This is a genomic window from Coxiella endosymbiont of Ornithodoros maritimus (assembly GCF_907164965.1).
Taxonomy (GTDB): Bacteria; Pseudomonadota; Gammaproteobacteria; order Coxiellales; family Coxiellaceae; genus Coxiella.
Genome location: NZ_CAJRAM010000036.1, coordinates 1 through 42,527, shown reverse-complemented (window position 1 = coordinate 42,527; position 42,527 = coordinate 1). Strand labels below are relative to the sequence as shown.

The window sequence follows — 42,527 nt, the reverse complement described above, 5'->3', positions numbered from 1 at the left end:
CTGAACGCTATTTATATCATGATGGAAACTCACAATCCCCGTGGCTTCGGCCGTCTCAAAGCCTTCGATTCTTTGTCTGTCGGTAGGCAGCCTACGCACGAAGATGACGGGCTTTTTTTAACTACTTGACAAGTCGCAGCTGCTTATTCGTTGTTGACTGTTAGGTCTAATAAAATGAAATTTGTTACAGCCAATTGGAAGCACCTGCGCGGGGACGACGAGAGTTTGTCGTTCACACACAACTCATCCACCTAAATAACGGCCTTTACAATAGACCTCCTCGAAGGTCAGCAACGCCCCCGCCTGCATCACTTCTTTTTCTGCCCGATAGGGACATTTTCCCGCTATAAAACGTTGCAAATTAATTAACAGCCAGCTAAGCCACGTGCCCATTAAAACAGCAAAGGTAAGTGGTATCTGAGAGATTGATCCGCCGGCTTGCTGGTAGCCTTAGAGTAAGGCGTTATATCTTGTCATCGATTTTATCGTAGTGAACCACACTCCAATCGAACGCGCTTCCAAACATCTCCACCATGGGGGATAAGTCCCGCTGATTCCCCAATCAATAATGACAGGGTCGTCATCAGAGTTCCAAATAATATTCTGAGAGCTGATATCGCGATGACTGATCAGGCGAAATGGTTTTAGTCTGGCTGTTGCTTCCCGGCTTGCTTCGCTGACGGCGATTAATTCCGCTAATAATGATTGAAGTTTATCGCCGCTATTTATTTTTAAGGTACACTCCATATTAACCGCACACACCCACTCTGCCTTATTGAAGGGATAATCATAAAATAAATCGTTTAAAACGGTTAGATCAAATTGGCTAGGCGTGAGATTCATCTGGTGAAATTAAATAACAACCTCCCTATTTTCTCTGCTTGTTGTGGTAATATTTCATCGATGGACATTATACCTTTCCTTCTACCCACTCAAACAGTTAAAAATAATACGGACCCCTTTTAAGGCCGTAACAACAGGCAATTTTGCTTGCTGCAAATAGCGAGCGATTTTTTCAGTTTCTTCACAAGGGCGCTTGGTTGATGCTCGCTTTAAAGCGAAATGTCCTTTTTTCATTTCTATTTTCCAAACTTGGTTAATTTTACCAATTGATACCGCTCTAGGTTCATGAATCAACGGTCCGATAGAAAAATAAGAACTAATAGCATCCGTGATTGATAGGGTAAAAAGGAATTTTTTGTTACTCATTCTAATCTTATCTCAAAAACTAGCAATAAAATGGAAAAATAGATAGTTAAAAAATAACACACTTCAATAAAAGGGGGCATCTAAATAATGGAAGAAAGCTCAGATGTCGCTGATATCGCCTTTTCCTTCACGGAGAATAGTTGGTTCGCCGTCAACGAGATCAATCACAGTAGTCGGCTCCACCCCACAAACACCGCTGTTCACAATTAAATCAACTTGAGCGGTTAACTCCTGTTCTCTTTCACTGATCTCAGAAGGCGCCCACTGTTCTCCTGGAAAAATCAAAGTGACATTCATTAATGGTTCCTGCAGTTGTTCCAATATGGCCTGAATGACTCGATGATCGGGCACTCGGATACCGATCGTTTTCCGTTTAGGGTGTTGTAATTGCCGGGGGACTGCCCGCGTCGCCGATAAGATGAAAGTATAAGGGCCTGGCGTATGCGCTTTTAAAAATCGAAAAACGGGGTTAGTAATTCGTGCATACACAGCAATTTCGGATAAATCACGGCACAACAGCGTAAACGGATGAACTTTATTTAATTGGCGTAGCCGACGAATGCGCTCGGTCCCTGACTTGTTTCCTAAACCACATCCCAAGGCATACCCCGAATCGGTAGGATACACGAGGACGCCCCCAGCCCTAAAGGTTTCTACCACCTGCTTAACCAGCCGCGCCTGGGGATCGTCAGGATGAATATGAATTGTCGCCATAGCTTAATGATAGTATATTACGTAGGGCAAAAGCAGAGAGGCTCTTTTACCCTATGAAATTTTTATTTGATTACTTTCCCATCATTTGTTTTTTTATTGCTTATAAATTCTGGGGTATCTATATTGCCACGGCAGCAGCAATGGTGGCTTCTGCTTTACAAGTCGGCACTTATTGGATTCATTTCCGTCGCTTCGAAAAATTTCATGTGATTGCGTTAATCTTTATCCTATTTCTTGGCAGCTTCACGCTGGTTTTTCACAACGCCATTTTTATTAAATGGAAACCCACAATCGTTTATTGGATATTTGCCATTGTGTTGTTCGCTAGCCATTTTTTTGGAAAACACACCCTCGTGCATCGAATACTAAAAGAAAAAATCGAGTTACCTGCGAAAACGTGGTCGCGTTTAAATTTAAGCTGGGCTTTATTTTTTTTAGTTCTCGGCGTTTTAAATCTATTTGTCGTTTATAATTTTGATACTAATACGTGGGTCAATTTTAAATTGTTCGCCACTTTAGCGCTGATATTAATTTTCATCCTCGGGCAAGCTTTTTATATTACCCGACATACCCAAAACTTAAAAACGAATAACAAATGATGATGTACTACGGCATTTATTGTGAAGATTGTGACGATAGCTTTGAACGCCGCCGAAGCGTTCGAGAGGCCTATTTACTACGATTAAAAAAATTACACGAAAAAAATCGCTTTCTACTCGCTGACCCGCTATTAAATGAAGATAATGAAAATCCTATCGTCAGCGGTGTCAAAGGCTCACTCATCGTAGCAGAATTCGAAAATATTGATGTTGCTAGGGAATGGGCAGCAGCCGACCCTTATGTTACAGGCAATATCTATTCTCGCGTTACCATTTGTCCCTTTAAAAAAGTTTTCCTTGACGCCCATGAACCACCAACAACAAGCCAACCGGATTCAAAAACGACTCACAGAAGTTTTTAATCCTGAAAAATTAATCGTAACCGATGAAAGCCGTTATCACATCGGCCACCCCTTCGCCAAAGAAGGGAAAGGCCATTTTAAAGTAGAAATCACGGCAAAGGCGTTTAAAAATAAAAATCTTATCGAATGCCATCGATTAGTTTACGAAGCTTTGGCCGATTTAATGAAAACAGATATTCACGCTTTACAAATACTCGCAAGGGCAGCCAAAAGTTAAATTTCTTGTTTTTACCTTAACTACAAATACCCGAAATTTCTTTTCCTTTTTGAGTAGTCATTTCAGTCAGGCGCTTACAATTAGTCTCCTCTAGATAAAAAGTTAAAAAAACAGCGACAATTAAACTCAGCGGTAATATGCCTAAAGCTAATTGATAATTCTAAGCGTAAAATGAAATTCGATTAATGGCGTAATCCGACCAAGATAAATTCAATAAAACACTTATAAACGAAAGAGAAACCCCAGAAAATGTTACAACGGTATTGGTTAAAGCAATGCCTGTTGCGGTTAATGGATGAGGGCTTAATTCTCGACTGATAGAAAAGACAATCACTTGCGCTCTGCCAAATAAGCCTATAAAAAATAACGATAAAAATAATAATTCATGAGTTAAATTGGGCACATAGAGAATCACAGATAACAAGATGGCGGAAAAAGTGGCTCCCACCGTTAGAGGCACTCGTCGAGATTTGAGACTGTCTGAAATCCATCCTACAAACGGCGCTCCGCAAAACCAACCTAAATAGATTAAGCAAATACCTTCGGCTGCAATCGGCGGCGACAAATGATAAACACCTACTAAATAAGAGACGCCCCAAAAGTCTGCAAATCCAACCAAAGGAATAAATAATAGGCAACCTACCGCATGAGGTAATTGTTCCCGTGATAAAAACGAATCGATAAGTAGGGAGGTAAATACAAGCCATCTTTAACACCCCAATAAACGCAAAGGCTGAGCTCAACCCGACGAAAAATCGCCCGATATAAGTAAGCAGCAGACTTTCAGAGTTTGAAAATAAAAAATTGCCGAAACCACAGGCAACCAGGGCGCTTGCCAATAGAATTCGGGGATTAAAACGCTCCAACAAAATCCCTACGATAATTTGCATCGGCATATAGACGTAATAGTAAATACCCGCCAAATTACTGAGGGAAATGGCATCGAGCCGGTAGGTAATCAGCAAGTACGGAGCAATCACGCTGGGGAGAACGCGAAGCAGATAAGCATAAAAATAGAAAAGAGCCCTTAATCCGCAAATAACCCACGGGCCAGTATGGGGGGGGGAACGGCCCTTATTTAGTTAGATCGTCCATAGCCGCCCCAGATTACCATTTTTAACCATCAGTGAAAAGCCGCTTGTCACGGAGAGAAAATTAGACTATAGTTCAGCGATTCCGATGCCTGAAACATCAGTTAATTTTGAGAAAGTGCCATGAAGGAAAACATACATCCTCCTTATAAACAAATTAAAGTAACTTGCAGTTGCGGCAACACCTTTATGACCGGGTCTACTTTGGACCGTGAGCTTCACCTTGAAATCTGCTCAGCCTGCCATCCCTTCTACACTGGTCAACAAAAAATGGTGGATACTGCCGGGCGCGTCGAACGTTTCCGCAAGAAATATGCGAAACGCTAAGCCGCTAACGCTTAGCCTGAAAATAAAAAATAATCATTTCATTTCTAAGGGCTCATCAGCGACCTATCGATAATTGTCACGATGGATTGGTCCTCTTGTCGGGTATTTTCATGAAAAAACCGACGCCATTTTTTCGCGCAGGGCTGTCCTTGAAACAAACCATTCAAGTGACGAAGCATGATACAGGGGAACACCGTTCGCCAATTGTTTTGTCACATAAGACAGATGCCGCAATAAAACCCTTTTCGGGGTCAATGGCGTGTTTTTTTTCAAGCACTCCTTAGCGAAAGGTTGGCTTAGGCAAATCATCATCAAAGGAGGCGCAGAATAGCGGATTAGCATAGGCCTCTCGTCCGATCATTACCCCGTCTACTTCCTGCAAATGACTGTTAATTTGCTTCAATCGTTTTAATTCCTCCATTAATGATAATTTCTAACCACGAAAAATCCCGTTTAAGCTGATACACCATCAGGCACGCGAGCGGGGGAACGGTACGATTTTCCGCAGGACTTAAACCGTTTGGCCACGGTTTGCGCGCATAAATAATAAAAATCCGACAGCCTGCCTCAGCAACGGTTTTTACAAAATGGTATAAATGCTCATAGCTCTCTTGATCGTCCACCCCTGTCCGGGTCTTAACTGAAACTGGAATATTTGCCTCCGCACTCATGGCAACCACACAATCAGCCACTAATTCTGCTTTTTTTAACAGAGAAGCACCAAATCGGCCAGCTGTCACTCTTCCGCTCGGGCACCCTACATTTAAATTAATTTCCTCAAAACCCTTTTCTTCTGCCAGACGGGGCGCAAAGCGCTAATGATTGAGGGTCTGAAGCGCCCACTTGCAGTAGCAAGAGATGCTCTTCGGGTGAATAGTCCAAACAGCGCTGCCGCTTCCTCTTGAGCAAAGCGCCGGTTGTGACCATTTCCGTATAAAACAGCACGTGCCGAGAGATCTGGCGCATGAACATGCGGAAATGGCGATTATTGGTACATCCCATCATCGGGGCAATTGAGACACGGCGGTTTAGCATCGATCTATTGTATATTATTGACTGAATTTTAAGTAATAATAAGGACCGCCTATCTCTCTTGAAACAGGAAAGGGGAAAACAGCCGTTCTCTAGAATTTTAGAATACGCTGTTTCTGCCAGTAACCGATCTTAAAAAGTAGCCGTACGGCTCGATGTAGCCCAAGAACTGAGTAATTGTTTTTCCCCTTCCATATTCCCAGGAAAAATGAAGGCCTCTGCTAACTGTCTGGAATACTGACTCATTCCCGCTTCTTGAAGAATCTGATCGGTTAGCTGTGGTATAAAACCACGATTACTAAATTGAAGCTCCAAGAAGGGTATTTCTCCCAACTTTTTATTAGCCAATAATGAGGGCATTTTCATTAAGGAACGTCGCTTTTTTCAACAGGAATAATACCTTTATCTGACAAATAAGAGGCGCTATCTTCTATTAAGATAAATAGCTTTATTTTTTCTGAAGCAACGGTTTATCCTAATTTCAAACTAATAAATTCGAACCGTTCCGTTTCACCCACTATCGTCGCCGAATATTGGATATCAAAAAGATCTCTAAAAGTAGGACTCTCATTTTAAAGTACGAAAAAGAAGCCTTTTAACTCTTCTAACAGTTCCACCTCCTCACTCTTAAAGAAGATGGAAAAAAGCGGGTTAAGAAAGAACGTTCTGGTATGGGAGGCGTAGTAGTCGATCGAAAAATCTTGCACTATCCGAACAGCATAGCGTTTATCGAGTTCCTCGCCGCCAACATATTTAAATTCCTCGATGGGTATGGCTGTGTCAAGTTTTTTGTCCAAATAACTATTTTCTTCCACCATCCGAGACCTTATATGTTTCTATACTTATATCCCGATCGGGCTCATAAAATCGATGGGAGATGCGTTGTGCTACCGGTGAATCCATCGATATCCGTGGACCAAACTACCCCTCCCGATGCGCAGCACTATCAAGAGCAGGATTTCGTCGAACTAAGGCAGTTAACTCATTTTGAATATGGAGCGAAGCTAAGTCGTCTTTTCCCATTAATGGATGCACTATTTCATGAATAAGGTTTCGGAATCGTTGGAACGGCTGCCCTTCATAAGACAGATTTCCAAAGTGGTCATCACCCAAATAGCGTACTCCTCACTCTTCGATTCGGCGATTTAAATAAACGGTTTTCATCCTAAAATCAGCACAGCTACAACGTTTTGATGTAACCACGATACACCAGACGTTCTCTTCGGGAGTCTTGGCCGTAATTTATTAAACATTCTTCTTAGAGTAGGGCTCTTTTGGTACTAAGTGTGATAAAAATGCAGCAACTCAACTCCAATGCTTTCAGAACTTTCATCCAACTTGAAACACTTATCAAAATCTTCAAGGAAATTAAAATGAATTGAAAAATTATCAGGATCCTTAAAAAATTCCAGCGTTTCTATAACCATACATCGCTGTTTTAACTCTGCTTCGGATCAAGGTTCAATAAGAGAATATCGTTCTCGGCTTCTCAATCAAGTCACGGTAAACTTAGCCAGCTCATCAGAACTTTTAAAAATCCAAGGTTTTCTATAATCCACCCCCCATCTAAGAATCAATTTCATGATAAAACTTTCACTCCAGCTCCACAGCCGCCAATCGTTTCTCATCAGAGAGATAGACTAGTTGAGAGGCTCAACAACGGGGACCTCGGAAGGAGAGTTCACAACGACTTTCGGCATAGTTATAAAGGAATTTTGATTTAAATTGATAACCCCTTCTTTTGGCACATCGGCGAGAAAAAGACCTAATTTTTCTAGTGGTATTCTAACTGAAAAGGCTGCCATCTTTTCCCGTGCTGATAAGCGAGAAGCAGTAAATCCTTCCCGTGCTAAAGCTTCCTTCCCCTACCTCCTCTTCATCCCTTACGACGCTAGCGAGGCTATCCCGGTCTCCCACAACTATCATCCGTCAATTGAAAAATGGAGACCACCTAACAAAACTTTCTACCATTTTCTTTCTTGAACTCCCTTGACAATCAGTTCACCAAAGCCTATGATGGAAATCAAATAAATACAGTTTTTAACTTTATCTAGCCACATCTCGTGCTCCATAATCTCATTTTTATCTTTTGTAACAATTTGATTTACTTCTTCCTCAAAATCCTGAAAGGTTATTTTAACACCCCGATATTTTAACGACAGTTGAGCTCTTTCTCGAACCCAGGGGGCGTGAGCTAAGCGTCTCGTCAAATTTTTTCAAAAGCTTCTTTTTTTTCTGCAACTCTGCTTTTGGATTTATGAACCGAGCATTGCAATAAATCCAATTTTTTGGGGTCTGATCATTCGCCCCTACTTCCATTAAAAATTCATCGAGTCCACTTCCTTCGTGCTTATTAGTGGGACTGGGAACTTACCTCCCTACCAGGGGGCATACTTAAGTCTTGTGGATCCAGACTGAACAATAAAATAATGTCGTTTCTTTACAAAAATTTCATCTTCCAGCATACCGCGGTCTTTTAAAATTTCCACCTCTGCCTTTCGAGGGGTGAAGCCTAAATTTAATACTTTGGATTCCCGAGCTCCTAAAATTCTTTCAAATTCTCTAATCCCTCGAGCGAATAAAAATTGAAGCCTCCCTTTCCAATCATTTCCTTCGACAGGGATATTATTAGAATGAAAAAATGGATGAATGCGAATACTCGAGGCCAAATGGGAAACCGACTCTTGTTTTTTTCCACTCCCCTTGTTGCTCAATAAAAAGATGAATTAATTTCCACTTATCCTTAAATGTAGGAGGCGTTCAATGATATCGATTTTGGTAAATCCGTATCATAGCAGCGGCTAACGAATCCCAGAAAGACCCTTTTTCAAATTGGCTGCTTCCCCCCCTTCCCGCTGCTTAAAAAATTCTATAAGAAAATCCCGATGTTGGATTTAAGTTTCTCACTTTTCACCACGGGTGGATAATGATAGGGGCCCGTTGTATCAGGGAACTTTGAAAGGAACAAGGCGAAAGAGAGCATCAATTTTACAGTCATTTCGGAAGTAGCGTTTTATTTATCCGATCTGTTGTTTTAAATGCTTTTCTAATTCTTTATCGTTACCTTTAGTGTAATCTTTTTCGATAAGCAACGCAATTTTATTGTCGAGCTGAGGTTTAAACATTTATTAAGAAGACCATGAAACGGCGGTGTCACGACTAAAATAATATCTTGAAATAAATCAGACATTTGGCCGGATTCTAAATCGTTCACCATTTCACGAGCAAAACTTTCAGCTTCATATTTTTTAGGATTTGTCTGCTCCACAAAACTCCCGCTGCCTCGGCTTTCAGCGTGAAAATATCCCAGCCTGTCAGAAGCTATTTCTACATCACGAATCCGGCTTTCCGGATGCGTATATTCTTCAATTAATTCGAGGTTATCTTTCCCAGTAAGGAATTTTATTAACGGCAAATATTTTATAACTTTGCTTGCGTTAGCTACAACGATCCATGATTTCATAATGCCTATCCTTTTGAATTGCATTCGTCGATACAATTCATAAAACCAATTCAGTTTGCACAGCTTCGGCATCTTTCCTGGCGAAGTCCGCGTACCCAGAATTTCTTTTCCTTCTATTGTCACGCACCAACACTCTCCCGTGCTTTCATTACATTGCTTAAGAATATAATGACTGTAAAGGGTGTGCTTGGGAACATAAGTGTTTTCGGTTTTAACGTTTTCGCCAGTAAGGTTTTACGGATCTAAACACGAATTTTCTTGCCGAAGGTGATCGTGACGTTTAATCAAGGTGCTAAACGCAAAGATCAGAATTAGTAAAATTAAAATATAAAAAAGCTTCTCATAACAATCCGTTCACCTCTTCCTGCTCGTTTAATGCTCGTTTTTTCATTTTGACAGCATCGTTACGGGATTCGGCCAACTCGACCAAATATTCTTTTGTAATATTACCAGCAATATAATCTCCGGTAAAAACAGAATCTTCAAATCGTTCAATTTTTGGCTTATGTGGGTCCATAGCGTCGTTTATCGCTTGGTAAACATCTTCCAAATTTTGGTAGATTAACCAATCAGCGCCAATTGAACGCATCACTTCTTCACTCGATTTATTGTGAGCAATTAATTCATCGGCAGTAGGCATATCAATTCCATAGACATTGGGGTAGCGCACTTCAGGGGCCGCGGAAGCGAAATACACCTTTTTAGCACCCACGTCGCGCGCCATTTGGATAATTTCTTTAGAAGTAGTACCTCGCACAATCGAATCATCAACTAATAAAGCAATCTTATTGGCAAATTCGGCTTTAATGGCATTTAATTTTAATCGAACAGAGCTTCGCCGCATCGCTTGTCCCGGCATGATAAATGTCCGTCCGATGTAACGGTTTTTTACAAAACCTTCTGAATAAGGAACATCTAAGGCGCACGCTAATGCCTGCGCCGCATTCCGACTCGTGTCGGGGATAGGAATCACGACATCAATACCGTGGTCGGGACGCTCCCGTAGTATTTTTTGCGCTAGACTTTCACCCATACCAGAACGTGCTTGGTAAACCGGGATACCATCAATAATAGAATCCGGGCGCGCCAAATAAATGTATTCAAAAATGCAGGGAGAATGACTTACGAGTTTGGCACACTGTTCTCGATGAACGTTCCCCTCACGATCGAAATAAATAACTTCTCCGGGACCCACATCGTCAATGAGTTCAAAACCCAGTGCATCTAAAGCAATGCTTTCAGAAGCCAATATATATTCTGGCCCATTACCATTGTCACGCCGTCCGTAAACTAAAGGACGAACAGCATGGGGGTCCCTAAATCCGACAACACCGTAACCCGTAATAATCATTGCAGCCGCAAACGCGCCTTCCACCCTTTCATACACTTTCGTCATGGCTTTAAACAATTGTTTAGGTGAAAACTGAACACCTGCATAATGTTGTAATTCATGTGCAACAACATTTAATAAAATTTCCGAATCAGAAGTGGTATTTAAATGGCGCAGATCCGTACAGATTAAGTCGTTGGCTAATTCTTTCACATTAACCAAATTACCATTGTGCACGAGACTTAAGCCGTAAGGTGAATTGACATAAAACGGTTGCGATTCTGAAGGGCTTTCTGACCCCGTCGTGGGATAACGAACATGGCCAATACCCATATTACCCACTAAATGCAGCATGTGTGGCTCGCGAATCGCGTCGCGAACCAACCCATTCGATTTCCGTAAGAAAACGCGTTCACCATCGCTTGTCATAATCCCAGCCGCGTCTTGTCCGCGATGTTGTAAAATGGTTAAGGCGTCATAAAGGGCCTGATTAACGATACCATTGGCAATGATACCCACGATTCCGCACATGTTAAAAATTACCCACCCTCATTATTGACCTTCGAAATAGGCTGATCTGCCAACCAATGCGAAAATTGTTTAAATTGCAAAGGCAAGAATTGGTTCAACCAACTTACGATAGGTTGAAATTTAGGGGCTAATTGCGATTGCGCAATCGAACTCCCATCGTTGACGCTCCCAACACTAACGAACAACAATAAAACAGCAACAATTAAAAACCCTCGCCCAGCACCGAAGAAAATTCCCAACAATCGATCGCTTATGCTAAGACCCGTTTTCTTTAATAAAAGGTGAATAAGCATATTTAAAATAATACCGATAATGAAAATGGATAAAAATAAACTGATAAAGGCGACCGCGTATCGTATAGAAGAAGAGAAAATCCAGGTCTGCAAATATATTTGCATAGGTTCGACAAACTTAATGGCAACGATAATGGCAGTCACCCACACCACCAATGAAACAGCCTCTCGCACGAATCCACGAAAAAAACTGATAATAATCGAAAAAAGAACAATGCCGATGATCCCAAAATCAACCCAATTTAAATGAGAAAGGAGATGAGAGTTCATTTCACAAACTGCCTATCATCTTTCGTCATCCCAAAGGCGAAGAGTAACTCATATGAAGCCAATATGGGGCTACTCCCTGAATCTCTCCGCTTTCGCGGGGGGTGACGAAGTAATATTTTTTAATGACGCCATTTAATCGCATTTGTCGCTTCAATTTTTTCTGAATTTTATTAATTTTATCACGACTGATCTCAGGACCGATAAAAACGCGGGTAATGACTTTCCCTTCACGGCTCTTTTGGAGATAAGCATCGAACCCTTTGGCACGGAGCTGTTGCAGCAAATGCTTTGCATAGTCATGGTGTACAAAACTTGCTACCTGTATGATCCAAGCCGTTGGTGTTTTCGATAATAATGACTCCAAAGAATGAGTTTTTTTTGCTTTCACCACTTTTTTAGGCTTGGAAACGGGCACGGCGGGCGATGGCGAAGGCTTTACTATCGGTTTAGGAGTCGAATTTAGAGCATTTGTTGGTGACAGCGGCGTTTCCACCGGCGGCGGCGCAGAGGGCGGTAGCTGCAATTGAACTATCGGCTTGTCCGGAGCAGGCGGGATAATTGTTGTCATCGTTAAACCAGTCGAGGGACGGGGATTACGGAATAATAAAGGCAAAAATATCGCTACAATAGCCAGGAACACCAACGTGCCGATCAGCCGCTGCTTCGCTTTAACTTCCATTTTCAGCTCCCGAAAGGAAGTGTTTCGCCATTGCTACCGTATAAAAAGAACCAAACACCACCATTCGATCTCGTGGGCGGCAATCTCCAACTGCTTTCTTAAATGCATCTGCTACAGAATCGAAATTATAGCAACTTTCCACCTGAAGTTCAGATAATACATTTTGCAAATTCGCACTCGTCGCCCCCCGCGATTCTGACAAACTAGCAGCGTACCATTGATCGATGCAGGGCAGCATCGGCTTTAATGCACCAGGGATATCTTTATCCCTTAACATCCCTACCACCCCTAAAGTTCGGCCAGCGTGATCAGTTTTACGGAGCTGTTCCGATAGATAAGCTGTCGCTTGTGGATTGTGGGCCACATCAAAAACGATTGGTGCGGGAGTTTGAATCCATTCAAAGCGACCCGGCAGTACCGCGTTTTTGATACCGGCAATGAGGGAATGTTGCCTCACTGGCAATTGTGCTTGTAAACAATGAATCACCATCAAACTGGTCGCTACATTTTCGATTTTAAGTGACGGCAACGGTAATCCCTGATAACCCTGGGTAGGCCCTTGCCATTGCCAATTTTCTTTCGTGCTGACGGCAACAAAATCTTTGCCAAACTGGTAAAAAGGGGCATCCAACGATTCCACTTGATCATAAACGCTATTCGGAAGATTTGGATCGCCGCCTATCACGGGTTTATGACGCCGAATAATACCTGCTTTTTCCCGACCGATCGATTCACGATCTTCACCTAACCAATCGGTGTGATCGATGTCGATGGTAGTAATAACAGCCACGTCCGACTCAACGATATTCACCGCATCGAGACGGCCTCCTAATCCTACTTCCAACAATAAGATATCTAAATTTTGTTTTTTACAAATATAAAAAATCGCTAAAGTGGTAAATTCAAAAAAACTCAGCGGCTGATGGTTCCGGTTATCTTCAATAAATTTAAATGCTTCGATGAATAATTCGTCTGTTACGGGTTTACCATCGAGCCGCAATCGCTCATTAAATTGCAATAAATGAGGCGAGGTATAAGCAGCTACTTTATAACCTGCTGCTAAATAGATGCTTTCCAACGATTTAACTACCGAACCTTTTCCGTTAGTTCCCGCCAGAGTCACAACGGGACAAGCGAAATTATTCAACGATAATTTTTCAGCCAGAGAGGTGATCCGCGATAATCCCAAATCAATTTCACGCAAGTGAAGGGAATTGATGTAAGCTAACCAATTTTTCATGATTGGAGAATCTAACTTTTTTAATAAAGAAACTCAATAGATCTTATTAGGCAGCATAGCTTTTTAAGCTATTCAATTTGGATGCTTGCATTTTTAAGACCCTAAAATTAAATATTGTTAAAGCACTAGCCCTTTTAAACAGATTCTTCTGGCGGCAAATCCAGTGGGGGTTGGTGGGTTAATTTGGTAATGAGCGAGGTGATTGTGGATTTCAATTCACGACGGTCCACAACCATATCAATAGCCCCGTGCTCTAATAAAAATTCACTTCGTTGAAAACCTTCGGGCAAGGTTTGACGGATCGTTTGCTCAATAACCCGGGGGCCTGAAAATCCAATTAATGCGTTTGGCTCAGCAATAATGACGTCCCCCAGCATAGCCAAACTGGCAGAAACGCCACCCATTGTCGGGTCGGTTAGCACTGAAATATAGGGAAGCTTATATTCTGCCAAACGCGCAAGTACCGCACTTGTTTTCGCCATTTGAAATAAAGAAAATAAACCTTCTTGCATCCGCGCACCGCCACTCGTTGAAAAACAAACAAAAGGAAGCCTTTCGCTGATTGCTACCTCTACCCCAGCCGCAAATCGCTCTCCCACGGCCGCGCCCATCGAGCCGCCAACAAAAAAGAAATTGAACGCTGCAGCCACGATCGGGTTTCCATAAACATTACCCCTGTACACCACCAAGGCTTCTTTTTCTCCAGTAGCTTTCTGGGCAGCGCTAAGGCGGTCCTTGTATTTTTTGGAATCGCGGAATTTCAAACGGTCGACTGCCAAAATGTCTGCTGCTAATTCCTCCTGCTCGCCCTCATCCAAAAATTGCGCCAATCGTTTACGGGGGTCAATACGAATATGATAATAGCATTTCGGGCACACGTCTAAATTGCGCTCTAACTCAACTCGATAAAGCACCGCCGTACAAGAGGGACATTTATGCCAAACCCCTTCAGGCACACCTTTCTTCTTCGCTGTCGAAATTTTTGGTAACAATTTTGTAAACCAGTTCATCGCTGACCCTTCTAAAAGATAGCAAATTAGGGTAAAAAAAACGGTCCTAAGGGCGTGCGGGGCAGTTTGAAATGAGAAGGGTAATCGACCTCCACCAAATAAAGTCCATTCGGAGGAACCGTAACGCCTCCTAGCCGACGGTCTTTCGCTCTCAAAACCGTTCGCACCCAGTCAGGGTGCTTTTCACCGCTTCCAATCGCTATTAATACACCGGCAATATTACGCACCATGTGCAATAAAAATGCATTGGCTTGTACTTCAATGACTACCATACGCCGAATTCGATAAATTTCAATCTGAAGAATCTTCCGCACTGGTGTCCGCGATTGGCACCCTGCCCCCTGAAAAGAACTAAAATCGTGCTCCCCTATTAAATACTGCGCCCCCGCTTGCATTCGTTTTTCATCTAAAGAGCGATAATACCACCCAATCGCTTCTCGCAAAATAGCGGGGCGAATTTCATGATTATAAATGATATAGCGATAACGCCGCGCTATAGCGGAATAACGCGCATAAAAATCTTCATCCACCTCTTTCGCCCACAAGACACTGATATCGTGAGGCAAATTGCTATTAGCCCCAAAAACCCAGGCGTAATCGCTGCGATAGGCGGTCGTATCAAAATGCACCACCTGAGCGCTTGCGTGCACGCCAGCATCGGTACGCCCCGCGCAAGTGACAAAAACAGGATGGTTAGCAACAGCCGATAAAGCTTTTTCAACTTCCCCTTGGACTGTTTTTAACGCTTCCTGAACTTGCCACCCGTGATAGGCTGAGCCGTCGTATCGTATACCTAACGCGATTCGAGCCATTGTGCTCAAGGCAGGCTCTTTAAAAGCTCATCGGCCTCCTGGCGCTGTTCTTCATTCCCCTGTTTACTTACTTGCTTGAGCACTTTACGCGCTGATACCGGGTCTTCCATCGCAATATAAGTCCGAGCCAGATTGATTTTCGCGGGAATACTTTCAGCACTTCCCATGTAATCATATTCCGCCCCGTCAGCGCCGCCAATTGCTGGTTGATCATCCAAAACTCTTCGGTTTTTTTGATTTTTTCTTTTCCGCGGCCAAAGTGCCCACAGTATCAGAAGTAGAGCAAGGAGCATCCCGGTTATAGCTACCCTATAGCCATTTTCTCCTAAAATTTGCCTTAAATACAGAATCCATCCGTTAAAAGAGCTTTGAGATGGAGGATTTCGGGGTAGTTGAGAGACGGGGTGGCTGCCTTGTTTGAGCTGAATTAACTCTTGATTAAGCAACGTCACTACTTTTTCCAAGCTTTGTAATCGCTGCTGTAATTGTTGGTTTTGACTATTCAGTTGCTCCAAGAGACCGTCTGTTTGCTGCTGAAATTGCAAACTATTTTGGTTCAATTGAGTAAGTTCTGCCTGAACTATAGCCGAAGAGTCATGGCTCACAACCGCATTAGCGGATGCAGAGACGTCATCCGTACTTGGTCCTATTTCAGTTTCAAACGCTGACTTTTTAGAAGCAGGGCGGAGAGCCGTAAAGGCGGGATTTTTAGGTGTCTGATTTTGAGATGTATTATCGGGACTTTTATTTTCGTTCAATTCTGGAACTACCTTAGCTGCTGATCCCTCAGCTTGAGAGGCTGCAGGTAAAGTCACCGACAGGGGGGAAGTTTGGTTATCGGCTTTTTGAAAGGATTGTACTGGTATGCTTCCATTCATTTCGGACACCGCAGCCAGACTAAGCATAGGAATGAAAAAGATAATAGCAAAAAAAAGATACCGTTTCACCGATAATCTCCTGCAATTTCAACAAGCTTAAACTATATCAAATTTGTATCTGCCCAGGTAGTTTCAATTTAAAAAAGTAAAGTGTACTCTTTTTTTCACGCTATTTAATCAGCTCTTTGATGCAATCTCTTGCATCTACACCTACCTCATCACCAGCGGTTACGAGCGAGAGGCTTTATTGATCGATCCTGTCCTGGAACAGATGCCATTGTATATTAGGCCTTGATGAATTGAAATTAGAGGTGGTCTTGAGCATTGGAACGCACATCCACGCAGATCACATCACCGCCACTACCTCGCTTCAAGAAAAATTTCAGAGTCAAATTGGCATGGGTAAAATAAGTTGCGCCGAACACGTTAATTTAAAAACTAAAGATAACGAAAAAATCACGATTGATGGCATTCAATTAAGAGCCTTACACACTCCCGGGCACACTCAGGATTCCTATAGTTACTTGATGGATAACCGAGTATTTACAGGAGATACCTTACTAATTCGCGGTACCGGACGTACGGATTTTTAAAGTGGTGACCCTTATCAACAGTATGACAGTTTATTTCACAAATTATTAAAATTGCCCGATGCCCTTCAAGTTTATCCCACTCACGATTACAAAGGCATGGCAGTGAGCACCATTGGGGAAGAAAAACACTATAATCCCCGCTTGCAGGTGAGCGGACAGAAGAATATGCTACCCTTGTGAACCATTTGGATTTACCCAAACCGGGGTTAATGGGGGTGGCTTTGCGAGCAAATTTGCAATGCGGGAGACAATTATTCAAAAAACTTTTGTAAAACCTTTAGTTCTTATCACAGTCGCTATCGCTCTTATCATTTCAGCGATAGCGCTTGCTCTTTCCAAACCCGCTGTACCCAAAGCGATAACCATTAATACCAAAGGCCAACCCACCTTGGGAAACCCTGCTGCGCCTGTGCATATCGTGACTTTTGAAGATTTAAAGTATCCGAATTGCGCCAGATTCAACGTAGAGGTTCTTCATGCCATTAAGAAAAAATATATTAACACTGGTGTCGCTAAATATACCCTAATAACGCTAGCTTTTTTGCCGGGTTCTCCCCCCCGCTGGCAACGCTGCTTTGTGCCTTTATTAAGCAAAGTAAAAATTATTTCTTCCCTTTTGTGAGTTACCTTTGTCAACGTCAACCCAACGAGACTCAAAATTGGGCAACCACCCACAGGCTATTACAATTTGCGCGTAATTCAGTGCGTCAAGTGAATATGAAACAACTCAGTAAGTGTATTTTCAGCAGCCACTATTCTGATGCTTTACAAAAAAATTTAAAAATTGCGAAAAAAACAATGAATCCGGTAGCAACGCCGGCTGTCTACGTATAGAAGCTTTAATCAAAGAGGCGCAATCTCGAGCCTAAAATTGATGCTTTCCCGTTTATTAAAAAATTACAGCCTTTATTTTGCATGGCTAACCGCGCTAATCACAACATTAGGCTCGCTTTATCTTAGCCTCCTCCGCCATATCCCGGTGTGTGATTTATGCTGGTATCAACGGGTATGTATTTACCCATTAACCATCCTATGTAGGAATTGCAGCTTATCGGACGGATCGAGTGGTGGTGAAATATGCTCTACCACTAGTGGTCCTGAGTTTTTTTATTTTCGGTTTATCAATATTTACAACAAATGATCTCTGGATTTGCCCCTATCGACTTATGTACTTCAACAAGCTCTCATTGCAATGAAATTCATTGGGAAATTTTTGGATTTATCACACTCCCCTTTCTCGGAATGCTGGCGACCTTAATAATGAGCTTTTTTTAATTATGGCCCTTTATTCATTAGACAAAGGCTTAGCCAATTAATCAAGTTCGAAACGATTTTCTTCTGCCAATTTCTCCCCGTAAGCATTTAAGCGTTTTATGTTCTCTGAAGAGATATTATCAATAAACTCGCTATCGCTAGCCATCGCAACACTAAAATAATAATAATCCAAACGTTAACCCAGGACGTCACTTTCATCAATATTTGAGAGAACTCGATTTGCGTCGATGGACTGTGCGTTGAAAAACATCAGTAACAAACTGCACCACCAACCTAATATTTCCCGATCCGTAGCTTGCTTGCTACTAACAGAAGGAATCTGGTGCCCCGTTCCAATCGGGGCTAGAAGATAATTTGACTTTGGATAACAAGCAAAAGCTCGAGCCAGCCCGGTTAACGATGAATTAGGCGTATAAATACCCCAATCGATTGTGATATCTTCGGGATATTTATCACGAATAGATCGTACGCCCATAGCCGGAAAAAATAAGAACACTTGTCGCCGCATTTAACACGGCCCACAAATAATAATGCCGCACTTCTTCGCTGTAGCCCTTAAAAAGCCGGGGCGCTCTCTCTTTTAGGGAATAAGCAGTAATAACTGTCGGTAGTAATAATTGAGCGAACAAGGTGAAGCCAAAGTGACGCTTTAATATTTGTTCCTTTCTATCATAATTTTTTAGTACTTCGGCTACGGTAAATCGAGGATTAGCGTGGGCATCTGGCGTTAATAATTGAGCCGCAATCAGACAACCCGTCGAGGTAGACGTTACAAAATCAAATAATTTCGAGATGGGTTTGCCGATAACCTTCTCTAAATATTGTAATACGTGAGCCGTAAGAATGCCCCGAATTCCGCCGCCATTGAACGAGAGAATCTGAATAATTTTGACACCTTTGGGAATAGGACGATGGGCCACGTGAACGTCATCACTTAATGGTAAATGACTGTCTTGCAACACGGTAGGTTGATATAGACGATAATTTCTGTAAATAAATACGGCGAAGACAAGCAAAACAATAAAAATTATCCAAAAGGTTATTTTTGTCTTTCTTAAGATTTCTCGGTTTTCCTTACCCTTAGTCTCAGAAAAGACGATCCTCACATTTCTTTGCTAACAAACTCCATTAATTGTAGGGCTAAAGTTTTTTTTGTCGTCACCGGCAATTTTTTGGTTTTACCTGAGCGCATTATAAGGGTGACTGCATTTTCATCGCTGCAAAGCGCTGACACCTCGTTGACCACAATTACATCCATGCTCTTTTTCTGCAATTTTAATTTCGCATTCTCAATGGGATTATCGGTTTCTAATGCAAATCCTAGCACGAAAGGTTTATTCGATAATCTCCCTATTTCTGAAATGATATCAGGATTTCGCACTAAATTAAGCGCCCAATTTGCATCGGATTTTTTAAATTTTTGAGGAGAGAAATTTTTTGGTCGATAATCGCTCACCGCCGCAGCACCAATAAACAAGTCGCATTCTGCCGCATGTTTTATAACGGCTTCAAACATCTGGATAGCGGTAGTAACATCAATTCGATTGATTTTTTGAGACACTTTCAAAGGAGTCGGGCCACTCACTAAAGTGACATTAGCACCCATGGCTAATGCAGCTTCCGCCAAAGCGAACCCCATTTTCCCCGAACTGCCATTGGTTAAATAGCGCACAGGATCGATGGCTTCTTGCGTTGGCCCTGCGGTTATTAATACCTGTTTCCCCGATAACACCTTTTCCATGCTATGAATTGCCAATTGATTAATTAATTCCTCGGGCTCCAGCAATCGACCCGGTCCATAATCACCACACGCTTGCTCGCCCGTTGCAGGACCAAAAATGTGAATTCCATAATCGCGTAAGCGATCCACATTTGTTTGGGTAATTTTATTGCGCCACATTTGTTGGTTCATCGACGGCGTTACAGCGATTGGTGCTTGCGTGGCTAAGCAAATGGTTGTGAGCAAATCATCCGCCCGTCCATGAGCCAGCCGCGCAATGAAATCAGCACTCGCCGGAGCAATCAACACGAAATCAGCCCACCGCGCCAAATCAATATGCTCCATTCCCATCGGACTATCCGAAGAAAATAAATCAACTGCAACTGGATGTCCGGATACGGCTTGAAAAATTAAGGGCGTCATAAATACCTGCGCTGCCGACGTCATCACCACCCGAACCAAAGCGCCTTTTTCTCGCAAACGTCGCACTAACTCTACGCTTTTATAAACGGCAACAGCGCCGGTAACGCCGATTAGTAATTTTTGATTAGAAAACATATCAAAAAGAATACCTTTTTTAAAGAATCTACTTAATGACCCATCGAGCGCACTCGCGGCTTCTCTTCCTTTTCATCTTCAAAATGCACTCCGGGCTGAAATAAAGAAGGTTTTTTCATAGGTAAAGCGAGACTCTCTAAAAGATAGATAGTTTCTGGCATTGGGTTGACCTTACTCAAAACTGAAAAAATAGCGCACTCCACATCCGCCACCTGACCCCATGTCCCCAGCTTTTGAAATGGTGAATTCAATTCTTTGTAAGAGCCTTCAAAAAAGTAATGAAATCTGGACGCACTGATAATTCTTTTTCTTTGAGTTTCTTTTCAATAATATTAATTTTGCCACCCTTTGAAATCACTTCTCCTCCACCGTTATCTAGGCCCTCACCCCAATAACTTGTAAAAATAACTTTATACCTTTTGATCGCTATCCCTTCTTCTCGCAATTTCTTTAAAACGGAAAAAGTCGAAAACTCATCTCCTCGTTTCCATTCTTCAGGGGTGGACGGCTCAGATCGGGCAGTAATAATGAAAAATTCCGTCTGCGGGTAACGCTGCTTTATGCCTTTCAATTTATTTATAACGTTAGCAAATAAAGTCGTTTTTCTCTTATTATACGTTTTATACGTTGCTAATCGATCCAACAAGGTATTATCAATATCAACAAAAACATTCACTCGTTTGTCTTGTTCCGGCCCAGTAAAATCCTCTGTTCTCCAGCGATCCTGTTTTTGTGAAAAACCATAAAGCCCGAGATCAGCCTGCTTGTAACAAGGCACCGGCTTCCAACGGAACACCCTTTTAAGTTTTTCACGAAAACAATAATTACTGGATAAAGCAATAATTTGACCATAACATGGGTTAGAAACTTCATCCCATCCGAGGTTAATTTTCTTATTGTCTATGTTATAGATAATAAATCCATGAAACATTGAGATACCTAAACCCCACTCCAAACTCTCCAAAGTTAAACCATTTATTTCTTTTTCTCTTCGGAGATAAAAATAGTCGTCCTTTTCTTCCAGGATCAAGAATAATTGAGCTTTATCTATTATTTTTTCTAAGTGGGGATACAGATAGCGGCTAATCTCTAAAATCAATTTTCTTTTGTCGTGAATTTGAATTCTGAGAAGGTCATTTATATCAAGCATCACTAAACGCGGTTTCTCTGATCCCAAGTCTGGCCTGATCATAATCTCTCACTCTACCTTTCCGCTCGGCGGCGTTCATGTTCTTTTAATAATTTTTTACGTAAACGAATAGCCACTGGGGTGATTTCGACTAGCTCGTCATCGGCAATAAATTGCAAGGCTTGCTCTAAGCTAAACTTAATCGCTGGCGTTAAAATAATATTTTCGTCGCTACCGGCAGCGCGAATGTTGGTAAGCTGCTTTTCACGGCAAACGTTAACGACTAAATCATTATCCCGGGAATGTTGGCCCACAATCATGCCTTCGTAAACCGCCTGCTGGGGAGCAATAAATAAATTACCCCGCGATTGTAAATTCCATAATGCGTAAGCAGTTGCCACACCCTGACTATTCGATATTAGCACGCCACGGTGACGAGTTTGTAAAGACTCCTCAATTAACGGCGCATAATGATCAAATACGTGATACATGACGCCCAACCCCGATGTCAGTGTCAAAAAGTGAGAATGAAAACCAATCAATCCGCGCGTGGGAATGAGATAATCCAATCGCACTCGCCCTTTTCCGTCAGATATCATATTTTTTAAATCGCCTTTGCGCTTTGCTAAATTTTGGATAATATCGCCTTGATGTTCTTCATCAATATCCAAGACTAAATTTTCAAACGGTTCACATTCAATGTCATCGACCATTTTCTTAATCACTTCGGGACGCGACACTGCAAATTCATAACCTTCGCGACGCATATTTTCAATTAATACCGATAGATGAAGTTCACCTCGACCTGACACAACAAATTTATCGGCATCAGCCCCAGAGGCAATGCGCAACGCGACATTTGCAATTAATTCTTTTTCTAGTCGTTCTTTAATTTGTCGGCTCGTGAGAAATTTACCTTCACGCCCTGCAAAGAACGAATTATTCACTTGGAAAGTCATACTAACAGTCGGCTCATCCACCGTTAGCGGAGGGAGTGCTTCTACCTGCTGTGAATCGCAGAGGGTATCCGAAATTCGAAGATTTTCGATACCCACCACTGCGACGATATCACCCGCTTCTGCTGTTTCGATCTCAACTCGCTGCAACCCTAAAAATCCCAATAATTGTAATACACGCCCCGAACGCCTTTTCCCTTCGCGGTCAATAATAGTAACAGGTGTATTCCATTGAATCGTGCCACGCTGAATACGCCCGATTCCAATAGCCCCCACATAACTCGAATAATCCAGTGACGAGATTTGCATTTGAAAAGGGCCGTTTAAATCGACCTGAGGCGGGGTCACTTTTGAGAGAATAGTCTCAAACAACGGCGTCATATCCGTCGATGGATAAGAGAGATCCAACGTCGCATACCCCTTCAAAGCAGACGCATAAATAACAGGAAAATCCAACTGGGCATCGGTGGCATCTAGACTGAGAAATAAATCAAACATCTGTTCCACTGCCCAGTCGGGACGCGCGCCCGGACGGTCAATTTTATTCACCACTACAATGGGCTTCAAACCCCATGAAAATGCCTTACGCGTTACAAACCGTGTTTGCGGCATAGGGCCTTCTACCGCATCCACCAATAAAAAAACCGAATCGACCATCGATAAAATACGCTCAACCTCACCCCCAAAATCCGCGTGGCCAGGCGTATCTACTATGTTGATCCGGTAATCCCGCCAGCGGATCGCCGTGTTCTTCGCTAAGATTGTAATCCCCCGCTCCCGTTCCAATATATTAGAATCCATCATCCGCTCCACCGGCGCGGCCCGCTCATTCAATGTCCCTGACTGCTGAAGCAACTGGTCAACGAGCGTTGTTTTCCCATGGTCCACGTGGGCAATAATGGCAATATTACGGATATTTTCGATCATGCTTTACCTCTTCCTTCCTCTTCATAGAAAGGAGGAGTCTTTTTAGCATAAAGTGGGGTTTACTGCTAATGAATTATATCGAATTGACGCTCAAACAAATTATATTAAAATTAAACAATTCTAATTGAACGAGGCCCCTGCTATGCAAAAATCACTCCAACAAAAACCTTTCATGGCTAGCTTTGATAGTCTGTATTCCCTTAACCCGCTATGCTACACCCTAGCTCTCCTAGCCCCTCCAAAATAACACCAACGCAACTTTCACTATCCAAAAAGCCCCAGGCACGGCCGGCCAATTCTGCGCCCACATCGGGCAATCTACCCTCCCTAAGAAAATTGAGCCCATTGGTACAATTAATAATTAATATTAAATATGATCGAGACAAAAATGGCAGGCACTACGGAGGAGATCCTTATTTAAGATTTTATATCCGATTGCCAGATGGCTCTCTTCCCTCCTAACTATCTTGTTTATATTAGGTTGAACGCAGGCCAAACAAGACACCCCGGTTTAAATTACCAATACATTATTAAATCCAATGGCTATTTTTTAGTGAAAACCGGAGGCGACTCTACCGGCTATAGCAACGTTACCCAAGCCGTTATCCAAAAAACCTCTTAAAAAAGCCCGTAGGTTGGGTTGAGCTTGCGAAGCCCAACAAAATAGGGAAACAATACAATATCCCAGAGTCCTACTCAAGTGTTCATTGTTCGGCCGAAAAAGATATTTTCCTACCAACTGCTCTGCTAAACTTGATAAGGATAATGATTGCTCTGGAGAATAAAATTTTATACTGTTGGGCTTCGCAAGCTCAACCCAACCTACGGGCTGTCCGTTCAAGATAGAAAAGGTAAAGCGAAAGACTATCAGGTCAGATAGTTTTTACTACAACTTAAACGGGAGGAAACTAATGAATAAAGCAGTATTTGATAAGTTTGTTGTGATTTGTTACAAGATGAGGAAGATGATTGGGTGGCTTCCTTGTCCGGAGACTAAATACGCATGACATTAACCTCTGACGATATTCAGCGCTATGCACGCCATTTACCGTTAATTGGTCACGAAGGACAAACACATTTATTCGCTGCAAGAATACTTTGTGCAGGTGCGGGTGGTTTGGGGGCATCAGTGCTGCAATATTTATCGGCAGCGGGGATCGGCACCATAGGTATTGCCGACGGGGATCAAGTAGAGTTATCTAATCTTCAGCGGCAAGTAATTTTTTCGCCTGATGATATCGGAAAAAATAAAGCGATGGTGGCTGGAAGCTATCTTAGCCGATTTAATCCATCATTAAAGACTATTGTTCACGAAGAATTCTTAAATGAAAATAATGCCACAAAAATTTTAAAAGACTTTGAACTTGTTATCGATTGTAGCGACAATTACCGTACGCGTTATTTACTGAATGATATCTGCATTCAACTCAAAAAACCGTTGATTTCCGCCAGTATTTATCAATTTCAAGGTCAGTGTAGTGTTTTCAATTATAAAGAGGGGCCTTGTTATCGTTGTTTATATGAAGAGCCTCCGCTTGAAGAGCTCATCCCCAACTGTGCATTTGGTGGCGTTTTAGGCGTATTGCCTGGTATTTTAGGCTGCATTCAAGCCACAGAAGCGATCAAAATTATATTGCATAAAGGAGAGGTATTATCAGGACGATTATTAACAATCGATGCCTTGTCTATGAGAATACGTGAACTTATGGTTCCTAAGAATCCCCAATGTCCCTGCTGCTACGAAGGTAAATCAGCTCTCAATTTGTTTTTAAATACCGATAATTCAAAAAAAATTCGTGAAATAGAGGTCCAAAAATTGGTACAATGCTTGGAAAATCAAAATGATGATCATCTTTTACTGATAGATGTGCGTGAGCCCTATGAACGAGAGATTTGCCACATCGGTGGACAGAATATTCCATTACGTGAACTCGATACCCGTCAAGCGAACCTTCCCAGAAATAAATTCATCATTTGTTATTGTAAATCAGGACAACGTAGCCGTCGCGCTGTTCAACTGCTCATGGATAACGGCTTTACCAACGTCAGCAGCTTGCAAGGAGGCATTATGGCATGGATAAGTTCCATCGATCATTCACTGACGAAATATTGATAGGGGGGTGGGATCTCGGGATGACCTGACGTAGGAGACAAATAACATCCAGTTAGTCTTAGGAATAAAAATCCTCATTAATTAGCACTTCAGCAATTTGCACCGCGTTAAGCGCAGCGCCTTTTCGGATATTGTCAGCGACGATCCATAAATCGAGGCCGTTAGGATGGGAAATATCACGACGAATACGACCCACAAATACGGCGTCAGCATTGACGGCGTGGCTAATCGCAGTGGGATAAGTATTTTCTTTGTCAATCACAACAATGCCTGGTGCTTGTGAAAGTCGTTCTTTAGCTTGCTCCGGTGAGATATGATCGCGCGTTTCAATATGCACCGCTTCCGAATGGCCAAAAAAAACAGGTACTCGCACGGCTGTAGGATTTACTAATAAATTAGGATCGCCCATAATTTTTTGTGTTTCCCAGACCATTTTCATTTCTTCCTTCGTATAACCATTTTCTTGAAACACATCGATATGAGGAATAGCATTAAATGCTATTTGCAAGGGAAAAACAGAGGAATTAATGGGCTGACCATTGAGTAAATGCGCGGTCTGTTCTGCTAACTCTCCAATAGCAGGACGCCCTGCACCAGAGACTGATTGATAAGTAGCGACATTCACACGCACAATGCCAACAGCATCGTAAATGGGCTTTAGCGTGACGACGAGCTGGATGGTTGAGCAATTAGGGTTAGCGATAATATTGCGATAACGATAATTTTCAAGCGCGTGGGCGTTGACTTCAGGCACGACTAATGGAATATCGGTTTCATAACGGAAGTGGGAAGTATTATCAATAACGATGCAACCTGCCTCGGCCGCACGCACGGCATATTCAGCCGAGCACTCAGCACCCGCTGAAAAAAAAGCGAAATGAACTTTGAAAAAATCGAAAGTAGCTAAATTACCAACTTTTTTTTGTTTTCCGCCAAATGAAATTCTTTTACCTTCGGAGCGTTCGCTGCCTAAAGGATAAATTTTCCCAACGGGAAATTGGCGCCCATCCAAAAGCTGAAGAATCATTTCTCCTACTACGCCTGTCGCTCCAACGACGGCTACGTCATAAACCGCTGCCATTTTTTTAAACCCCTATCCCCGTTGTACCTTATACCACAAATAATGATCCATTAAAACTAATGCCAACATTGCCTCAGCAATAGGAACTGCTCGCAATCCCACGCAAGGATCGTGACGTCCGGTAGTGACGACTTCAACTTCTTTGCCATTAATATCCAAAGTTTTTCCCGGAATACGGATACTCGATGCCGGTTTAAAAGCAAGGCTCACTAAGATATCTTGGCCCGATGAAATACCTGCTAAGGTGCGCCCTGCGTGATTGGAAAGAAACCCTTTCCTACTCAGTTCATCTCGATGAAACGAGCCTTTTTGCTCCACAACGGCAAAACCATCGCCAATTTCAACACCTTTAACGGCATTGATGCTCATCATGGTAGAAGCGATATCCGCGTCCAATTTATCAAAAACAGGCGCGCCCAAACCACAAGGAACACCTTTAGCAATCACATTAAGACGAGCGCCAATCGAATTTCCCTCACGACGCAATCTCATGATGAATTGTTCCAGACGGGAGATTTGATCCTCGTCGGGAAAGAAAAAAGGATTTTTTCTACAATCGATAAATCGATCTGTTCCGCGCGAATGGCACCCAGCGCCGCGGTATATCCTTGAATGGTTAAATTGATCCTTTCTCGCAAATACTTTTTCGCAATTGCTCCAGCTGCTACGCGCATGACTGTTTCACGAGCTGATGTACGACCCATCCGGTAGTCTCGGAAACCGTATTTTTTAAAGTAAGTATAATCCCCGTGCCCGGGGCGGAATAGGTCTTTTATCTGGGAATAATGACACGGTCGCTGATCGGTGTTCTCAATCAGTAATCCGATGGGTGTACCCGTTGTGATACCTTCAAAAACGCCTGATAGAATTTTCACTTGATCAGATTCGCGTCGTTGAGAAGTGAAGCGCGATTTGCCTGTTTTTTGCCGATCAATATCAGACTGTATATCTGATTCTGTTAAAGACAATCCCGCTGGACAACCCGTCCACAATAGCAACAAGCGCAGGGCCGTGGCTTTCTCCGGCAGTTGTAACTGTAAATAATTTTCCAAGGCTATTTCCAGACATAACTTATAGTATTTCAGAAAATAATTTAATTTGCACTAAGAAGAAAATAGTATCCGCAAGGCTGCTTTCACAAGTGCCGTCATTATCTACAAATTATAGCCATTTTAAACTTCGCGAGCCACCGCAGGCGAGGGAGTCCAGGCGCGCCCCGAAGGCGCGCTGCGCACGGCGTTCGCTGAGTCCTCGCCTGCGCCGCGGGGCGACGAGAGTTTTTTGAAATTAAGGCTATGTGGATATGATCGTATAGAATGATATTGCGCTTAACAGAAGCCTATGGCATCTAACTAAAATCATGGGCAAAAAATCAATTGATCCTGAAGAAGCTCAGCTTTTTCGTAATAGTGTTGGGAAAGTGAAACCTCTGAATCACGATAAGCACTCGACGACCCCGAAGAAAAAACTTTTGCCCCAAAACCTACCGAAAAAGAACGCCCAGCTTTCCATTAGAATCCCGTTTCAGACGATTGGCTAAATACCGAAGATTCAGTACACTTTGTCAAATCAGGCCTTCGGCATAAAGTGATCCAACTTTTAAAACAAGGGCAGATCCTCCCTGAGGCTACGATCGATATACACCAACAACCCCGTTGATAAAGCTGTGAAAACCATTTCCTTTCTTATCGCTGACAGTGTGACACAAGGACATTTTTCAGCACAAGGGAAACCCGTTTTAAAAAATTTTTTTAACCAATGGCTGCGAGGTCATCCTAATGTCCTTGCCTTTCACTCAGCATCACCAAAACAGAATGGAACAGGTGCCCCAATCGTGCTTTTAAAAAAACGAGGACTGCATGAAAAATAATGTCATTATTATTGGCATCTCCGGACCTTCTGCTTCGGGGAAAAGCTTGTTAGCGAATACCCTCGTTAATGAACTTGGCTCTGATCAAGTCGTCGTTATTTCAGAAGATTCTTATTATAAAGATTTAGGGGATATGCCTTTTGAAGAGCGAGCAAAAATCAATTACGACCATCCCGACTCTCTTGACCATGCACTATTGTATGAACATTTATTACAGCTGCAGCAAGGCAACGCCGTCGCTGTGCCTTGCTACGATCACAGCCGGCACAGGCGATTGGAAAAAACAAAAACCGTAGGTCGGCATCGCATTATTGTTTTGGAAGGTATTTTATTATTTGTAGAAGCTCAATTGCGTGAAATTATGGATATTCGAATATTCATGGACACTTCCTTAGATATTTGTCTATTGCGGCGGTTGCAAAGGGATATCGTCGAGCGAGAACGCTCGTTGAAAGCCGTTCTCGCCCAATACCAGGAAACGGTTCGACCCATGTATTTGCAATTTACAGAACCTTCCAAACGATATGCCGATATTATCGTGCCGCGGGGCGGTGAGAACCGAATTGCTATCGAAATGATTCAAGCCAAAATGCGGGAGCTGTTAGGCGTCAATGCTGCCTTGAAAAAATACACCTGATGGGCTTTTCAAGCTTATCGCTATTTTTCTAATGAGCTATAATTCTTTAATATAGAGACGGGATAAGTCCGGAGGTTTCATATACCACTTGAAAAATTGAAAGAATTTCTCGATAAAAACAAAGTGAAATATGTCACTATTAATTATTCTCCATCTTATATTGCCCAAGAAATTGCGGAAATTTCACATGTACCTGCTAAAAAGCTAGTGATGTGTTATTGCTAAAATCGATGATAAGCTCGCGATGGTAGTGCTACCGGGCGATGATAAAGTCGACTTTGATAAATTAAAACAAGAAGCTCGAGCCATAAAGCAGAATTAGCCAGCGAATACCAATTTAAAAAACGATTTCCCCGCTGTGAATTAGGGGCAATACCATCCTTTGGCAATTTATTCGATATGAAAGTTTACCTTTCCAATTGGAAAGGTAAACTTTCATATCGAAAGAGTTGAGCAAAGAGAAAAAAATTGTTTTTAATGCCGGCACTCACTCGCAACTACTTAAATTAGTGTACGAAGATCATGAAAAATTAGTAAAGCCCACCATTATCTCAACTTGAGAGCTGTTGTATTTTTTGAATGATTTTTTTGAATTCTGAGATCTCGGGCGTTACGTGACCGAGCAGCCAGTCGTGAAGCAATGGATCAGGTTGATCCAACAATTGGTTAAAAATTTCTTTTTCATTTTTTGTTAAAGAACGAAATTTTTCTTCATAAAAACGTTCTAAAAGAATATCTAACTCTAACATTCCACGACGGCATTTCCAACGGATTTTTTTCGAAGTAAGAGGTTCATTCATTTTTCTATCTCAATAAATTGAACGCGTTGCGTAATTTTACACAATAATTCATAAGCGATGGTACCCGATTTTTCAGCAATAATTTCTACTGGCAACCCTTCTCCCCATAAAATAACGTCATCGCCAATCTGTGCGTTTGGCTGAGGCCGTAAGTCAATACCAATCATGTCCATAGACACTCGCCCGATTAAAGGACACATTTTCCCGTTCAACAACACGGGCGTTCCACTCGGTGCGTGGCGGGGGTAACCATCACCATAGCCAATTCCAACAATGGCAATCGGCATATCTTCAGGACATGAGCAAGTACAACCGTACCCGACGCTCTCGTTTTGACGACAATTTTTAATTGCTATTATTTTTGCAGATAAGGTCATTACCGGCCTAAACTTCTTTTCAATTTTTTCTTTAAAGGAATTGTGATTAATACCAACAGGTGAAACTCCATATAATATGATTCCAGGACGAACCCAATCGACCAAGGCGCTCGGATAACCAAAAAACCCGGCTGAATTCACAATACTTTTGGGACCAATCATCTTTTCAGTAACTGAGAAAAAGCGTTTAATTTGTAATTCGGTAAACGTTTTATTCTCGTTGTCCGCATCCGCTAAATGCGTCATTAATCCAATCGGTTTTTGGATGGAAGAAGAAGTTTTTAATTGATTATAAACCGCAGACGATTGTTCCATAGAAAATCCAAGGCGATTCATTCCCGTATCGATTTTTAACCATACGGATAAAGCAGAGATTAAATTAGTCTTTTCTAAAAGGGTAACTTGATCCGAGCAATGAATAACGGCGCCTAATTGATGTCGGGCAAATTGAGAGAGCTCGGCTTCATTATAAAATCCTTTCATTACAATGATAGGAGATTTAACACCTACTTCTAGCAAAGTTAACGCTTCATCAATACACGCCACACCAAATGCATTTGCGTCCGATAACGCTTTGGCTACTCTCACCAACCCGTGCCCATAACCATTGCTTTTAATCATCGCCCAGGCAAAAGGCTTCGGTGCCAATGCTTTTATTTGAGATAAATTATGCTTCAACGCCGTTACATTAATAGTCGCGGTTGCACGCTTCACACCGGCACTCCGCCAAATGGCATGCGTTGCGGAACACTTTCATGAGAAAAATTATCAAATCGCGTATATTTCCCACGAAAAGTCAATATCACTTTACCAATCGGCCCATTTCGGTGTTTAGCAATAATAATTTCAGCTTTTCCTTTATCCGGCGAATCTTCGTGATAGACTTCATCTCGATAAATAAAAGCAATCAAATCAGCATCTTGCTCAATGGCACCTGACTCACGTAAATCCGACATCACCGGACGTTTGTCGCCTCGGGCTTCGAGGCTGCGGTTGAGTTGGGACAAGGCGACGACAGGAACGTTTAATTCTTTCGCTAATGCTTTTAAGGAACGGGAAATTTCTGATATTTCTGTGCTGCGGTTTTCTTTGGTGCCTGGAACGTGCATGAGTTGCAAATAATCGATGACAATTAATCCTAAGCCGCCATGTTCACGAGCTAAGCGTCTTGCGCGCGAGCGAATTTCGCTTGGGGTTAAAGCGAGCGTGTCATCGATAAAAAGTTTTGTTTCGGAGAGCATTTCAATCGCATGAGTAATTCGCGGCCAATCGTCGTCCTTTAATTGCCCCGTGCGAACTTTGTGCTGCTCGATGCTACCTAAGGAAGATAACATCCGCATCACAAGCGATTCAGCTGGCATCTCCATAGTAAAAACGAGCACGGGAATATTGCCTTTGATGGCGGCAACTTCGGCTATATTTATAGCGAAAACGGTTTTACCCATTGAGGGGCGACCGGCAACCACGATTAAATCACCGTCCTGCAACCCGGAAGTTAATTTATCCAAATCGGTAAAGCCTGAAGAAAGCCCCGTAATAGCCTGTTTGGAATGAAAAAGTTTGTCAATGCGATCTGTAGCTTTAGTAAGTAATGGACCGATGGCTATCGGCCCAGAGCCACGAGCACGACTTTCGGCGATGTGAAAAACGCGCTGCTCAGCTATATCTAGCAACTCTTTAATATCACGGCCGTCGGGATTAAACCCATCGTGAGTAATATCGGTCCCCGCTTCAATTAATTGTCGCAAGATAGCACGCTCACGAACAATATCAGCGTAGGCAACGATATTGGCAGCACTCGGCGTGTTTTTAGCTAATTCGTAAAGGTAGGCCTCACCGCCGGCAACGCTTAACTGCTCACGGGCTTTTAACGCCTCTGCTATTGTTAGGACGTCTAGCGGTTTATGCTGGTCCACCAAGCGATTCATTGTTTCAAAAATCAACTGATGGTCCGAGCGATAAAAGTCCTGGATGTTAATGCGATCGACGATGCGATCCCACGTGCGGTTATCCAGCATTAAAGCACCAAGGACGGACTGTTCTGCTTCTTGAGAATGAGGCGGTACTTTGGGTGCCGAAGTTTTTACTTTTTGACGTAGCGACATAAGATCTAGTTTAGCATTCTCCCTTGTCCTCTCCTAGCCTCTCTGCGAGCGAGAGAGAAATTGTGGAAGGGAACTCAACGAACGCGTAGGTTGGAGTGAGCTTAGCCTAATAAAAAGGGAGAAAATAATGTAACATCGCAGACCCACTACAGTTCTCATTGTTATGTTGCTAAAATATTTTGCTTACCACTTAGGTGGCTGACCTTGCCAAGGATGATCTCTTTGGAGAATAAAATTTTTATGCCATTGGGCTTCCGAAGCTCAGCCCAACCTACGCGCTATGAATTGGAGTTTTCTGGCGCGACTTCTATTTTCACATTCACCGAAACGTCCGTATGTAACCGAAGGGGGACTTCGTATTCGCCTATCTGACGGATCGATTGACCTAAAGCGACTTCGCGTTTTTCTATCTCTACGCCCGCTTCTATAATGGCCTGAGCAATTTCGCGCGGACCTACAGAGCCAAATAACCGCCCTTCTTCACTCGCATTCGCGGTAATTTTAAAAGTTTGACCTTCCAACTTCTTAGCGCGCGCTTTTGCTTTTGCTAACAGCTCAGCAGCGGCCTTTTCTAATTCAGCACGCCGTTTTTCAAATTCAGCAATGTGTTCAGGTGTAGCTGGCACGGCTTTCCCCAATGGGAGCAAAAAGTTACGCGCGTAACCTGGTTTTACAACCACCTGATCGCCAATGTTTCCTAAATTGGCTATTTTCTCTTGTAAAATAAGCTTCATATTCATAAGCCCCTCGTTTTAACTCTGTAATAATGGATAACGTTTCCGAAAATTATAAAAGCTATCGATCAAACCGATAATCGCTAACATAATCACGGTAAAAAAGGTAAGGAGTAATAAAGCCACATACACTGCTAGCACCAGCAATACCATGTCTTTTCGATTCATTAGCAGCCGGTGCAAGATGCTTAAGCCAGCCAACATGAATGGCAGTAACAATACAGGATACACGTCGATTAACCAAGCTGGCTGCCAAATTAAACCTGTACTTGCAACCAGTAGTAACAATCCAGCTGCCAAGGGATTGATGCGAATCGAGGTAAATTCCATCTGCAATCGCCCCGGGGAAAAGAGGGAGGATTGCCACCAACGGGCCAATATTAATAAAACGATCATACCAAAAAGAACAAAAAAAACAACACCGCCCGTTGCAATCGGCGCCAGATGGTGCACAAATTCAGCCGAGCGCCCCGCGCCCAGTCGAAATGTCGAAGTCCAATCATTGGTTTTTAAATAGTGAGTGATTAATTGCGCCCAGGTTTGTTTAATATCGGGAAAAATAATATGGACCGTGCCCACCACCAAAATGCCCAGCATTGCGGCTGATTTTACCACCCACTGCCATGAACCCGTGTAACGTAGTATTAAAGCAAAAATAAAAACAAACCCGCATTGGATAAGCAGCAACCCAAATCGATAAAAGAAATCGATATGATGGGTCACCAAAAATGCAATCACGGGCAAAAGAACAAAGGCCAGCACCATAAGGCCGCTTTTATAGCCTTTTTGTAGTGTCACTAAACCAAGCATAACCACAGCAATAAACCCTGTCGGGAGAATACAAGCCAGTAAAGCACAGGCCAAGGCAGCGACAGCTGCCCGCAGGTTATCCGCTAATAAATATTTCCCAAAATTTTTCATGGTTTACTGATGCGTGTCACAATAGGGTAATAACGCCAGATAACGTGCAAGCTTTATAGCACGAGATATTTGACGTTGATGTTTAGCGCAAGTCCCGGTAATCCGGCTCGGGACGACCCGACCCGATTCCATGATGTAATCTTTCAAGGTGTTGACGTCTTTGTAATCAATCTCTTGGAGATTTTTTGCATCAAACGCACAAAATTTTTTACGGCGAAATGACATAAATTAATCCTCTTAAGCTTCTTCGGATGCTTCTGCAGCTACTTTTTCTTTACGCAAACCTTCACCTTTCTCAGCCCCCTGCATAATAAGGGAAGATTTCGTAATGGCATGGTCACACTTTAAAATCAAACTACGGATAACAGCGTCGTTGTAACGAAACGCGTTTTCAAACTCGCTGATAACGCTCTGATCTGATTCAATGTTCATTAATAAATAGTGGGCTTTATGAATCTTATTAATGGGATAAGCTAATTGGCGCCGCCCCCAGTTCTCCAAGCGGTGAACTCCCCCCCCCCCTTCTTTAATCATTGACTGGTAACGTTCTACCATTGCCGGCACCTGACTGCTCTGGTCAGGGTGGACTAATATGACAATTTCATAATGTCGCATAACAATCCCCTTTCGATTTAATAGCCCCCTGAACTAAGTCAGTGGAGCAAGGAGTGATAAAGATGAGCATTTTAGACAATCCCACCACAGATGGCAAATTAATCTGTGATCACAGCAATTTGACTCTTGGCGTTCCGTCATTCCCACGCAGGCATAGGCGTACCTTCGGCGCGGCATGTATACGCTGGGTCCCCCCTGCGCAGGGATGAGGAGGGATGAGGAGTGGTGGGGTGACGGGCTTTTAGCCTCCCCTACAAGTAGAAGGGGGCTATCGATAATGGGTCCATCATCGTTTCCTTTTTTTCGTCAGGCGGGAAATTGCCGTTTTCTGATTCTGCTATTAATAGTCGAGATAAGGAGACTTCGTGGTCCTTTGCGAGGCCTTGCCACACTCTGAAATATTCCTTTTTTTCATCAGTTGGCTGCTCATTGCTCAATAAGTCAGTATATTCTAAGGCCTTAAAAAAACTCTTCTGTAAACCAAGCGATTTCCCCTCTTTCTCGTCATTTCGATCCTTTCAAGGAAAACACCCAAAGAAACGGTGTGATCCTCGATTGGGTTTTTCTCAAATAAATGCTTTAGTTGCGACCGCTTTTTCGACACACAGTTTGCCAGTGCCACGTCGGGACGCGCGCCGGCTTTTAGTAATTTTTCGACAAGCAGCGGCTGATTCCAAACATCAGCATAAGCTAAAGATTTCGCCGCACTAATATCAACGCCGTTTATGAGCAGCCAATCAGTGACGGCAAACAGTTGGTCTTTGCTAGAAGGGCAAAAGCATTTTGCAGCGCGGTTTAGAGCGTCAACACCATATTTTTGAATAGCGCTGGCGCATCTATTCGGTACATCACCCCCTACGCTAATAGGATCACATCACTCAAGGTTGCTCCTTTTTCATCCGTGCAGTTAGGATTGATGCCCCCGATCAAGCATCCAATTGATCACAGGGACGAACGATCAACCGTACCGCTCACATTCGCGACCCGGTCTAACGAAGGTGTCGGGGAAATGGGTTGGAATAAAGGGACAATACACAGCCAACCCATAACACACATCTCAACACAACCACTTATAAGGCACCCTCAAACCATACATAGTTCGCTTGCGTTTTTACATTTTCACCAGGAACAACATTAAAATTCGGCAACTTCGCGCCTTTCTCCATGAGGAATATTCGCTATACACATCCCCAGCTTCAACCGCTGCGCTAAGTGCTGTTTTACCTCCTTCTGCTGAGAAATTAACATTCACATCAGGCTCAATTAACCACAGCACTCATCTTAGTCTTATGTTATTTTTTGGATTTTCCGGGTCACAAGGCTGGATGACATTAACTAAAACCTCGGATCCCCGACCCAGCACAGCACCTTGTTCCACCAAATAAACAGAAAAAAGAAAGTCCTTTTCTGACAGGGCTTTCGATAGAATTACTTCAACCACCGCAGCGTTACCACGTACGCTAATGCCATTTTCTCGATTAACCATCTCGCTGCTATATAAGCTTTTGCTTCCAAACAATGCAAGAACACAGACTTACCGTAATATTTTTGTATTAGGATCGAGTCCTGCTTTTCCAATACACCACATAACTTTTTCGATCACTTGCTGTGGTTCTCCACCGCTAAAAAGCACGCCCTCAACCAAGCGATCGCGATTAAAATTATGCACCATTTTGTTTTGAGCGATCAAATTCCTTTCGACTATCTCTATATTTCACATTGCTAAAAAATCGAGTAAAACAGCTTCGAGCACACGTGGAAAATCACTCTCCTTTCCTACTTTCGAAAATTGATGTTTAATGCTATCTAATATAAATCTAGTGTTTTTGACTTCATGTGCGGTTGCTCTCAATTCTGTATAATCAGGCATAAACTTTGGATAATGACTAAGGTAATACTCAAATACAGTCCATCCAAAATTGGATTCAGGACACCCCGAGGATTCGGCACATACTACGATGATACCGCGCAATATTTTATTTGGATCTGCTTGCAAGCAATATTCAGATCTTGTCAAGGAATCTAGGATAGATTTGATTTTATCTAAAGAAATTAATAGTTGACTGAGCTCTCTAACAGGCAGCCAAAAAAACAAAGTCCGACAAATAAATATGTTTCCAAACTTTTGTAAACGGAAATTCCTGAAAAAGATCTGCGATTCGATCTTTTTTGTTTTGAACTTTTATTTTGAGCTGGGAGTTATGATACACATTTAAATTAATCCCTGGTAGGAAGGCCTTAATTGACTTGATATTCTTCATTTCAAATATTGCCGAGAGAATTTTAAGAGCGCTGATGATTGAAAAATTGTTCGTTGCTTGCATGTTCCTTTCTCTTGAAAATAAAACATGATTAACACCTTTTTTTAACTAATTTACAACACCAAGCTGCTTCGCTTTGATGGTCACCCACCATTGCTAGATCAGTCTTCTTATAAACCTCCCCTTCTAAATGGAAATAATTTATCCATTTGTTTTAACGCTCGAACGTCACCTTGTTTTGCCACATCATGGACAATTGTTATCATCGCTTGCGTTTTTTTGGATTCAACAGAGCTTCGCCGCATCATAAGAACTTCTTGTTTTAAAAGCTCAAATTAGTAGATGCTTTTATTATCCAACAACAATATTAACGATTTATTAACTGTCAATTATCGAACAATCGTTTTCCCTGGATTTCGATTTGCCGCCATTCGGACTACCTTCATTAAAGGGCTGGAAATTCTAGATTCATGCTATCATTAATAATCATGAATGCTTAACAAGGTCTGCGATCATGTTATTGACTGAAGATTCAGGTATTGGTGATTATCATATCAACGCCTATGGACCTGATTCGGTGACTGTTAATAAAGTCACTTACACAAGTAGTCTGCTCGTTTCTCCTTACCGACTAGTGCTAGAATTGGGCCCGCGCGCGCTGGATGAATTAGGCAGTGAACATATTGAGGCAATCTTGGCTTTGGAGCCGGAAATCGTTATCCTTGGCACCGGCCAAAACTTTAAATGGCCTTCTAAAACACAACTAGCGCCATTTCATCAACGCCGTATTGGTATCGAATGTATGAACACGGGCGCGGCCTGTCGAACTTATAGAGCGCTAATGTCGGAAGGTCGCAAAGTGGTTGCGGCATTATTAATAGGTTAACAACTCATGAAAAAACTCGTTATTGTAGGAGCGCAGCTCAATTTCTTAGTTGGTGATATCGAAGGGAACACTCAATTAATTATTGATGCCACCAATCAGGCTTATCAGGAAAGTAAAGCTGATTTAATTCTTTTTCCCGAACTAGCAATTACCAGTTATCCACCTGAAGATCTCCTCTTTCGCCCCGCTCTTTATCGTCGAGTTCATCAGGCGCTACAAATAATTGCCGATAAAGTTAATGGTATCACTGTAATAGTCGGTTACCCTGATTTTATTGATAATAAATGTTATAACAAAGCTGCCGTTATTTCGGGTGGCAAAATCGTGGCCACTTATACTAAACACGAACTTCCTAATTACCGTGTTTTCGATGAAAAACGTTATTTTACCGCTGGCGATCAACCCTGCGTTATTGAAATTAAAGGGGTTAAAATCGGAATTTTAATTTGCGAAGATTTATGGCTTGAAAATCCAATCAAGCAATCCGTTGCCGCTGGTGCGCAATTAATTGCGTGTATTAATTCCTCCCCTTTTGCTCAAGATAAATCTCACCATCGCCGCGATCTCTTAACTAAACGAACTAAACGATATCACATACCTATTGTGTATCTAAACTTAGTGGGGGGACAAGACGAATTAGTTTTTGACGGCGGCTCACTGGTGTTTAACCAACACGGTGAATTAATTCAACAAGGACCTTATCTCAAAGAGGAATTAATCACTGTTGAATTTAATATCGACGATAATTTAAATATTTTAACGAAAACCCAGCTACCTCCAGAACCTTTAGATGAAGAAAAAATTTATAATGTGTTGGTATTAGGCCTTCGCAATTATGTTAATAAAAATAATTTCCCTGGCGCCGTTATTGGCTTATCGGGCGGTGTGGACTCGGCTTTGACATTGGCCATTGCAGTGGATGCTATTGGTTCTGAACAGGTCAGTGGTGTTTTAATGCCTTCCCCTTTTACATCCCCCATGAGCATTGAAGATGCCGAGGCACAAGCAAAAGCTCTCAATGTGCGCACCTCGACCATCAACATTCAGCCTATTTTTAAAGCCTTTATCGAGAGCTTAGAATCGGAATTCGCGGGCTTTGGGAAGGATGTCACTGAAGAAAATTTACAAGCACGTATACGCGGCACTTTATTAATGGCTATTTCAAATAAAAAAGGGGCTATCGTATTAACGACAGGAAATAAAAGTGAAATGGCAATTGGTTATGCGACCTTATATGGCGATATGGCCGGCGGTTTTAGCGTTTTAAAAGATGTCTATAAAACAATGGTTTATCGTTTGTGTCGATATCGCAACACAATTTCGCGAGTCATTCCAGAACGTGTCTTAGAAAGACCCCCTTCTGCCGAGTTAGCACCCAATCAAAAGGATCAAGATGTATTGCCTCCTTATCATATTTTAGATGAAATACTGGAGCGTTATATTGCTAAAGATGAAGATCCTGCTGCCATTGCGGCGGGTGGTTTTGACATTGAAATGGTAAAAAAAGTCGTTCGAATGATTAATCATAATGAATACAAACGACATCAAGCACCTATTGGAATACGTATTACCGAGCGTGCGTTCGGGAAAGATAGGCGATATCCCATTACTTCAGGCTTTGTTAAAGATGTTTAAATGCCTTCTCGCTGCTCTTGCCTTCGCAGGATAATGTTTGATATCAATCGAAAAAAATCGTGTTGAAATTGATCAGGAATAACGACATCAACGGATAAACAGAACAACCGCTGATCAGCAAACTGTTTGCATTTAATGGCATCCTTCTCGGTTAAAATAATGAGATGATCATCATCAAAATTAAAATCTTCTGATCGATAAAAATAATGATCCGGAAACGGATGGGCAATGACATTTGCTCCCAGCGTTTCCAATTGTTTGAAAAAACACTCGGGATTCCCGATTCCAGCCACCGCATGAACAGTTAACTCTTTTAGCTCATTGAAATCAATTTTCTTCGATGGATTTTTTAATTGGTATATTTCATTCGGTCGTAATTGCTTGGGAACAACGAAATCTACCGTATTTAATCTCGATTTCGGTTCTCGCAAAGGACCCGCAGGCCAACACCGCCCATTTCCCAAATGACGATCGTCTAAAAGCGCAATTTCCAGATCTCTTCCTAGAGAATAATGTTGCAATCCATCATCACCAATCACAACGTCACACTGAAAATTTCGAAGCAAATGCTTAACAGCAGCTCCTCGATCACGACAGACAACCATTGGACAATTAATTTTTTTCATCAATAAAACGGCTTCATCTCCTACTTGCAGAGGATCACTATTCTCCATGACGGTTTGTGGAAATCGGTTTGCTTTACCACCATAGCCGCGGCTGACCACTCCCGGACGAAATCCTCTGTTTTTTAATTCATTGGAAAGCCAAATGACTAACGGTGTTTTTCCACTGCCCCCCACGGTTATATTTCCCACAATAACAACTGGTACAGGAAATTTTCTTACTTTTTTAAGACCGACGGCGTATAACCAACGACGGATACGAACCATTATTTGATACAAAAAGGAGACGGGACTCAAAATCCTCTCTAATAAAGAACGCGGTTGATACCAAAATCGTGGAGTCCTCAGCATTATTCATCCAAAGCCGTCACGGCTACAGGCTTTCCAGCAAATTGCATACGGTAAAATTCCGCGTAAGCGCCATTTAAAGCGAGTAATTGCTGATGGGTTCCTTTCTCTATTAATCGTCCTTCTTCTAACACCATAATCCAATCCGCTCTTTCAATGGTTGACAACCGATGTGCAATGACCAAGGTAGTGCACTGATACATTAAATTATCAAGCGCTGCCTGAATATATCGCTCAGAGTGCGTATCTAACGACGAAGTCGCTTCATCCAAAATATGAATGGGGGCGTTTTTAAATAAAGCGCGGGTGATCGCAATACGCTGTCGCTGCCCTCCTGAAAGGCGCAGGCCGTTTTCTCCAATAACCGTGTCTAATCCTTGTGGCAATTGCTCGATAAATTCCATCGCATGGGCCGCACGAGCCGCTTCGATAATTTTTCTTTTATCAATATTACCCGCTTGACCGTAAGCAATATTATTCAAAATGGTATCGTTAAATAGCGTGGTGTGCTGCGACACCAAAGCGAATTGGTTACGTAATGCTTGTAACCGAAACTCTTTAATATTAATGCCATCGATTTTTATAACGCCGGCCGAGACATCATAAAAGCGCAGCAATAAATTAATTAAAGTGGATTTTCCCGCCCCAGATCGACCTACAATGGCTACCATTTGCCCAGGTTCGATAGAAAAACTGATCCCACTTAAAATAGTCTTTTTAGAATTATCGTAAGCAAAAGAAACCCCCTGGTATTCAATTGCTCCCCTTGCCCTCACTAAATGGCGCTCCCCCCTGTCCTTTTCGGCATCTTCGTCCAGTAACTTAAAAATACTCTGAGCACCAGCAATTCCTTTTTGTATATAACTATTAACCAGTGTTAATCGCCGTGCCGGACGCAGCATCATAATCATTGCCGAAACGATCGATGCAAAACTGCCCGCTGTTACATGAAACGAAGGCTGAGTGGCAAAAAACAAAACGATAGCAATTGGAATCGCAATTAGCAATTGCACTAAGGAGGTGCCTACACTATTAGTCACCACGACTTTTAACTCACGTTGCTGATTTAACTTCGTGGCGTGGCGAAATTTTTTGTTTTCATATTTTTGTCCACCATAAAGGCGGACGATTTTATAAGCTTCGATAGCTTCACTCGCAATATGAGTGACTTCTCCCACCGACTTTTGTACGCTTGTACTGAGCTGACGTAATCTGGCGCTGCAAATTCTCATTACCCAAGCGATTAATGGGGTGATCATTAAGAAAAACAGCGTTAACTTCCAACTCGCCAAAAACATGACGACTAATAATCCTGCTACCAATGAGGAAGCTTGCAAGGTGATAATTAAAGCGTCTGAACTTGCTTGCGCGACTTGTTCAACATTATAAATAACGGTCGATAACAAATGTCCGGAACTATGACGATCGTAAAATTCAGCGGGTAAACGCAACAAATGACTAAAAATATCGCGGCGAAAATCCATGATGATATTACGGGCCACTCGATTAATGAAATAAGTCGATAGGAAATTAGCCGCACCGCGAAATAAAAACACTAAAACGATAATAAAGGGGAGCCAGCAAATGAATACTAAATCGCGTGCAATAAATCCTCGGTTAATGATCGGTTTAATGAGCCAGCTAAATCCCGCATCGCTGAGAGAAACGGCAATCATACCGACGACGCCAACAAGAAAAATAGGCCAATATTTTTTAGTCGCTTGAAGCAAACGTCTGTAGGTACGAATACCCTGCGATGTCAATGTTTTCATTTTTAATTGTATGATTGCCAAAAATAACGCCACCGGTAAGCGACTTGAACAGTCATTTTACCGTTTGGAGAAAGCTGGATGCAAATGACCCCTTTTTGAGCCATGCTAACCACTGGCTCCCTTGCTTCCCATACCGATCTAGAAGCGCAGCGCTGGGAAAGTGGTAACGATTGTAATAGCCTGTAGGAAAAAGTACATACCGTGAATTCGCTACCTCAATGAACCGCCCCGTGTGGACGAGGTTTTGCTGCCATAGTGAGGGGCCACTAACAACGTCGCTGATAAACCTGCTCGATGGTGCTTAAGCAAGCATCCCTCTTGCGGCTTCTCAGTTTCTCTCGTTAATAAAATTGATGAACTCCCAGTTTGAATCCGCAGGAGGCAAAAACTGTTATTATCCTAAATAAAGCTGCCTTTTAGGAGGCGATAGCATTTGAAAGCGCACCTTATCCCATACCCACACACTCCTGCCCATCGTACATTTTCTTTTTCCCTTTTTTAACGAGCCCCTCATAAAAGCTCTTTAATTCTGAA

General features: G+C 42.4%; 40 protein-coding genes and 11 pseudogenes. 12 read left to right on the top strand and 39 right to left on the bottom strand.

Features of this window, described 5'->3' with window-relative positions; genetic code table 11:
* Nucleotides 1-243: 243 nt before the first annotated feature.
* Both OWO34_RS04325 and OWO34_RS04320 read right to left on the bottom strand, forming a co-directional pair.
* A pseudogene (locus tag OWO34_RS04325) lies at nucleotides 244-1,209 on the bottom strand (phosphotransferase enzyme family protein).
* A gap of 99 nt (nucleotides 1,210-1,308) precedes the next feature.
* A complete protein-coding gene (locus tag OWO34_RS04320; protein WP_267256676.1) occupies nucleotides 1,309-1,923 on the bottom strand; it encodes an L-threonylcarbamoyladenylate synthase in 615 nt (204 codons plus the stop codon).
* Between the two features lie 53 nt (nucleotides 1,924-1,976).
* Between OWO34_RS04320 and OWO34_RS04315 the strand changes: the two genes are divergently transcribed.
* Both OWO34_RS04315 and OWO34_RS04310 read left to right on the top strand, forming a co-directional pair.
* The gene (locus OWO34_RS04315; RefSeq protein WP_267256675.1) at nucleotides 1,977-2,522 is read left to right on the top strand and encodes a septation protein A; all 546 of its coding nucleotides are present in this window, start codon (nucleotides 1,977-1,979) and stop codon (nucleotides 2,520-2,522) included.
* A 2-nt stretch (nucleotides 2,523-2,524) separates the two neighbouring features.
* Nucleotides 2,525-3,101, top strand: a pseudogene (locus tag OWO34_RS04310) (BolA/IbaG family iron-sulfur metabolism protein).
* Between the two features lie 16 nt (nucleotides 3,102-3,117).
* Here OWO34_RS04310 and OWO34_RS04305 read toward each other — a convergent pair.
* Nucleotides 3,118-4,196: pseudogene (locus tag OWO34_RS04305) on the bottom strand (MFS transporter).
* Between the two features lie 119 nt (nucleotides 4,197-4,315).
* On the opposite strand from OWO34_RS04305, the gene rpmE reads away from it, so the two are divergent.
* Complete coding sequence (gene rpmE / locus OWO34_RS04300) at nucleotides 4,316-4,519, top strand: 50S ribosomal protein L31 (RefSeq protein ID WP_267256674.1); 204 nt, start codon at nucleotides 4,316-4,318, stop codon at nucleotides 4,517-4,519.
* Nucleotides 4,520-4,563: 44 nt separating this feature from the next.
* Here the strand turns inward: rpmE and dusA are convergent.
* From dusA to OWO34_RS04285, 3 genes and pseudogenes are all read right to left on the bottom strand, one after another.
* Nucleotides 4,564-5,554: pseudogene (gene dusA, locus OWO34_RS04295) on the bottom strand (tRNA dihydrouridine(20/20a) synthase DusA).
* Nucleotides 5,555-5,683: 129 nt separating this feature from the next.
* Nucleotides 5,684-5,911 carry a hypothetical protein gene (locus tag OWO34_RS04290; protein ID WP_267256673.1) on the bottom strand — a complete coding sequence of 76 codons (228 nt, stop codon included), beginning with the start codon at nucleotides 5,909-5,911 and terminating at the stop codon, nucleotides 5,684-5,686.
* A 212-nt stretch (nucleotides 5,912-6,123) separates the two neighbouring features.
* Nucleotides 6,124-6,369 (bottom strand): hypothetical protein, encoded by a 246-nt coding sequence (locus OWO34_RS04285; RefSeq protein ID WP_267256672.1) that lies wholly within the window; start codon nucleotides 6,367-6,369, stop codon nucleotides 6,124-6,126.
* A 12-nt stretch (nucleotides 6,370-6,381) separates the two neighbouring features.
* On the opposite strand from OWO34_RS04285, the gene OWO34_RS04280 reads away from it, so the two are divergent.
* Entirely contained in the window at nucleotides 6,382-6,600 is a 219-nt protein-coding gene (locus OWO34_RS04280) for a hypothetical protein (RefSeq protein ID WP_267256671.1), read from the top strand.
* Nucleotides 6,601-7,191: 591 nt separating this feature from the next.
* Here the strand turns inward: OWO34_RS04280 and OWO34_RS04275 are convergent.
* The 11 genes and pseudogenes from OWO34_RS04275 to OWO34_RS04220 form a co-directional block, all read right to left on the bottom strand.
* Nucleotides 7,192-7,356, bottom strand: coding sequence for a hypothetical protein (locus tag OWO34_RS04275; RefSeq protein ID WP_267256670.1), 165 nt, complete (start codon nucleotides 7,354-7,356; stop codon nucleotides 7,192-7,194).
* Between the two features lie 159 nt (nucleotides 7,357-7,515).
* Nucleotides 7,516-7,761, bottom strand: a complete 246-nt coding sequence (locus OWO34_RS04270) for a hypothetical protein (RefSeq protein WP_267256669.1) — start codon at nucleotides 7,759-7,761, stop codon at nucleotides 7,516-7,518.
* A gap of 836 nt (nucleotides 7,762-8,597) precedes the next feature.
* Entirely contained in the window at nucleotides 8,598-9,014 is a 417-nt protein-coding gene (locus OWO34_RS04260) for a host attachment protein (RefSeq protein ID WP_267256679.1), read from the bottom strand.
* Between the two features lie 18 nt (nucleotides 9,015-9,032).
* Nucleotides 9,033-9,341, bottom strand: a pseudogene (locus OWO34_RS04255) (thyroglobulin type-1 repeat-containing protein); the annotation flags it as partial.
* Between the two features lie 13 nt (nucleotides 9,342-9,354).
* The gene (gene purF, locus OWO34_RS04250) at nucleotides 9,355-10,875 is read right to left on the bottom strand and encodes an amidophosphoribosyltransferase (RefSeq protein ID WP_267256668.1); all 1,521 of its coding nucleotides are present in this window, start codon (nucleotides 10,873-10,875) and stop codon (nucleotides 9,355-9,357) included.
* Nucleotides 10,876-10,883: 8 nt separating this feature from the next.
* Nucleotides 10,884-11,438 (bottom strand): CvpA family protein, encoded by a 555-nt coding sequence (locus tag OWO34_RS04245; RefSeq protein ID WP_267256667.1) that lies wholly within the window; start codon nucleotides 11,436-11,438, stop codon nucleotides 10,884-10,886.
* A 69-nt stretch (nucleotides 11,439-11,507) separates the two neighbouring features.
* Nucleotides 11,508-12,123 (bottom strand): annotated as a pseudogene (locus tag OWO34_RS04240) (SPOR domain-containing protein).
* On the bottom strand, nucleotides 12,107-13,357 hold the full coding sequence (gene folC / locus OWO34_RS04235; RefSeq protein ID WP_267256666.1) for a bifunctional tetrahydrofolate synthase/dihydrofolate synthase: 1,251 nt from the start codon (nucleotides 13,355-13,357) through the stop codon (nucleotides 12,107-12,109). The pseudogene OWO34_RS04240 and the gene folC overlap by 17 nt, the downstream one beginning before the upstream one ends.
* 134 nt (nucleotides 13,358-13,491) lie before the next feature.
* Nucleotides 13,492-14,367, bottom strand: coding sequence for an acetyl-CoA carboxylase, carboxyltransferase subunit beta (gene accD, locus OWO34_RS04230; protein ID WP_267256665.1), 876 nt, complete (start codon nucleotides 14,365-14,367; stop codon nucleotides 13,492-13,494).
* A gap of 26 nt (nucleotides 14,368-14,393) precedes the next feature.
* Entirely contained in the window at nucleotides 14,394-15,179 is a 786-nt protein-coding gene (gene truA, locus OWO34_RS04225) for a tRNA pseudouridine(38-40) synthase TruA (protein WP_267256678.1), read from the bottom strand.
* Nucleotides 15,180-15,184: 5 nt separating this feature from the next.
* Nucleotides 15,185-16,126 (bottom strand): FimV/HubP family polar landmark protein, encoded by a 942-nt coding sequence (locus OWO34_RS04220; RefSeq protein WP_267256664.1) that lies wholly within the window; start codon nucleotides 16,124-16,126, stop codon nucleotides 15,185-15,187.
* 124 nt (nucleotides 16,127-16,250) lie between these two features.
* Between OWO34_RS04220 and OWO34_RS04215 the strand changes: the two are divergent.
* From OWO34_RS04215 to OWO34_RS04205, 3 pseudogenes are all read left to right on the top strand, one after another.
* Nucleotides 16,251-16,922: pseudogene (locus tag OWO34_RS04215) on the top strand (MBL fold metallo-hydrolase).
* A 38-nt stretch (nucleotides 16,923-16,960) separates the two neighbouring features.
* Nucleotides 16,961-17,481: pseudogene (locus OWO34_RS04210) on the top strand (thioredoxin domain-containing protein); the annotation flags it as partial.
* Between the two features lie 40 nt (nucleotides 17,482-17,521).
* Nucleotides 17,522-17,966, top strand: a pseudogene (locus OWO34_RS04205) (disulfide bond formation protein B).
* Nucleotides 17,967-18,100: 134 nt separating this feature from the next.
* On the opposite strand, the gene OWO34_RS04200 reads toward OWO34_RS04205, so the two are convergent.
* Genes OWO34_RS04200 through typA form a run of 6 tightly spaced genes read right to left on the bottom strand, consistent with a single transcriptional unit; the run spans nucleotide 18,101 to nucleotide 23,215 of the window.
* Nucleotides 18,101-18,400 (bottom strand): patatin-like phospholipase domain-containing protein, encoded by a 300-nt coding sequence (locus OWO34_RS04200; RefSeq protein WP_267256663.1) that lies wholly within the window; start codon nucleotides 18,398-18,400, stop codon nucleotides 18,101-18,103.
* The gene (locus OWO34_RS04195) at nucleotides 18,378-19,031 is read right to left on the bottom strand and encodes a patatin-like phospholipase family protein (RefSeq protein WP_267256662.1); all 654 of its coding nucleotides are present in this window, start codon (nucleotides 19,029-19,031) and stop codon (nucleotides 18,378-18,380) included. The genes OWO34_RS04200 and OWO34_RS04195 overlap by 23 nt, the downstream gene beginning before the upstream one ends.
* A complete protein-coding gene (gene coaBC / locus OWO34_RS04190) occupies nucleotides 19,028-20,203 on the bottom strand; it encodes a bifunctional phosphopantothenoylcysteine decarboxylase/phosphopantothenate--cysteine ligase CoaBC (protein WP_267256661.1) in 1,176 nt (391 codons plus the stop codon). Before coaBC ends, OWO34_RS04195 begins: the two co-directional genes overlap by 4 nt.
* A gap of 32 nt (nucleotides 20,204-20,235) precedes the next feature.
* Nucleotides 20,236-20,454 (bottom strand): hypothetical protein, encoded by a 219-nt coding sequence (locus tag OWO34_RS09510; protein WP_323808265.1) that lies wholly within the window; start codon nucleotides 20,452-20,454, stop codon nucleotides 20,236-20,238.
* Nucleotides 20,451-21,356, bottom strand: a complete 906-nt coding sequence (locus tag OWO34_RS04185; protein WP_323808264.1) for a hypothetical protein — start codon at nucleotides 21,354-21,356, stop codon at nucleotides 20,451-20,453. Before OWO34_RS04185 ends, OWO34_RS09510 begins: the two co-directional genes overlap by 4 nt.
* A 50-nt stretch (nucleotides 21,357-21,406) precedes the next feature.
* Nucleotides 21,407-23,215: a translational GTPase TypA gene (typA, locus tag OWO34_RS04180; protein WP_267256660.1), complete on the bottom strand. Its 1,809-nt coding sequence runs from the start codon at nucleotides 23,213-23,215 to the stop codon at nucleotides 21,407-21,409.
* A gap of 1,003 nt (nucleotides 23,216-24,218) precedes the next feature.
* Between typA and moeB the strand changes: the two genes are divergently transcribed.
* Nucleotides 24,219-25,328, top strand: a complete 1,110-nt coding sequence (gene moeB / locus OWO34_RS04175) for a molybdopterin-synthase adenylyltransferase MoeB (protein WP_267256659.1) — start codon at nucleotides 24,219-24,221, stop codon at nucleotides 25,326-25,328.
* Between the two features lie 58 nt (nucleotides 25,329-25,386).
* On the opposite strand, the gene OWO34_RS04170 is transcribed toward moeB, so the two are convergent.
* Nucleotides 25,387-26,409, bottom strand: a complete 1,023-nt coding sequence (locus OWO34_RS04170; RefSeq protein WP_267256658.1) for an aspartate-semialdehyde dehydrogenase — start codon at nucleotides 26,407-26,409, stop codon at nucleotides 25,387-25,389.
* Between the two features lie 12 nt (nucleotides 26,410-26,421).
* Nucleotides 26,422-27,477: pseudogene (aroC, locus tag OWO34_RS04165) on the bottom strand (chorismate synthase).
* Nucleotides 27,478-27,769: 292 nt separating this feature from the next.
* On the opposite strand from aroC, the pseudogene OWO34_RS04160 reads away from it, so the two are divergent.
* Together OWO34_RS04160 and udk are read left to right on the top strand one after the other, a co-directional pair.
* Nucleotides 27,770-28,279, top strand: a pseudogene (locus OWO34_RS04160) (Smr/MutS family protein).
* Nucleotides 28,269-28,916 carry a uridine kinase gene (udk, locus tag OWO34_RS04155; RefSeq protein ID WP_267256657.1) on the top strand — a complete coding sequence of 216 codons (648 nt, stop codon included), beginning with the start codon at nucleotides 28,269-28,271 and terminating at the stop codon, nucleotides 28,914-28,916. The pseudogene OWO34_RS04160 and the gene udk overlap by 11 nt, the downstream one beginning before the upstream one ends.
* A gap of 551 nt (nucleotides 28,917-29,467) precedes the next feature.
* Here udk and OWO34_RS04150 read toward each other — a convergent pair.
* The 12 genes from OWO34_RS04150 to OWO34_RS04095 all read right to left on the bottom strand — a co-directional run bounded on the left by OWO34_RS04150 (nucleotide 29,468) and on the right by OWO34_RS04095 (nucleotide 37,037).
* A complete protein-coding gene (locus tag OWO34_RS04150; RefSeq protein ID WP_267256656.1) occupies nucleotides 29,468-29,716 on the bottom strand; it encodes an FAD assembly factor SdhE in 249 nt (82 codons plus the stop codon).
* Nucleotides 29,713-30,807 carry an alanine racemase gene (alr, locus tag OWO34_RS04145; protein WP_267256655.1) on the bottom strand — a complete coding sequence of 365 codons (1,095 nt, stop codon included), beginning with the start codon at nucleotides 30,805-30,807 and terminating at the stop codon, nucleotides 29,713-29,715. The genes OWO34_RS04150 and alr overlap by 4 nt, the downstream gene beginning before the upstream one ends.
* On the bottom strand, nucleotides 30,804-32,198 hold the full coding sequence (dnaB, locus tag OWO34_RS04140) for a replicative DNA helicase (RefSeq protein WP_267256654.1): 1,395 nt from the start codon (nucleotides 32,196-32,198) through the stop codon (nucleotides 30,804-30,806). The genes alr and dnaB overlap by 4 nt, the downstream gene beginning before the upstream one ends.
* A gap of 278 nt (nucleotides 32,199-32,476) precedes the next feature.
* A complete protein-coding gene (gene rplI / locus OWO34_RS04135; protein ID WP_267256677.1) occupies nucleotides 32,477-32,932 on the bottom strand; it encodes a 50S ribosomal protein L9 in 456 nt (151 codons plus the stop codon).
* A gap of 18 nt (nucleotides 32,933-32,950) precedes the next feature.
* Nucleotides 32,951-33,853: a hypothetical protein gene (locus OWO34_RS04130; protein WP_267256653.1), complete on the bottom strand. Its 903-nt coding sequence runs from the start codon at nucleotides 33,851-33,853 to the stop codon at nucleotides 32,951-32,953.
* A 3-nt stretch (nucleotides 33,854-33,856) separates the two neighbouring features.
* On the bottom strand, nucleotides 33,857-34,078 hold the full coding sequence (gene rpsR / locus OWO34_RS04125) for a 30S ribosomal protein S18 (protein WP_005768821.1): 222 nt from the start codon (nucleotides 34,076-34,078) through the stop codon (nucleotides 33,857-33,859).
* 12 nt (nucleotides 34,079-34,090) lie between these two features.
* Complete coding sequence (gene rpsF, locus OWO34_RS04120) at nucleotides 34,091-34,468, bottom strand: 30S ribosomal protein S6 (RefSeq protein WP_267256652.1); 378 nt, start codon at nucleotides 34,466-34,468, stop codon at nucleotides 34,091-34,093.
* Nucleotides 34,455-34,565, bottom strand: a complete 111-nt coding sequence (locus OWO34_RS04115) for a hypothetical protein (RefSeq protein WP_267256651.1) — start codon at nucleotides 34,563-34,565, stop codon at nucleotides 34,455-34,457. Before OWO34_RS04115 ends, rpsF begins: the two co-directional genes overlap by 14 nt.
* A 1,179-nt stretch (nucleotides 34,566-35,744) precedes the next feature.
* The gene (locus OWO34_RS04110) at nucleotides 35,745-35,954 is read right to left on the bottom strand and encodes a hypothetical protein (protein ID WP_267256650.1); all 210 of its coding nucleotides are present in this window, start codon (nucleotides 35,952-35,954) and stop codon (nucleotides 35,745-35,747) included.
* Nucleotides 35,955-36,002: 48 nt separating this feature from the next.
* The gene (locus OWO34_RS04105; RefSeq protein ID WP_267256649.1) at nucleotides 36,003-36,158 is read right to left on the bottom strand and encodes a hypothetical protein; all 156 of its coding nucleotides are present in this window, start codon (nucleotides 36,156-36,158) and stop codon (nucleotides 36,003-36,005) included.
* Between the two features lie 24 nt (nucleotides 36,159-36,182).
* Complete coding sequence (locus OWO34_RS04100; RefSeq protein WP_267256648.1) at nucleotides 36,183-36,485, bottom strand: hypothetical protein; 303 nt, start codon at nucleotides 36,483-36,485, stop codon at nucleotides 36,183-36,185.
* A 414-nt stretch (nucleotides 36,486-36,899) separates the two neighbouring features.
* Nucleotides 36,900-37,037: a hypothetical protein gene (locus tag OWO34_RS04095; RefSeq protein WP_267256647.1), complete on the bottom strand. Its 138-nt coding sequence runs from the start codon at nucleotides 37,035-37,037 to the stop codon at nucleotides 36,900-36,902.
* Nucleotides 37,038-37,243: 206 nt separating this feature from the next.
* Here OWO34_RS04095 and OWO34_RS04090 point away from each other — a divergent pair, with 206 nt between their 5' ends.
* Both OWO34_RS04090 and OWO34_RS04085 read left to right on the top strand, forming a co-directional pair.
* Nucleotides 37,244-37,615: an Mth938-like domain-containing protein gene (locus OWO34_RS04090; RefSeq protein WP_267256646.1), complete on the top strand. Its 372-nt coding sequence runs from the start codon at nucleotides 37,244-37,246 to the stop codon at nucleotides 37,613-37,615.
* A 6-nt stretch (nucleotides 37,616-37,621) separates the two neighbouring features.
* A complete protein-coding gene (locus OWO34_RS04085) occupies nucleotides 37,622-39,250 on the top strand; it encodes an NAD+ synthase (RefSeq protein ID WP_267256645.1) in 1,629 nt (542 codons plus the stop codon).
* Here OWO34_RS04085 and lpxK read toward each other — a convergent pair.
* Nucleotides 39,247-40,224 (bottom strand): tetraacyldisaccharide 4'-kinase, encoded by a 978-nt coding sequence (gene lpxK, locus OWO34_RS04080; protein WP_267256644.1) that lies wholly within the window; start codon nucleotides 40,222-40,224, stop codon nucleotides 39,247-39,249. The two genes, OWO34_RS04085 and lpxK, sit on opposite strands and share 4 nt — an antisense overlap.
* A complete protein-coding gene (msbA, locus tag OWO34_RS04075) occupies nucleotides 40,224-42,014 on the bottom strand; it encodes a lipid A export permease/ATP-binding protein MsbA (protein WP_267256643.1) in 1,791 nt (596 codons plus the stop codon). The genes lpxK and msbA overlap by 1 nt, the downstream gene beginning before the upstream one ends.
* Nucleotides 42,015-42,527 lie beyond the last annotated feature (513 nt).

What these genes read in the sequence shown, in the direction of transcription:
- dnaB (WP_267256654.1), bottom strand. Translation starts at nt 32,198, where the DNA reads ATGTCGCTACGTCAAAAAGTAAAAACTTCGGCACCCAAAGTACCGCCT.
- accD (WP_267256665.1), bottom strand. Translation starts at nt 14,367, where the DNA reads ATGAACTGGTTTACAAAATTGTTACCAAAAATTTCGACAGCGAAGAAG.
- OWO34_RS04095 (WP_267256647.1), bottom strand. Translation starts at nt 37,037, where the DNA reads ATGATGCGGCGAAGCTCTGTTGAATCCAAAAAAACGCAAGCGATGATA.
- OWO34_RS04150 (WP_267256656.1), bottom strand. Translation starts at nt 29,716, where the DNA reads ATGAATGAACCTCTTACTTCGAAAAAAATCCGTTGGAAATGCCGTCGT.
- OWO34_RS04280 (WP_267256671.1), top strand. Translation starts at nt 6,382, where the DNA reads ATGTTTCTATACTTATATCCCGATCGGGCTCATAAAATCGATGGGAGA.
- OWO34_RS04200 (WP_267256663.1), bottom strand. Translation starts at nt 18,400, where the DNA reads ATGGGCGTACGATCTATTCGTGATAAATATCCCGAAGATATCACAATC.
- lpxK (WP_267256644.1), bottom strand. Translation starts at nt 40,224, where the DNA reads ATGCTGAGGACTCCACGATTTTGGTATCAACCGCGTTCTTTATTAGAG.
- OWO34_RS04320 (WP_267256676.1), bottom strand. Translation starts at nt 1,923, where the DNA reads ATGGCGACAATTCATATTCATCCTGACGATCCCCAGGCGCGGCTGGTT.
- OWO34_RS04085 (WP_267256645.1), top strand. Translation starts at nt 37,622, where the DNA reads ATGAAAAAACTCGTTATTGTAGGAGCGCAGCTCAATTTCTTAGTTGGT.
- OWO34_RS04285 (WP_267256672.1), bottom strand. Translation starts at nt 6,369, where the DNA reads ATGGTGGAAGAAAATAGTTATTTGGACAAAAAACTTGACACAGCCATA.
- OWO34_RS04170 (WP_267256658.1), bottom strand. Translation starts at nt 26,409, where the DNA reads ATGGCAGCGGTTTATGACGTAGCCGTCGTTGGAGCGACAGGCGTAGTA.
- rpmE (WP_267256674.1), top strand. Translation starts at nt 4,316, where the DNA reads ATGAAGGAAAACATACATCCTCCTTATAAACAAATTAAAGTAACTTGC.
- coaBC (WP_267256661.1), bottom strand. Translation starts at nt 20,203, where the DNA reads ATGTTTTCTAATCAAAAATTACTAATCGGCGTTACCGGCGCTGTTGCC.
- rpsR (WP_005768821.1), bottom strand. Translation starts at nt 34,078, where the DNA reads ATGTCATTTCGCCGTAAAAAATTTTGTGCGTTTGATGCAAAAAATCTC.
- OWO34_RS04130 (WP_267256653.1), bottom strand. Translation starts at nt 33,853, where the DNA reads ATGAAAAATTTTGGGAAATATTTATTAGCGGATAACCTGCGGGCAGCT.
- typA (WP_267256660.1), bottom strand. Translation starts at nt 23,215, where the DNA reads ATGATCGAAAATATCCGTAATATTGCCATTATTGCCCACGTGGACCAT.
- moeB (WP_267256659.1), top strand. Translation starts at nt 24,219, where the DNA reads ATGACATTAACCTCTGACGATATTCAGCGCTATGCACGCCATTTACCG.
- OWO34_RS04245 (WP_267256667.1), bottom strand. Translation starts at nt 11,438, where the DNA reads ATGAACTCTCATCTCCTTTCTCATTTAAATTGGGTTGATTTTGGGATC.
- OWO34_RS04290 (WP_267256673.1), bottom strand. Translation starts at nt 5,911, where the DNA reads ATGCCCTCATTATTGGCTAATAAAAAGTTGGGAGAAATACCCTTCTTG.
- OWO34_RS04315 (WP_267256675.1), top strand. Translation starts at nt 1,977, where the DNA reads ATGAAATTTTTATTTGATTACTTTCCCATCATTTGTTTTTTTATTGCT.
- OWO34_RS04275 (WP_267256670.1), bottom strand. Translation starts at nt 7,356, where the DNA reads ATGGCAGCCTTTTCAGTTAGAATACCACTAGAAAAATTAGGTCTTTTT.
- folC (WP_267256666.1), bottom strand. Translation starts at nt 13,357, where the DNA reads ATGAAAAATTGGTTAGCTTACATCAATTCCCTTCACTTGCGTGAAATT.
- purF (WP_267256668.1), bottom strand. Translation starts at nt 10,875, where the DNA reads ATGTGCGGAATCGTGGGTATCATTGCCAATGGTATCGTTAATCAGGCC.
- truA (WP_267256678.1), bottom strand. Translation starts at nt 15,179, where the DNA reads ATGGCTCGAATCGCGTTAGGTATACGATACGACGGCTCAGCCTATCAC.
- rpsF (WP_267256652.1), bottom strand. Translation starts at nt 34,468, where the DNA reads ATGCGACATTATGAAATTGTCATATTAGTCCACCCTGACCAGAGCAGT.
- rplI (WP_267256677.1), bottom strand. Translation starts at nt 32,932, where the DNA reads ATGAAGCTTATTTTACAAGAGAAAATAGCCAATTTAGGAAACATTGGC.
- OWO34_RS04110 (WP_267256650.1), bottom strand. Translation starts at nt 35,954, where the DNA reads ATGGTTAATCGAGAAAATGGCATTAGCGTACGTGGTAACGCTGCGGTG.
- OWO34_RS04260 (WP_267256679.1), bottom strand. Translation starts at nt 9,014, where the DNA reads ATGAAATCATGGATCGTTGTAGCTAACGCAAGCAAAGTTATAAAATAT.
- udk (WP_267256657.1), top strand. Translation starts at nt 28,269, where the DNA reads ATGAAAAATAATGTCATTATTATTGGCATCTCCGGACCTTCTGCTTCG.
- OWO34_RS04090 (WP_267256646.1), top strand. Translation starts at nt 37,244, where the DNA reads ATGTTATTGACTGAAGATTCAGGTATTGGTGATTATCATATCAACGCC.